Below are 44,237 nucleotides of genomic sequence, written 5' to 3' on the forward strand. Positions count from 1 at the left end.
GAAAAAATGAATCCAAATTTTGCATATGATCGACTTTATTTTTATTCCACTCAATAAAAAAAGGAGGCCTTACCATATAGTCGGGATCAGCGATGCCGCCGAGCAACTCGGCCGCGCAGCCGTGCCGATGGCGAATCGGCACTACCTGACCCGCGGCCGAGTTGCGCACCGGGTCATGCTCTCCAAGCTGCACCTGGCACCATCTTGCGCCTGGTCGACGACATCGACCGATGTCGGGCCGATGAGGGTGGCCGAACCGCTCGAGTCGTCGCGCATCCAGAGTTTGTGTGTGCCGCTGGTCGTCGGCGTCCAGGTGGCGGCGGCGTCCTGGCCGGGCGCGCCACCGTTACGGCAGGCGGCTCCGGTCAGGAGAACAGACCACGCAACTGTTCGGTGACCTCCCACAGCCGTCGCGAGGTGTCGAGATCGTAGGAGGCGGGTGTGGACTGCTCTGTGGTGTACCGGTTGTAGTAGGCGCCGCGTCGAATCTCGGACTCGGTGGCCAGGTGGACGATCGGACCCGCGCCTTCGCTGGTCGGCAACGAAATCGCGCGCGCAAGCGCGCGCATCGCCAGCATCCGCGGCCCGGAGAAACCCCGAACCAGATCGGTGCGAACCATCCCAGGGTGCACCGCGACGACCTCGAGTTCGGGATATCGTCGGTGCAATTCGTAGCTGAAGTGAAGATTGGCGAGCTTGCTGCGGCTGTAGGCGACGAAGATGTGGTAATCCCTTGTGCTGTAGAGATCTTCGAACTCGATGTCGATGGGGTCCGAGCGCAACAGCGCGGCCCGATGGCCCTCGGAATCGACACTGACGACCCGGCCGCCGCCCTGGCGCAGCAATGGAAGTAGCGCGCTCGTCATCGAATACGGGGCGAGATGATGGACGGCGAAATTCTGTTCGATCCCCTCTGCGGTGACCGTCCGCCGCTGCGACATTACGCCCGCATTGTTGACCAGGGTGTCGATCCGATCGACCGATTCCGCGATTTGCCGTGCGGCACTGTCGATTCCGGCTTTCGTGGCGACATCGGCGGCAATCACCGTCGCGGTCGGCAATGCCGCCCGCAGGTCGCGCACCCGCTGCGGATCCCGTCCGATCAATATCAGCCGGTGCCCGGCGGCGGCGAGTGCGCCCGCGGCTTCCCGCCCGATTCCCGATGTCGCGCCGACCAGCACGATCGTGCGCGGGCTCATCGCGCACCGTCGGCACGGGCTGCGGCGCCGAGGCCGGCGGCGGCGACGAGCGCCCGCTCGCGCAGCCCCGGCGGAAGGTGGGTGAGCAGGCCGAGCATGCGCGCCCCACCGCCGACCGAGTAGCGACGTTTCGGCGCGCATGCCGAGACCGCGGCGGCGACCGTCTTCGCCACCGGCGCAACCGGTTCCATCTTGGTCGCGGCCGAAGTCTTCGCGACCGCGGCGAGTTGATGCTGGTAAAGCGCTCTCCGCGCGGGATCGGCAGCGACCAGTGCGGCCTGCGCGGATTGCTCGGCCTTGGTGAAGATCTCGGTCTGCGTGGCACTCGGTTCGACGACGACCACCGGAATTCGCCACGCCCGCAACTCCAGTCGCAATGCATCCGACAGCGATGACAGCGCCGCCTTGCTCGCGGAAATGGGGGCCAGGAACGGTATCGGCAACCGAGCCGTCGGGGCGCTGATATTGATCACCCGCCCGCCGCCGGCACGCAGCAGCGGCAGGAACGCCTGGGTGACATAGGCGGGACCAAAAGTATTGACCGCGAACGGTGAGCTGCGCAAGTTACAAGACGACGAGCTCATCGCCTCCGAGGCCGAGGGGCCACGCGGGCGCAAGGAGTACCGCATCACCGATGCCGGACTGGCCGAGGTACGCCGCTGGCTGACCGAAGTCGAGGTCGACCACACCTTCCGCCTGGAACCGCTGCTGCGATCGGTGTTCTTCTGGCTGATGGATCCCGACAAACTCGCCGAATATCTCGACCGGGAGGCCGCGTACTACCGCAGCCTCGCCGACTACTACCGCGAAATCGCCGCAGCCAAGGACCGCGGCGATTACGGCACCGGCCCACAGACCCAATCGATCCGCATCGCCGCCGAAGCAGGCATCCGCCTGACCGACGCACTCAGCGAGTGGGCCGAATGGACCCAATCCCATCCCCCCAGCAAACAGCGAAAGCCCTGAAACCTGGCCGACAACGAGCGCCGCAACCGAGAGCTAACCCCCAGCGCCGCAGCGTAATCCACCCGAACCGACGATGAACGAAGCGCTGCGCCCACGCGCGTCCAACTATCAGCCGAGAATGCGCTCATGCCGGTGTCTCTCGACGTTTCCCTGCATGAGCGCATGGTGATCGTTTGTCCAGGACACTGGGTGGGGTTAGTGCATGGTGGCTAGGTTGTGCCAGAGGTTTTCGAGGCTTTGGGTGCCGCCGAAGAGGGTGGTGAAGTTGGTGGAGTCGAGGAGGATGATGTCGCCTGCGCGGGGGGTGGTGGGGGGCATCCAGATCAGGGTGTTGAATTCTGTGTTGCCTGCGGCGGTGAAGGGGTGGGGGCGATCGGGGGCTACGCGCTGGCGGCCGAGGACTCGTAGGGTGTCGCTTTCCGGGGCGGTGAGTTCGTAGTGCGGCAGGTGGGGGTGGAAGTTGAGGGTGGTGACGTTGTCCAGTAGGTGGAGCGCGTCCAGATCTCGGAATCCGGTCAGGGGGGCGATCTCATCGGTGCCGTCGACGACTGCGGGGCGCAGGCCCCATTTGTTGTGCACCGGCACATCGAGCGCCTTCATCAGTGAGCGGGTGTACTGGCCGAATCGCTGTTGGCGGGGTACCAGCGGGTCGCCGTGATGCTCGTATTCGATCTGTCGCTGTGTGAAGTCGTCGGTGAAGCCGACGTCGTGGTGCGGCGCCAGCAGCAGGCAGGTGCCTTCGCGTTGCAGCCACTCCCGGATCGCGGCGCACTCCTCGGGTGCGGCCTGCTGCTCGGACAGGACGTGGTCGAGTCCGAACACCATGAGCGTGTCGGTATCGGCGAGGATCCGCTCGTCGATCGGCAAGGTGTAACCGGCCTGGTCGATGCGCTGGAACACCGCAACGGGATGTCCGGTGGCCTCCCCCGCCAGTCGCTGGAACGCCAGCGTCGAACGATGGAAAAGCTCCAATGTGCCCGCGATGCCCTGCAGGAAGTGCGCCGTGTCGTACTCGACGGTCTCGTAACTCGGCCACGTGACATTGCGGACCTCGGTCATCGTGGAGAAGCGGTTGTACATTTCGGCGGGATCGCGTTGGGCCTCCCACGGATAACTCCACGTCCAATAGATGCTCATCCGCCGCCGCCCGTCGTGCTTGCGCGGAATGTGGTCCTGGTTGTAAGTGCGTGCCCGCGGCAGGGTGCTCATGCTGTCACCTCTCAACTGTCGAGCGAGGCCAGGTATCGCAGTGCGCGAATACCCGGCAGGAAGAAGTACGCGCCGCCCTCGAGCGTGGTAAATGCTGGTAGTCCCGTGAGCACCTTGCGGATGGGCCGCTTGGGGATCGTGAACTCCAGGGTGCCGTCCTGGGTGCCGCAGATGGGGTCGCGTTCATTGCCGAGTTCGTGGAATGCCTTGTCATTGATCCAGACGTTTTGGGCGAACTCGAACTGGCGTACCAAGCTGGCGCAGATGATGAACGCGGCGATGCCTCGATCCGCCCCGTCATCGGGTGCGCCCTCCGGCAGCGCCGGACCGTAGGTCGCGCCGCGGCGAATCATCCTGCGGCGGTTCATATTCGGTGCGGTATCACGCGGGTTGAGCCGTCGCACGTGCGAGCCGAGCGGTATCGCGTAGCCGTGCGGATCCATCTGTTCGTAGTTGAAGTCGTTGTTCCGCATGGGATCCGCGCCCAGCTCCGGATCGTCGTGGTCGGGAGCCAGCGTCAAGGGCGCGCCGCTCGGCCAGCGGCCCATGAGCTTCGCGGCGAGCAGCTGCTGCCCTTCCGGGGTGTCGGCGTGCTCGCGCAGATAGCTCCGAAACGCACCGACGTGTTCTTGCAGCCGCCGATAGGCCATATAACTCCCGTTGCGGGACAACACCTCCGGCTGCGGCAACCGGTGGACCGGCCCCTCCTCATCCGGATAGCCGAGGATGAATTCGCCGGGTTTCAACGGTGCGCCCGACCCCGGCGTCGGTTCTTCACCCGATCCCTCGATCACGGGCTGAGACAGCCGGTCTCGGAAACCGAAGTGGTCGTGGGCGTAGTTGAATGGCGGCGTCGCATTCAAATCCAAGAAGGACAACACGCGCACGCCCGGGCTGCGGGCCACCAGCTTGCGGTGCTCGGCGGTGCACCGCTGATGTTCGGCATCGGTGCGAGCGAACAGGATCGCGATGGCGTGCAGGTCAGCACCGGCCAGCCCACCCACCCAGTTATCGGGGTGATTGGCACCCGTATCGCCCAGAATGTCAGCGCGCGCGGCCATGCCTTCACGGAACTCGGCGGGGAAGGTGGCCAGCGCCTCCTCCAACACCCCCAGCGCCCGCAGCCCGCGCCAGGTGAAGGCCAGCGTGATCCAGCGCTCGGAGCTGTCCATCGTGGCGCGCGCGTCCGCGGCCGACTGCACCCGGTCCAGCAGCTCGGTCAGCCAGGCCCGGCCCCCGGCGGGATCGTCGAAGGACAGGAACTCGTAGCGCCCGGTGATCGCCGGGGTGCGGGTCAGCAGGATGTGCTGAATATCGTCGAGTTCGAGCATCGGCCCGGACGATCTACTGCATCTGATCGAGCATGTCGGAGAACGCCGCCTCGAGCCGCAGCGCCTTTTTGATCTCGTCGGCGGTGACGTAGGGGTACTCGCCATATTCGAGGAAGCTCGGAAACTGGTGCTCTCGAACGAATTTCACGAAAGCCTCCGGGTTTTCCTGCCAATCCTCCGGGAACCCTTCGAGGTTGGTGAAAACTGTCGTGATACCGGTCTGACTGAAGAGCGCGACGGCGTCTTCGGTGTACTTGTCGAAATCGGTGTCGAAGATGCCTTGATACTGGAAATGCAGCCCCGAGCCGACATCGAACAGCACCCACCGCAGATAATGCAACCGCAGTGGTGCCAGCACATCCGGACTGCCCGCTACCGCCTCTTCGATCTGCTTGCCGTATGCGCGAACCGCCTCTTCTCTACCCGGTTTCACCTTTGCGATGATCGAGAATCCGTAGCAGGCCGGCGTCCGTGGATAAATCGGGCCGTACCGACCCCGCTCCAGCTCGAAATAGCCCTCCCTGGGGATGGCCATCGCCGCCGGTCTACTCCAGTCCTTATCGGTCGCTGGCATGGCGTCACCTGCCTTTACCGTCGCAGTAAGCGGGACATCCAGATGGTACGCAGCGAGCCGATAGCGCCGCAAAGATTCGGCTATCTCCGCCGTACTGGACATCCGAAATAATTTCGGGAAACTCCGAATCCCGGCCACGGGCGCCCGGGTTTGACAGGATCACCTCATGTCGAACCCGCCGCAGAACACCAACTCGGCGCCGCAACCGCGCCAATTGTCGACGCCGCGAGCCGCCGCACTGTCCGGAATCGCCTTCGCGGTATTGTTCGGCACGACGATTATCCTGATCCGCATCAAAATGCCTGCGGGCCTCGAAGATTCAACGCATTGGCTGAAGAGCCAACAAAGTGCGATCACGACGGCAACGGTGCTGATGCCCTTCGCCGGAATCAGCTTTCTATGGTTCATCGGCGTCGTGCGCGACGGATTCGGACGCTACGAAGACCGATTCTTCCTATCCATATTCCTCGGCAGCGGGCTGCTATTTCTGGCGATGATGTTCGTCGCCACCGCGGTCGCCGCGGGCTTGGTGGCGAGCAACACCGACGTAACCGACCCGACCGCCCGCTCCGAGGTGATCAACTTCGGCAGGCATGTCCTGGCTTCAGCGAGCCAAACCTATGCGCTTCGCATGGCCGCTGTATTCATGATCTCGCTCGCGACGATTTGGTTCAAGACCAGGCTGATGCCCCGGTGGCTCGCCATCCTCAGCTATTTGGTAGCCCTGACACTGCTCATCGTCAGTGAGATGAGCAAATGGGTGGAGCTGGTATTCCCCGCCTGGGTACTCGTGGTCAGCTGCCTTATCCTGGCCCGCGAAGCCGTCGAGCATCGAGCTAGGACGGCTGACGGATCTCGGTGACGATGGTATAGAGCTCGACAATGACGCCGTCTTTGGTACGAGCGATGTCCATGCCGCTGACCACCGGCGGTTGGTCGACAGGGCCGTATTGGAAGCCGAGGTGGCCGATGTCGTCGAGTTCCGAGGCCGGGCCGGCAGGTCGGAAGACCCAGTCCGGGTTTTCCGCACGCACCTCTTCGGCGCGGCGTTCGAGGTCCTTGCGCCCGTGCACAATTCGGTCCGGTTCGTGCCACACCACATCTTCGGCATAGGTCTCGGCGATAGCTGCAGCCCGGCGAGCCGGATCGGGTTCGTTGAAGACGTCCAGCAGGTTGCGTCGCATGAGGTCAGCAGAGGAACGGGTCATGGCGAGTCCTTTCATGCGGGGTAATCGCGGTAGTTGGGTCGACGCAGGACACGGTGCCCGAAGGGACTTAGTTGAAAGCTATCGTCCTTGGCTCCGGCGTGGCGATAAATGCCGATTACCTGTCGGCATGCCTGCCGTCGGTTATCGCTTGCGAACCCACAACCATGAGGCGGCAACGGCGATGAGTACCGAGGGTTTGCCGAGCAGCATGGTCCCCGCCGCCAGGGCCGTGATCTGATCGGCGGCATACAGCGGCAGGAGTATCAGCACATGGAGCGCCCACATCACGGCCCAAGCCGCGGTCAGGCGCCGGTGCTTGCGGATCCGGGCCTGATCGATTTCGGCGGGTTCGATCCGGATGCGTTGACACACAAGCAGACTCAACGGACGGCCCCGGATCAGGGTGGCGCCGAAGGCGACGGTCGAGACCGCGCAGCCGACGATCTCGGGTAGGAAGAAGGCACGGCCCTCACCGGTGCACAGCACCAGCGCCGAATAGACGGTGACGGCAGCTAGGGCGGCCACAACAACCTTCGTTGAATCACCGCGCCGCAGCCGCCATCCGGCGAGCAGGGTCGCCGCGGTCAATGTGGCCGCGACCGACGGACCGATCCCGAACAGTTGATATCCGACCAGGAATACCGCGACCGGCGTGACGGCGTCGACGAGGTGCCGAACGCCGCCATGCGCGATGACGGCCTGCCCGAGCACCCTGGCGGCTGACCACACTCGCGCCGAGTCGTGCGAGGTCCCGGACCGGCTGTCGTCGAGTGTCATTCGGGTCAGCGGGCGGGACGGGGGCCGACGATGGAGGCGCGTTCCATGATCCGCACCTGGGGCCAGTAGTCGCTGGCGGCGTAGTGCTGGACGGCGCGGTTGTCCCAGAACGCGACGGTGTCGGGCTCCCACCGCAGCCGAACCTGATGTTCGGGAGCATCGGCCTTCCGGCACAACCGGTCGATCAGCTCACGGCCCTCGTCGAGGTCCAGGCCGTGGACGCGGTCGGCGAAGACCCGGTTGACGTAGAGGTGCTTGCGGCCGGTGACGGCGTGCGTGCACACCAGCGGGTGGGCCACCGCCGGATGCTCGGCGCGCATCTTCTCCCGCTGCTCACCGTCGAGCATATGCCCGAACGCGCGAGTGAAATCATGGACAGCGTCGAGGTTTTCGATTCGCGCCCGGGTTTCCTCGTCGATGGCGTCGTAGGCGGCGTACATATCGGCGAACAGCGTGTCCCCGCCGATCGGGGGCACCGAAATCGCATGCAGGACCGCACCCATCGATGGCTGCTCGCGCCAGGTGACGTCGTGGTGCCAGGCGTTCTCGAAACCGCCGACCTGGGCGCTCTTTTCGAATCGCACAAGTTCTGGCTGGTCGGTGTTGGAGGGGATGAACGGGTGAACCTCGAGCGTGCCGAACCGTCGGGCGAAGGCCACGTGCCGTTGCGGGGCGAGCGCCTGGTCGCGGAAGAACAGCACCTTGTACTCGTGCAGCGCCCGCCGCAGTTCGACGATCACCGCATTCGGCAATTCGGTGGTCAGATCCACCCCGGAGATCTCCGCGCCGAGGGTTGCGCCGACCTGGCGGGCGTCGAAATGCTGCCAGCTCAGCTGGGCAAGCCGGTCACGCTCGGCGGCGATATGCGTGAAGGGGCCGGACCAGACCGGATATCCGGGGAGCTGAACGGTGCGGGGCGTGAAGCCAGCGGCCGGGTCCTGATCAGCAATTACGGACATGGCGACCTTCTTTCTCGGAGAAAGTGAGGCTGTAGTCATGTGACTACAGCTGGTATGAGCTACTGTAGTCACATGACTACAGAGGGTGCAAGGACGTCTTCCGACGTCAACAACCCGCTCGGTCGCGACGCCGTCGTGTCCGCGGTGCTCACCCACGCCGCGGATCTGTTCGCCGAACGCGGCCCGGCCGCGACGTCGATCCGGGACATCGCCGAGCGGGCAGGGGTGAACCATGGACTGGTATTCCGGCACTTCGGCGCCAAGGACAAGCTGGTGACGGCCGTACTCGACCACCTCTCCGCCGAGACGGCCGAGTTCGCCGACAGCGGCGCGTTATCGCCGGACGATCCACGACTGCGCCGACACTGGGTCGTGCTGGCACGCTGCATTCTGGACGGCTATCCGGTCGGACAGATGCAGCGGCGATTTCCGGTCATCACGACCCTGATCGACCATGCCCGCTCACATCGAGCCGATGACCGCGACGCCGCCCTCTCCGTCGCACACGCCGCAGCATTCGTACTCGGCTGGCAACTGTTCGAGCCCTTCCTGCGCAACGCCGCCGGGCTCGACAGCGTCCCGAATGCTCAACTGCGGGAGGCAATCAACGCCGAAGCCGTCCGGATCCTGTGCGGCAGCCCGCACCCCTCCCCCACCGACGGAAACCAATAGCACCTATGACCGCCGCGGTCGCGGACGCTCCGATCAGCCGTGGGGCGGATACGATTTCGACACCTTGGCCGATGATCCGGCCACCGTGATCGAACGGCTCGACCCGGAACAGGTCCGCGAGGCGGCAGAATTCGTGTCCCTCCTGTCGGCGGAGACGTTGAGACGCCCACCCACGCAACCCGGTTCGCGCAGTGTGTCGAGGTCGCAGCCCGGTCAGTGACGAGATGCGCGCAGTCCGTCGAAGGTCAGATCGAGCAGCCGCTCGGCCTGCTGGCGCTGCTCGGCCTTTCCGGACGCGAGCGCGATTCCCGTAAGTGCCGCGAACATGTCGGTCGCGCCGATATCGGAGCGAATCGCGCTCGCCCGCGAACCGGCCTCGAGCAAGGAGGTCAGCGCGTCGAGCATCATGTCCTTGCTGCGGACATACGGATCGACACCGGACTCCACGAGGGCCCGCAGCGCGTCAGCCATCCCGAGTTTGGCGGTGGCGTAATCGATGAAACGTCCCATCCAGGCGCGCAGCGCTAGCTCCGGTGGCATCGACTCGAGCAGTTGCGGCGCCGCGTCACACAGCTTGGCCAGTTCGTTCCGGTATGCGGCCTCGATCAGCACTTCGCGTGTCGGGAAGTTTCGGTACAGCGTGCCGGAGCCGACCCCGGCCTCTTTAGCAATCCGATCGAGATGGGCGTCGAGGCCGTCCTCGGCGAACACACGCACGGCCGCAGACAGGATCTTGTCGCGGTTTCGCTGGGCATCCGCCCGCAGTGGGCGGCCATCGGCTCTGGGCATTATCGGCTTCCTTCGCTCGACCTCTTGCTAATTGGGGACGACTCCACTTAGAGGTCCGGCAGATGGGGGCAGGAAATCCCACCGGTCGGATCGCAGATCCGCGTGAGATCGGGCAGGCCGCGGTATTCCTGTCCAGCGACGCATCGAGCTTCGTCACCGGCGTAGAACTCTTCGTCGACGGCGGCATGGCCCAAGTGTGATGCGCTCACCCGCGGGTATCCGCCCGAATCGGTAACCGTTCGAAAGATTCTGGTGGCCTCTGGATCCGGTGCACACTCGCCCCCGAGATCAGGAAGCCGGAGGGTGCAAACCGGCCTGCCGCCCTCCCCCGCAGCAAAGCCGCGCGCTCATTATCGGGAGCCATACCTTCCAGGTCAGTTCCAGAAATGCGAAGATGATGATCGGAAGCAGCGGCCGACATCAGAACCCGATTCCGGCACGCAGCATGGTCTGAGTCGCTTTCTTGCCTGTCAGCGAAAGCGAGGCACACGTGATGCAGATGCGAGCAGCCCGCATGTACGGGTATCAGGAACCGCTTCGGATCGAAGAATTTCCGGTGCCCGCGCCCGCGCCGGACGAAATTCTCCTGAAGGTCGCCGCGGCGGGCATGTGCCGAAGCGACTACCAACTCCTCGACGGCTACTTCAAGGGCCCGTTCCCCGTGGAGTTCCCCTACATCCCCGGCCATGAGATCACCGGCCGAGTGGCGGGACTTGGCACCGCCGTGCCTACATCGTCTTCGAGTGAAGCCCGCGGCGGGCAAAACCGCTTACAGTGGCATTTACGCAGTTCAGGCATACCGGTCCCACCATGACAGGGAGGCGAGTTCCATGGCCAAGATCCTCTTCGTAATGACCGGCGCAAGTTTCTGGACGCTCGAGGACGGCACCCGGCATCCGACTGGCTATTGGGCCGAAGAGTTCACGGCCCCGTATACCGCGCTCACCGGAGCCGACCATGAGGTTGTGGTGGCCACGCCCGGCGGAGTAGTGCCCTACGTCGACGCGATGAGTCTGCGTCCCTCGATGGCCGGCGGTGAACAGATTGCCCTCGCGGAGGAAGAAATCCTGCGGTCTGCCGAGGAGTTGCGGCGGCCGATCGAGCTGGCGAACGCTCGGCTGGAGGACTATGCGGCCGTCTACTACCCCGGTGGCCACGGTCCGATGGAGGACCTGTGCAACGATGCCGATTCGGGACGGCTGCTGACCGCGGCCCTTTCCTCCGGCCAGCCCTTGGCCATCGTCTGCCACGGGCCGGCCGCACTGCTGGCCACCCGCTGGAGAGGCGTTTCCCCCTTCGCCGGTTACCAGGTCACCGGCTTCACCAATGACGAAGAGGACGCCGTCGGATTGGCCGCCAAAGCCCGGTGGTTGCTGGAGGACGAACTGGTCACTCTTGGCGTCCGCTTCACTCGCGGCGAGATCTGGAAGCCTTACACGGTCGTGGATCGCAACCTGTACACCGGACAGAACCCCGCGTCCGCCGAGCCGCTGGCCCAGGAATTGCTGAAGGTGCTGAACTAGTTTTGCGCCGATCTCGGTTAACTCCGCACCGACACCAGCGTCTCGACATGGTATGGGAGCCAGAGAGTACGTTCCGTGGTTAGCTGTCTCCGGCTCTGAAGTGGTCGGGGACTACCCCCGCCCCGAGTCACCAACTGCAGCAACAAGATTCGGCCTCGCCGGGGTTGCGATAGCTGATCGCAGGCACAGCGCTGCCACGCCGATCACGATCGGCGGGGCAGCCGCCGCCACGCAATGCCCAGAACAACTCCGGGTCGGACTCCGCGGTGACCCGGGCTCGACGACCATCGGCATCGACGATGTCGAAGGCCCGGACGCTGTCGGCCGCCCAACCGTATTTACGGCCGAACCACGACAATCCGCCACCGAGGGTATAGCCGACAACGCTGACCACCGGGGAGCTTACGGCCAGCCCGGTCAAACCGTGCGGGGCGGCCGCCGAATGTTCACCGCGTCGTGCCCGAGCCACTGGACGGAGCCTGACCCCGGGCAGGGTCCCGGGTGGCCGGGTCGGTTACCGGGGAGATGGGTGTGGGCATCGGAAAGGCCATTTCGATATGGGCGGCGGCAGTCAGCGCGCGGCGCTCGGCGAATGGGGCGGTGATCAACTGGACCCCGATGGGAAGGCCCTCGGCCGAGACGCCCGCAGGGACCGTGACCGCGGGCAGGGCCAGGTAGTTGGCGGCGATCGTGAGGCGATGCGCTGCATACATGGTCGCGACTTGTGCGGTGCCGCCGAGGTCGTAGCCGACCGGCCAGGGCAGTTCGTCCGAGACCGGGCCGAGCACGATCGGATGCTCCGCGAGGAAGCGGGACCACGCCGCGCGGCGGGTGAGGCGCTCACCCAGCGCGGTCATGTAGCCCGCCAGATCCAGCGGCGGGAACAGGTCGATCGCCGCGTCGATGAAAGTGTTCAGCCCGGCGCTGCCGACTAGCCGCATGGCTTCGCGGCGCTGGACCACCACCTCGGTGGACACCAATCGGCCGTAGTCCGCCGCCACCTCGCCCAATTGCGGCGGATCCAGTTCGGCTACCGGATATCCCGCGCGTTCGAGGGCGTCGGCGCAGCCGAGCAGCGCAGCCCGCACCTGCGGATCGATATCGTCACCGAGCGTGACGGCGACCGCGGGCAGGGCGGTATCGGTCACGTCGCGCACCGGAATCCATCCGGGATCGCGCAGGTCAGCGCTGTCGCTGAGGACCTCGAAGGTGGTCGTCAGATCGCGCACGGTGCGCGCCAACGGCCCTGGTGCCGCGAACAATTGGTTCGTCGGCGCGGGTGCGGCCCCGGACAGGCTCGAGGCCACCGCCACCCGGCCGGGCGTGGTGCGCAGGGAGGCGACTCCGCAGAACGCGGCGGGTACGCGCAGTGAACCGCCGAAGTCGGTGCCCAGCCCGAGGGGTGTCATGCCCGCCGCTACCGCGGCGGCGTCACCGCCGCTGGAACCGCCCGGGCTGCGAGTCGGGTTCCACGGATTCACCGTCGGGCCCGCCTCGTCGTTGTCGGTGTGCCAGCGAGTGGCGAAGTCCGGCATGTTCGTTCGCCCGATGACGATCGCCCCGGCCCGCCGCAGTGCGGACACCGCGGGTGCATCCACTGCCGCGACGGCCTGTCCCAGGGCCGCCACGCCCCAGGTGGTCGGGCTGCCCGCGACATCGAGGTTGTTCTTGATGGTGACCGGAACCCCGTGCAGCGGCCCGGTCGGCACCCTGCGGTCGGCTGCGGCCGCCTCCGCGCGCGCGGTCTCGGCGAATACCGTGGTGAGCGCGCCGATTTCGGAATCGACCTGCTCGATGCGCTCGAGATGCGCCTCGACGACCTGGGCCGCGGTGACCGCGCCCTCGGCGATCAGCGCCGCGAGCGAGACCGCGTCCCGCGTCCACAGCGCGCTGTCCTGGCCGGTGTTCATGATGCCTCCTGTTCGGCGAATACCGCTGCGGTGCGCGGTGTTCGGCTGTCGTCGATGGATTTGCCGAGGGTGATGAAGAAGAGGATCAGCCCGACGGTCAGCAGGATGTGGCCCACACCCGCGCCGAGCGCGATTGCCTCACCACTGCTCTTGCCCAGCACGGTGAGGGTGCCGTGCAGCGTCATGGCCGCGATGGTGATGGCCAGGCCGATGTTGTACAGCCAGAAGAACCAGCCGTACAGGCTTTTCCGGGCGCTGAGCGTGAACTGCTTCTCCAAGGCCAACACGATGAGGAAGAACAGCATGCCCAGCGCCAGCACGTGGGTGTGTACGACACCGAGCTGCGACTGCCCGGTGAAATGTTCGACCTTGGTGATCTCGCGGTAGTAGAACCCGGCGATCAGGCCGATGATCATATAGATGTGAGCGGTATTGAACAGCGTCTTCATCGGGCGCTCAACGGTTTTCACGGCGCAGCAGCAGCGCGCCGGTGGCGGCCACCAGGGCGGCGGTGAGGCCGTGCACCTTCATGGCGGTGGCGGTGGAGCCGCGGCGCACCAGGATGGTGAGCATGTCGCCGGTCGGGATGACGGCGATGGTGAGCAGGGAGACGCCGACGGCGCGGCGCTGCCCGGCCGCGAGCAGAGCGAGCGGGATCAGGCCGGTGACCACATCGCGGACGCCTTTGACGTTCAGGAAGCCGTCGGCATCACCGTCGGTGAGGCCGAACTCCGAGGCCATTCGCTGCGGGGCGAGCAGATAACCGCCGCCGACGAACATGATGAACCCGGCTCCCAGTACGGCGCCGGCCGTACCGAGACGTTCGCCGAGCCGGCGGGAACCACGCACGGAAACAACTGATTCCGTGTTCGAGGGAACGGACATGAACACTCCTGGATCGGTGGGATACGCGTCCCGAGCATCCAGTGCTGCCCGTACCGTTCGCTGACAGTCGTTGTCAGCGAACGGTACGCAAGAGTTCGAGCACCGCCTCGTCCGGAAGCCGGGCGCCCGCGAGGAATTCCGCGCCCAGGCGCACGGGCCCGAGCGCCGCTTCCGCTTGGTCGAGCGCCCGCCGCCGGAACGGGCCGATGCGGATTACCCCGGCCCTCCGGTTGATCCGGTCGGTGGCGCCGAGAATGCGGGCCGCGCGCCCCGGGGCGCCCTTCGCCAGAGCAACCAGGGCGTAACCGATACCGACCTCGGCCAGCAGCGCCGCCGAGGTCTGGGCGGCCAGATCGCGGGGCATGGCCAGCTCTCGCAGCGCGTCGTCCGGCCGCCCCGCCGCGACCAGGGCCGCCGCGTAGGCGGTGGTCATGAAGACCAAGGTCACGAAGCGAGCGGTGTCGTGGCGTCCCGCGGGTGGTGGGCCGACGGGGAGCGGATGTTCGGACATCCGCCGGTACAGCTCCATCGCGCGGTCGTTGTCGCCGCGCTGGTGCGCCAGCTGCGCCTGCGTCGCCGCCAGGAAGCGCGCGGGCGAGGGGATGATGTGCGGGGTGAACAGGGCCTCGGCACGGCCGAGATGGGTTGCCGCACCATCGGTATCGCCGCCGACCAGGTGCATATCCGCCGCGAAGAGCAGCACGCCCATGCGCTCACCGGCGCCCAGGTCGGCGCTGAGTAGTTCGAGTGCGCTCGCGATCAGCGGGCGGGCGCTGTCCAGTCCGAGCACCCGGGTCCGGTAGCTGGCCAGAGAGATCAGGGCGCGACTGTGTGACCGGGCATCACCGTGCGCGCTCAGGCAGGTCACCGCCGCTTCCAAAGTGGGCAGAGCGCGGGCCGGATGATCGCCGCCCAGTTCATCGAAACCTCGTGCCAGCAGCGCATTGCCGCGTAGCCACGGATCGTCGGAGATGGTGCACGCGGTCAACAGGCTGTCGTCGTCGCGGAGCAGGTCACGCAGCGCTAGTATGAGCACGAATATCGGGTGCGGGGGCCGATCCTCGGTGAGGGCCGCGCGGGTCAGCCGCTCGAATTGCCCCGTGTTCTCCCGGATTTGGCCCCACCAGATGTTGGTGAAGTACGCCGGCAGCTCCTCGGCGTACCGGCTGGCCAGATAGGCCCCGGTGCACCCCGGCGGCGGTGTGTCGCCGAGCAGGGCAAGGACCTCGCGGCGGCGTTCGGAGATGTCGCCATGCAACCCGCGCAGCAGCCAATACCAGACGAGATTCGCGTACAGGCGAACCGCACGCTCACCATCGCCGACGTCCAGCGCCCACCGCAGCGCGGTTTCGCAATTGCCGTGTTCGGCGATCAGCCGCGCGAGCCAATCAGGGTGTGCGGCAGTGCGTAATCCGTGGGCGGCGGCGTCAGCGAATTCCAGGAAGCAGTCGGCATGAATGCGCGCGACCTCGGCCGCATCGCCGGCGGCGGTCAATTCCGCTGTCGCATAGGCTCGGATGGTCTCGGCCATTCGATAGCGCTGTCCATCGAAGTCCACCAACGACTTCGTCACCAGTGAGGCGACCGTGTCAATGGCATCCGGACCACACACCCGGGTGACGGCGTCCAAGGTCGCGCCGCCCGCGAAAATCGAAAAACGCCGGGCCGCTGCGGCTTCCGCATCGGTGAGCAGTCCCCAGCTCCAGGCGACGGCCGCGTACAAGGTGCGATGGCGCGGGACCGCGTGGCGAGTGCTGTTGGTGAGCAGCCGGAAGCGATCGGTGAGCCGCGTGCTGAGGTCCGGCAGCGGCAGGCTCCGCAGGCGAGCGGCGGCAAGTTCGATAGCCAGCGGCATGCCGTCCAGGCCGCGCACGATAGCGCAGATATCCGCGGAATTACTCTCGGACAGCGCAAAATCCGGGACTGCCGCGGTGGCACGGTCGATGAACAGCCGGACCGCGGGCGATGCGGTGACCGCCACGATACCCGCGTCGGCTTCGGGCAGGTCCAAGGTCCGGACCGGATACAGTCGCTCGCCGTCCACGCCGATCGGCTCCCGGCTCGTGGTGAGTACCCGCAGCAGGGGCAGCCGCTGCAACAGATCGTCGATCAGGCGCGCGGTCGCCTCCACGACATGCTCGCAGTTGTCGAGTACCAACAGCACTCGGCGGCCGGACAGCGTCCGCTCCAGTACATCGGCCCATTCCGTGGACAGTTCGTCGGGTCGCTCGAACTGAGCGAGCGCGTTCGCTATCGCCACACCGACCGAGTTCATGGCCGGCCGGTCGGCTCGTTCCCGCTCGAGTGCGGCGAGCTCGACGAAAGCGTAACCGTCCGCCCAGTCCTTGGCGTGCGCCCCGACCGTCTCGGCGGCCAGCCGGGTCTTCCCCACGCCCCCGGTACCCGACAGTGTCACCAGTCGGGCCTCGCGCAGCGCCCGTCGCACTCCTTCCACGTCGCGTCCGCGCCCGACGAAGCTGGTGAACCGCCTGGGCAGCAGCGGCGCGGACACCTTTGGTGTCCCGCTGGTCCGGGATGCTGCCGCAACTCCCGGTCGACCCGATCCGGGCGTCGTCTCGATGGCAGGTTCGTTGACTGCGGGATTACGGGGTGCGCTCGTGTGAATTTCGGCCAGGGCCGAGCGCAGCACCTCGGCGGGTGTCGTGCCGAGCTCGTCCAGTAACAGGGTCTCGGTTTGTTGAAACTGTTTTATCGCCTCGGATGTTCGTCCCGCTGCCGCCAGCGCCCGCACCAGCCGTGCGGCCAGCGTCTCCCGGAACGGATGTGCCGCTGCTTCCGTGCGGAGCTCACGCAGTACCTCGCCGCCTCGGCCCAGGGCCCGAAAGGCGTCCGCGCGCAGTTCGATTGCCTCGAGCCGCTGTTCGGTCAATCGCAGTGCCGCGGCGCGCAATGCCTCCGATTCCCCCGCATCGATCAACGGCTCCCCGCGCCACAACGCGAGCGCGGCATCGAAGCACGCGATGGCTCGTTCGGCCGCACCGGCCGCCAGCAATGCCCGCCCCGCCTCGACCTCACGCATGAACCGATGCACATCGACATCCTCGGGCGCGAGTTCGAGCACATACCCGCCCCCGTCATTCCGCACCGCCCCCGGTGCCGCCGCGCGCAACCGACTCGCCAAGGTCTGCAACGCATTCCCGGTCCCCGCCGGCGGGTCCTCCCCCCACACCCCGTCCACCAGCCGCGCCGCCGGCACCACTCGCCCGGCTTCGAGCGCCAGCAACCCCAGCAATGCCCGCACCCGCGGCCCCCCGACTGACGCCTTCGTCCCGTCCGCGGCCTCCACCAGCACCGGACCCAATAGCCTTACCAGCATGAATCGCCCATCTCGCGATTGATCCTGCGTGTCGCCCGGCCCTCTCGTCAACCTGGACAAACCTGGGACCTCGCCGCATTGCGGCTATCGAACCGGCGATGCCTTCTCGACGTAGGGCGGATCCAGGTAGCCACCAGTATTGCCACGAGCGGATGAGCGGCTGTCAGCCGGCGAATTTCGCGATGGCTTGCGCGGTGACCGGGGTGAAGAGGTTGATCAGGTTGCCGTCGGGATCGCGGAACAGCAACGACCGGTTCCCCCACGGCATCGTCGTGGGCTCGTTGACGAAATCCTCGACCGCATCCCGCAACCGCCGGTAATCGGCATCGACGTCGGGGACCAGGAATTCGATGATCGCGGTGTGGTTGTCGGCTGGGCGCGCGCTGCCGGCCGCGAACAGCGCGACGGTGCGGGTGCTTCCGATCGCGAGGGTGCCGGCCGGTGTGACGATTTCGGCGAAATCCGGTGTAGCCCAGGTTGCTTCGACACCGGTCACATGCTCATAGAAGCTGACCAACCGGTGGATGTCATCGGTGATCAGACGGATCGAGACGAGCTTCATCGCGTACTCCTGCTGTCGGATGCGGCGGAAGTTCCGCCGCCGCATGCCACGGTAGAGTCAATACCGGACAGTTTCCGCCCGGTATAGATGCAAGAATTTCCCGATGACGCGCCCCACCGCCCGCGCGCTGGCCCTGCTCGAGCTGTTGCAGGCCGGCGGCACCCATACCGTCGGCGAACTCGCCGGACGGCTCGGCGTCGATGAACGCACCGTCAGGCGATACGTCACCCATCTCACCGAGCTGGATATCCCCGTCCGATCGGTGCGAGGCCGCTACGGGGGTTACCAGCTCGCCCCCGGATACCGCATGCCACCGCTGATGCTGACCGACGACGAAGCGGTGGCCGTATTGCTCGGACTCCTCACCAGCCGGTCGACAACTGCCACCTTCGCGGCCGACAGCGCGACGGCCAAACTCCGCCGCGTCCTGCCCGCACGTCTGACGGTCCGGCTGGACGCACTGATCAACACCGCCGAATTCACCGCCGACGCCCGCCCGGAAGTCGCTGTCGAGAGCTCCGTCCTCCTCCTGCTCGCCGAAGCCACCCGCGAACACCGACCGGTCGCAATTGATTACACCGACCGCAACGGGCGGCCCAGCGAGCGCACCGTGCACCCGTACGGGCTCGTCGAGCACTCCGGCCGGTGGTACCTGATGGGACAGGACAGCAGCAGTGACAAACTACGCCAGTTCCGGCTCGACCGCATCACCGCGGTGACCACACGGCCCGGAACATTCACTCCGCCCGCCGGATTCGAGCCGGCCGCACATCTGCTATCCGCACTTGCCACTGCACCCTATCGGCACGATGTGTCGGTCCGAGTTCAGGGAACGCTCACCGAAATCCGCCCGCTGCTACCCGCCGCGATCGCGACCGTGCAGGAGATCGACTCACCACCCTCTGACACCGACCGATGGGTCCGGGTCCGAATCCGGGCCGAACAACTCGACTGGATTCCACCACTCCTCGCCGGCCTGAACCGCCCGTTCGTCATCGAACACCCCGACATCCTCAACGACGCCGTGCGCACCCTGGCTCGCCGACTGACCGCGGCCGCCGACGGCAGATACCGAACCCACAGGTAAACCGGCTAGTTCGGAGGCCGATGGGACAGAGCCTGGGTCGCGACCGACGTCGCGGCTTGGCAGGCCTGCCCGGGTTCGGTCTGGGTCGGGAGGATGACCTGGGTGTAGAGCAGTTCGCTGAATGCCTCGCCGGTAGCCGAACGATGTTGGCCTGGCCAGGTGTCCCAGCGCTTTGTCGTTGTGGTGATTACGCATCGGCCGGGCCCGCTCGTCTTGCTGATATCCCACACCCGTGCCGGAAATCCGTTGATGGTGGAGCGTTTACCCATGAAGAGGTTCGGGTCGTTGATCATGACCGACACCATCGCTCCGGGAGGCGTGTCCGAACTGTCACTGGCGCGCCACTGACAGTCCTGTTCGGCAGGTGTGGATTTGTCGGCGAGGCCGGTCAGATTCAATGTGGTCTCGACCTCCGGCAGGGATATCGAGCCGCACAGGTCATATCCGTGCAGCGAGTCGCTCGGATACGCGATGCGCGTATACGCCCCACTCTTCATGGTCGCGACGATGGCATCGACCGCATGATCTCGTGCCGGGCACGGATCGACATCGGTGAGTCGCTGACCATTTCGGTCGGCGCTCGCGTGCAACAGGACTCCCTCGCCGTCGGCCAGACGAACCGTCGCGTCACACCAGGCGCCGTTCCGGGATGTGCCTTTGGTGATGTGTATCGGCCCGCGGTCGGTCGATACCGCATCCGATGAGGCGAGGTCGGCCGTGTGGGCGCCGAGGATCGTCCAGACAGCTATGCGTCCCTGATCCTTGCCCACGAGGGGCAGGCTGAGGTTGCACCTGACGAAGTCGGCCGGTTCGATATTTATCGCGGCATCGACGGTCTTCAGATCGGCGAAGGCGTTCGGTGCGATGAATCCGCAGGGATCCAGGGTCGTCACGTCTCCGATCGGTGGCACTGACGCCGAGGAATCGGTGTCACAACCCGCGCCCAGACAGGCGACGAAAAGCAATGCGGCGATAGACCCAATGGTCCCGCCGACCCGTCGACGATGGATCACGCCCCCTCCCAACATCCTGGTGAAACCACGCTTGAAAACCCCGGCGCCCAGACTAGTGCGTCCGTTGAATGTCGGACCCGGCAGCCTGACCCACGATTTCCTGCGGACTCCGCGCTGGCGGGGCCGGCTCGGTGAGCTCGACGTGCCCACACTCGTGGTGCAGTCGCGCCGACCCGTTCTTCCCGGTCGGCAACGGCGAGGTCCTCGCCGCCGAAATCCCAGGGACACGACTGCTCGTCCTCGACGACATGGGTACCGCTCTGCGCCACGCCGCGGCCGACCAGGTCGCTGCCGCCATGCTCGCCCGGTAACCGCCCGGCTCGGAAGCATCCTGAGCGGCGGAACGCACAATAATGCCGCATATCGGTTGTTCGGCAGCCCGAAAAGTGCTGTACGGCAGCTCGTCTCACGCCGCCACAGTCAAAGGGGTTCGGTATCGTTCGTTGCCGCCTTTGACGCCATCGAGAACGGCGGCTGTTCGAACATCAATTTGTCGCCTGTTGTAGCGGTCGTGCCAGGCTGGTGACCGTATTGGCATCCTGCACGGCAAAGCAGGGCCCACAGGGGGCAAGCTCAGACCAGCGCGACCCATCAGCTGCCGTTGGAATCCTGATGCACTCGCAGACGGACTCCGATATATCGGCCATCTCTACAACACGGACTGCCTTGTCGACGTGTGGTGCAGGGATTGGTGCGAGTAGGCGATGCCCTATCCAAAAGGCCCCAACCGGAGGAAAACCACCGATCAGGGCCAATGAACCAAGTGTTCGTGCAATAACGAACTTGGTGGAGCTAAGGGGAATCGAACCCCTGACCTTCTCGATGCGAACGAGACGCGCTACCAACTGCGCTATAGCCCCGTGCGGCTCCGGGGAACCGCGCTGTGACACTGTATCAGGCGGGGTGGGCAGACTCCGAATCGTGTGGTTGAGCTGGGCAGATGCGAGGGAGAGTGCTCGACCGGACGCGGTGTCCGGATCGGGCGACCGGATGATCAGGCGCCTGCGGCTCGGCGCATATCGCCGCCGTGGCCGCGGCGCAGGGCGCGGGCGGCGGCGGCATCGAAGGTCTCCAGGTGCTCGAACGTGGGGTCTTCGTCATCGGACTCGATGAGGGCGGAGCGGCGGCGCAGGGCGCGGGCGGTATCGCGGTCCATGACGCGCTGTTGGGCGCGCCGCTCGGCTTCGCGTTCCTCTTCGACATGCTCGCCGCGGCTGCGGGCCAGCCGTGCGAGGCGACGGCGCCGGATCTCCTCTTCCATGCGCACCTGCTTGCGTAGGTAGGCGAGGTAGGTCACCAGGACCAGCGCGGAGCCGCCACAGCCCCACCAGAACAGTGGGTTGAGTGCCACCGAGAGTCCGCCGAAGGTGAGGGCGGCCAGGATCAGGCCGAGTACCGCGCGCTGACGGAAGGTGTAGCGGGCCGCGCGCGCGATGGCGTCGGCCTCGGGGTCGAAGCCGCCGCGGCCACGCCGAGTGGGCACGAAATCCGAATCGTCGGAATCGGATTCGTCGAGACGAGCGGGTGGCGCCGTCCGGGCCGAGGGAATCCGGGCACCGGTCGTTTCGGTGTGCTCTGCCGCCACCAGGTCATCATCGGCCGTCGCACGTTGCTTCGCAGCCGTTCGGGCCGTTGCGATCTCGTCATCGTCGGAATCTATGCGGTCGAGTTCGCCAGCAGCGCCGTCGAATTCACCGTCCGCATCGTCGTATTCGTCACGGTCCGCATCGTCGTATTCGTCACGGTCCGCATCGTCGTATTCGTCACCGTCCGCATCGTCGTATTCGTCACCGTCCGCATCGTCGCATTCGTCACCGTCCGCATCGTCGTATTCGTCATCGGCGGGGTCGAAATCGTCGACTTCACCTTCCCTGTCGTCGATTTCGGTATCGGATACCGCCGACGTGGCTTCGGGCGGGTCGGCCGTGGCATCGTCGTCCTCGGTGACCTGCTCGTCGGCCGGTGTCGTCATCCGGTCCTCCGCATCATCGCTGTGGGATAGCTTTCTCTGCACTCGGGTCGGGCGGTAGTCCGGATCACTGTCATGTCCGGCGGCGGGTCCACTCTTCGCGCGCCGCTTGGAACCTCCGCGGTGCAATACGCGGGTCGCCAACGCCGCGTCGGTAGTCTGCCTGATCCTGGGATGCCGGTCGGCGAGGATCGGGAACAGCACGAAGACCCAGAGCACGACCAAGCCAATCCACAGGATCGAATTCGGCATCTCGCCTCAGCACCTCCGTCCCCGCCGCATCGTCTGTTCGACCGGGCCGCACCGCGCCCCGTCGCGGTGCGTTCGCTCGCCGCAAAACGCCTCGGACGGGCGGACGTCCGGTCGCCGCGGGGCGTATTCGGCACTGGTCACCGAGCGCCTCACAGCTCATCCTTTCGAGCGACCTGCAAGCAATCGCTACGGTCACCGCCGGTGGCGCAGGACGCACCTCCGACGTCCGTAGGTTAATTCGGTGTCGCACCAAGTTCGGTCAGGCGCGCCGTGCACATACGCCACACCTGTCACATTCCCACCATTATTGCCGCGCGTCGCGACCGCCGGGCGCGTCGAAAACGGTACGGGCGTGCCGTCATCCGGCAGTCAGGGCAAGGTGGCCCGCCCGTCGCGCACCAGCCGGTCCACGACGGTGCCCGCCACCTCCTCGACGGTGATGCCGACCAGCAGGTGGTCGCGCCAGGCACCGTCCACATCGAGGTAGCGCTTCAGCAGACCCTCCTCGCGGAAACCGACATTGCGCAGAACCGCTTGGCTGGCCAGGTTTTCCGGCCGCACCGTCGCCTCCACCCGATGCAATCCGACGGGCCCGAAGCAGTGGTCGAGACCGAGCGCCAGCGCCGCCGTCGCCACCCCCTGACCGCCCAAATCCTTGGCCACCCAATAGCCGATCCACGCCGAACGCAGGGCGCCACGCACGATATTGCCGACGGTCAGCTGGCCGCTGAAGGCACCGTCGACCTCGATCACGAGCGGTATCATCGCGCCGCGTCTGGCCTCGGCCTTCAGACTCGACCACAGCGACGGCCAGTTCGACGCATGGTTGCGTGCCTCCCAGGCACCCCGCCCGGTTGGCTCCCACGGCTCCAGATGTGCCCTGTCGCGCAACCGGATCCGGCTCCACACCGCCGCGTCGCGCAACCGCACCGGACGCAGACTGACCTCGCCCGCCGCAACCCGCACCGGTCCCAGATGCGCGGGCCATCCGGGATGCTGCGTGCCCCGGAACACGTTCATCGTCTCCACGCCTCAGCCGCGCTGTGCGAGAAATGCGACACGAACCTCGTCACCGGTCCTGATCTCGGTATCGTCCGGGTCGATCACGATCAGACTGTTCGCCTCGGCCAGCGTGGCGAGTAGATGCGACGAACCACCGGCGCCGCCGCCGAGCGGCTGCACCAGATAGTCGCCGGTGGCCTCATCGCGCATGAGTTGGGCCCGCAGATAACCCTTGCGCCCGGCGATCGAGGTGATCGGCGTGATCGTCCTGGCGCGAATGATGCGGCGCATCGGATGTCTGCGCCCCAAGGCAATTCGGATCAACGGTCGCACCATGACCTCGAAAACCACCAGTGCCCCAACGGGATTCGATGGCAGCAGGAACGTCGGCACCTCATCGCGCCCGAGCCGCCCGAAACCCTGTACCGAGCCGGGATGCATGGCCACCCGGGCGATTTCGAGATCGCCCAGACCCTCGAGCGCCTCGCGCACCTGCTCCGAGGCCCAGCCGCCGATCGCGCCCGCGATCACCACGACCTCCGAGCGCACCAGCTGCCCCTCCACCACATCGCGCAGCCGCCGTGGATCCGAACTCACGATGCCGACGCGGTTCACATCCGCGCCAGCATCGCGTGCGGCGGCAGCCAATGCATAGGAGTTGACGTCGTAGACCTGTCCGGGACCCGGCGTGCGATCGATATCGATCAACTCGCCGCCCACCGAGATCACCGACAACCGCGGCCGCGGATGCACCAGCACCTTGTCCTGGCCGACCGCGGCGAGCAGGCCCACCTGCGCCGCACCGATAATGGTGCCCGCGCGCACCGCCACATCGCCGGGCTGCACATCGTCGCCGATGCGCCGGACATAGTCACCGGATCGCACCGGCTCGTACACCTTGATCCTGGCCCGGCCGCCATCGGTGAAGTCCAGGGGCAGCACGGCATCCGCGAGTGTCGGCAGCGGCGCACCGGTGTCGACCCGCACGGTCTGGCGCGGCTGCAATCGGATCGGCTGTTTGGATCCGGCGACCACCTCGCCGACCACCGGCAGCGTCAGATCGACCAGCTCGCCGTCCTCATTGCGGATATCGGTACCGGCGGCGGCGACATCGACACTGCGCACCGCGTAGCCGTCGATGGCGGCCTGGTCGAATCCGGGCAGGGGGCGCTCGGTGACGACATCCTCGGCGCACAGCAGGCCCTGGGCCTCGGAGATCGCGACCCGGACCGGCCGGGGCGCGACCGCCGCAGCTGTCACCTTGATCTGCTGATCCTCAACCGAGCGCATCCAGCCCTTCCTGATCTCTCCGCACCGACCCGATTCCGCTACTCGCGCAACCACGTTCCGTGCGCAAGGTGAACCATCATTCGTACCCGACGGTCCACAATCGGCGAAACCCGACGCCCGCCGCTATCAGTCGTAGGTCGTCAGCTGTGGGTCCCAGTCCGAACTGAGCCGATGCTGCAGCCACTCCCGCAGGGCGGGGCCGTATTCCTCTCGTTCCAAAGCGAAATCGACCGCAGCACGAAGATAGCCGCCCGGGTTGCCCAAATCGTGGCGCGACCCACGGTGGACCACCACATGGACCGGATGGCCCTCCTCGATGAGCAGTGCGATCGCATCGGTGAGTTGCAGTTCGCCGCCCGCGCCCGGTTCGATCCGCCGCAGCGCGTCGAAGATGGCGCGGTCCAACAGGTATCGGCCCGCAGCCGCGAAGGTCGACGGCGCGTCCGCCAGTGCCGGCTTCTCCACCATTCCGTTGACCCGCAGCACATTCGGGTTCACCGCATCGGGCACCGGCGCGACATCGAAGACACCGTAGGCGCTGACCTCGTCCTTGGGAACGTCGATGGCGCACAACACAGTTCCGCCCCGCTTGCGCCGCACCCGGCTCATCACATCGAGCACCCCGCACGGCAGCACCAGATCGTCGGGCAGCAGCACGGCGATGGCGTCCTCGTCGTCATCGAGGACACCCTCGGCCTGCGCGACGGCGTGTCCGAGGCCCAACGGCTCCTCCTGGACCACCGAGGTGACATCCAGCAGCGCGGGCGCCTTGCGCACCTTCTCCAGCAAATGGAATTTGCCGCGCTCGGCGAGCGTACCCTCCAGCACCAGATCTTCGACGAAGTGCGCGACCACACCGTCCTTACCGGGCGAGGTCACGATGACCAGTCGCTCGGCACCGGAGTCGGCGGCCTCCGTCGCGACCAGCTCGATGCCGGGAGTGTCCACCACTGGCAGCAGCTCCTTGGGCACGGTCTTGGTCGCGGGCAGGAACCGCGTCCCGAGTCCGGCCGCGGGCACCACGGCCGTGCGGAAACACGAAACGACCGCGCCATTCGCGGATTGTCCCGCCATTGCTGTCATACGCCTACCCTATCCATCCATCACAGGCCCGAGGCGGCCATCACGCCGACTCGGGTCCCGGTGAGCTTAAGGTGATCACCGTGGAGATGCCCGGCGAGCGTGACAAACATGCCTGGCGTGTGGAAATTAACGCTCGACGAGCCGCGATGACCGCCGCCGAGCACGAAACCGAGGCACGTGAGCTGGCCCACAACGTCGCCGCACTGGACGTTCCCGAATGGGTGTGCGCGTATGTGCCGGTGCGCGGAGAACCCGGATCGACGGCGCTGTTGACGGCGCTGTGCGCGGCGGGCGCCCGGGTGCTGCTGCCGATCACCGGACCGCCGGGACCGCTGCAATGGGCCGAATTCACCGATACCGATGACTTGCGGCGCGCCAGGTTCGGGCTGCTCGAGCCCGCGGGCGAGGTGCTCGCCGATGCGATCACGCTGGCGGAATTGATCCTGGTCCCGGCGCTGGCGGTGGACCGCCGCGGCGTCCGGCTCGGCCGGGGCGCCGGATACTACGACCGGACGCTGGCCGCGGCCCGGCCGACGGCACGATTGATCGCGGTGGTCCGCGATGACGAACTGCTCGATCGACTACCCGAGGAACCACACGATCTGCGCATGGGCTGGGCACTCACACCGCATGGTGGGCTGCATCGATTGGGTCGCGACGGGGATGCGGAATGAAATGCCGATTGGCGGTGTTGGCACTGTCGGCTGTAGAGTGCCAGATTGACGAACCCTGCGGAGGATCCAGTGCCAACTTATTCATATGCGTGCACCCAGTGTGACAACCGCTTCGACATCGTTCAGTCCTTTGCCGATGAGGCGCTGAGCGTCTGCTCGGAGTGCTCCGGGAAGCTGCGCAAGCTGTTCAATTCCGTGGGCATTGTGTTCAAGGGCAGCGGTTTCTACCGCACGGACAGCCGCGGCGGCGCATCGACCGCGAGCGAGCCCGCGAAGTCGGACGGCGGTTCCGGCAGCTCCGCATCGAGCTCGGATTCCGCTTCCTCGACCAGCTCGAGCACCGCGAGCACGGCCGTCGCCAGCTGAGTTTCACCAGGTTGAAGCAGCCCTGCGGGAGTTATCCCCAGGGCTGTTGTTATCCACAGGCAGCACTGTTTCCCGGGCGGGTCGCTGTGATTGTCGCCATAGGCTGCGGACATGGCTCCCCTGGGCATCATCCCGCCGGGCAAGACCCGCTCCTTCGCCGAACTCGGCCGCGGCAACTCCCTGCGCTGCGCATTCGGTAATCGCCCGCCGTGGGCAGATGGTCTGCTCGCCCGACGCCTGCTCGCGGCGGCACTCACCGCACTCGCGGTCATTCTCTTCCTGCGCGGTGATCCCGGTCGTGAACGCACCGACGTTATGGTCGCCGGACGCGATCTGCCGCCGGGGCACCTATTGGAGGCAGCCGATCTGCGCTCGGCACCCCACGAATCCAGGACGCTGCCCGCGGGCGCGGTCGACGATATGGCCATTCTGGTCGGCGCGACGCTGACCGGCGCCATGCGCACCGGCGAGGTGTTCACCGATCTGCGCATCGTCGGGCCCCGGCTGGCGGCGGTCGCCACCGGCACCCGTGACGCCCGCATCGTGCCCATTCGGCTGGCCGATACCGCGGTCGCGGAGATCCTGCGGGCGGGCGACCGGGTGGACGTCGTCGCCGCGGAGGAGCAGAGCAGCCGGCCCGCTCGGCTACTCGCGGTCGACGCCGCGGTCGTCCTGGTATCCGGCCCTGGCGACCGGCGCGGCACGCCCGAGCGGGTCGTACTGGTCGCGATGGACGCCGAACACGCCACCGCGGTCGCCGCGGCCTCGTTGCGCACCGCGCTGACCGTCGTTCTTCATTGACAATCGTGTAGCCGAGCATTTGCCATCAAGGTCAACTAGCATCGGTCGAATACGGCAGCCCGGACCGCCGAGCACAGCTTTTCAGCTCCCATCCGAAGAGGAGATATTGGCAATGCTCAAGGGTTTCAAGGATTTTCTACTCCGTGGAAACGTCGTCGACCTGGCGGTAGCCGTGGTGATCGGAACCGCATTCGTCGCGGTCGTCACAGCGTTCACCGATGGCATCGTCAATCCGATACTCGCCGTCTTCGACGGTAGTAATGAACTCGGCCTCGGTTTCCGATTGGTTGCCGACAAACCGGCGACCTTTGTACAGGTCGGCCCGATCATTACCGCAGCCGTCAACTTCTTGATCATCGCCGCGGTGTTGTACTTCGTGCTGGTGCTGCCCGCGACGCACGTGAAGAAGCGATTCGGCACCAAGGACACCACCCCCACCGATTCCGAGGTGCTGGTCCAGATCCGCGATCTACTCAGCGATGGCCAGCGCAGCGGGGGCGGACGACACGAGTTCTGACCGAATTCTCCTACACTGCAACGCGAACCGAATTCAGCACGGCCACAAGCAAATACGGCATTCGCTTGCGCCACAAGGCAAACGGGCCCGTCACAGCCGGTGACGGGCCCGTTCACATATTCGAGCGGAATGCTCAGCCGAGGCTGAACGGCTGGCCCCACAGGGTGGTCCAGGTGATGACGTTGTCGGTCTCCACCTCGACACTGATGAAGGCACGCGCCTGCGCGTAGCCACCGCAGCCGGTCAGGCCAATGGTTTCATCGGACCAGGTGACCGAACCGCTGCCGCCCTTGAACTTATTGCGCTTCTTGTGCGCCTCATTGCCGAAGTCGTCGGCCTGCTCCTGATCGAGCACATAGAACGACTGCGCCTGCCCCGGACCGAGACTCAGGTTGGCACCGCTGGAGGCGCCGACCTTCGGCTTGACGTTCTCGCCGCTCCAGTCGAGACCGCCGGTGACGCCGCCGTTCGCGCCACCGCCGTCGATATTCACCTGGCAGCCGACGATATAGCCCGGGAAGATCGCACCGTTCCAGCCATCGGTGACCTCGACCTGCGCGCTACCGGAGACCCATGCGTTGCGGTGCACCGGTGTGGATCCCATGGACGGGCTGATATTGGCCGATTCGCCGACCAGCCGGATGGTGAGAACGGTGCCGTCGGACAGTGTCTTGACGATTTGTCCGCCCGGCAGCGGAATGAAGGTGTCGGCATTGGCCGCACCGGTGGACAGCAGGCCCAGTGCCACGGCGGCGGCGCCACCGAGCCCGGCCGCGCGCACCGCAAACTTACGATCGATCATGATAGTTATTACCCCTAGCGGATTGAGTTCGATGAGTTCGATTCGGCGAGTAGAGATTTCGAGATCCCACCGTGGTCAGCCAATGCTGAACGGCGCTCCGTAGAGGGTGAGCTTGGAGTAGTTGTTGCCGATGATCTCGACAACGGTGTAGGAACGCGCCTGGGCATAACCCGCGCAGCCCTGGATCTGGATCTCCGCATCCTGATACTCGACCGAGTAATGGCCCGGCTTCAGGATGTCCTTGTAATCGATCTGAACGAACTTGACCTCGCCCGGGCCGAGATTGATGCCGATCGAACCACCGAGCGAACCACCCGAGAGGTTGATACTGCCGGAAACGCCCGCCGAGATCGCGTTATCGGCGATACTCACCTGACATCCGACGATATAGCCGGTGCTCAACTGCGAAGCACCGTGCGTCGAGGAGTTATTGGTACCCGGCGCTCCGGAAGCGCCATTACTCGGACCGACGGTGCCCTCGGGCGTTACGGATACATCGGCAATGGCATTGCCCGTAACCCAGACGACTCGGCCCGCACCGTTCGCGGCCAATGACGGCGAAATCAAGGCGTGTTCTCCCGTCCGGCTAACGGTCACGCCCGGACCCAACTTCTGGCCGTCCGGCAACGGCACGAAGACATCGGCGTTGGCAGCGCCGGTCGAAAGCAGGCCCATTCCCACAGCGGCGACGACACCGGCACCCGCGATGCGGACACCTCGACGCAGACCGCTGAAGCGGTTCTTGCTCATACTTCCCCTCATCAGGTTCTAGCGGACGACCTCGGGGTACCGAGGCCGAAGACCCTTTCATGCGGACACCGCGCGATGGAAATACCTTCGCCATCAAGCGGATTGCCAACAATCTCGTCGGTGGACGATCTTGGGTGCGCACAATGTTAGTGGTTTCCACCGAATCTCTGTGAGATTTTGCACATGTTACCGTGCGATCCGCTACGATCCGCGAATCATGGTGCGCATCAGGGGGTTTCACAACGAAAAAAGCGGGCCCGCCGCGAATGCGACGAGCCCGCTCAGATTTTCAGGGTGCGATGCCCCTGCCGATCAGCCGAGGCTGAACGGCTGGCCCCACAGGGTGGTCCAGGTGATGACGTTGTCGGTCTCCACCTCGACGCTGACGAAGGCACGCGCCTGCGCGTAACCGGCGCAGCCGGTCAGGCCGATGGTCTCATCGGACCAGGTGACCGAACCGCTGCCGTTCTTGAACTTGTTGCGCTTCTTGTGCGCCTCATTGCCGAAGTCGTCGGCCTGCTCGAGATCGAGCACGTAGAACGACTGCGACTGGCCGGGGCCAAGGGTGAGGTTGCCACCGCTGCTCGCGCCGACACCCGGCTTGACGCTCTGCCCGTCGCTCCAGTCGGCAGTGCCTTCGACACCACCGGTGGCGCCGCCACCCGCGATGTTCACCTGGCAGCCGACGGTGTAGCCCGGGAAGATCGCGCCGCCGCCGTCACCGGACACCGTGACCTGAGCGCTACCCGATACCCACGCGTTGCGGTGCAGCGGGGTGGAGCCCATGGACGGGTTGATGTTGGCGGATTCGCCGGTCAGGCTGATGGTGACGACGGTGCCGTCGGACAGCGTCTTGGTAATCGAGCCGCCCGGCAGCGGAACGAAGGTATCGGCGTTCGCGGCGCCGGTGGAGAACAGGCCAAGGGCGACAGTGGCAGCGGCGCCGACACCGGCCACCCGTGCCACGTTCTTACGGTTGATCATGCTATTTCCCTCGAGGGTTGATTCGCTTGAGCGAGAAGAATGTTCGTTGGATTCGACCGACATCAGCCGATGCTGAACGGCTGCCCGTAGAGGGTGGTCTTCGAGTAGTGGTCACCGATGATCTCGACGACGGTGTAGGCACGCGCCTGGGCGTAGCCCGCGCAGCCCTGGATCTCGATCTCGGCATCCTGGTATTCGACCGAGTAATGGCCCGGCTTCAGGATGTCCTTGTAATCGATCTGAACGAACTTGACCTCGCCCGGGCCGAGATTGACACCGATCGAACCACCGAGCGAACCACCCGAGAGGTTGACGCTGCCGGAGACACCGGCGGAGATGGCATCGCTGGCGATGCTGACCTGGCAGCCGACGATGTAGCCGGTGCTCAGCTGCGATGCGCCGTGCGTCGAGGAGTTGTTGGTACCCGGGGCACCGGAGGCGCCATTGTTCGGGCCGACCGTGCCTTCCGGCGTAACAGCCACATCGGCGATGGCATTGCCCGAAACCCAGACCACGCGACCGGCGCCATTGGCCGCCAGCGACGGCGAGATCAGGGCGTGTTCACCAGTGCGGGTGAGGGTCACATCGGGCCCGCCCTTCTGGCCGTCCGGCAACGGCACGAAGGTATCGGCATTGGCAGCACCGGTCGAAAGCAGGCCCAAGGCCACGGCCGCGGCAGCGCCGACGCCCGCAATTCGGGCACCGCTGCGCAGGGTGCGGTTCTCGCTCATACTTCCCCTCATCAGGTTCTAACTAGTCAGCCTCGACCATCGAGGCTGGACGGTGGTCCTCTCAGGCCCAGCTCAGTTTGTGCCCCGTTTGTTGCCGATGTGTAACCGGCTGTTATTTCGGCGCAACGGTCAGTGCTGGCAACGGAACCGAGCCAGGTTCCGCCGAGTCGGCAAACGTACGTGCCGTACCCGGGCCCGCGAGGTCCAGCGGCGTGGGTGGCTCGAGGCGAGATTAAACCGACCAGTAACGGTCTGGCAACGTAAGTTTCTGTTAAGATCAATGTGATCTAGATCACACCATCTCAAATGCTCATATTGCTTGACGTGCATAAACGAGAAAGAAGCTCCAGCCGAAGCGGCACAGAAGGTGTCGGCAGTCACATCAATGCCGAAGGCAACTACGGGACAGCATCGTAGTTAAAGCTCGAGTAAATTTCAGAGTGAGGAATTCACAGTGGAAGAAGCGGCGATATCGAACCGCGATACGTGGCTGGACCGTAGATGAGTCTTCAGCCGTGATGGGGCGGCACCTGCGAGCGGAGCCAGTCGTCAGATGACGATTCGGTATCGGCACCATCACCGCGCTCGTCGCCGGTCGTTTCCGGGAGAACGTCACCGAAAATTTTTGCCAGACGCGCGGCGTCCCTCGCCCGGCGTGTCGCCGGGCGAGGGTCGTCCGAGGAGTCCGTGGCAGTAATTATTCGGCCAATCCGGACAACTCGCCGATCACTCGGCTGGCGAGCGGACTCAGGGTTGCCATGCCGTCGCGGACCGCCGCCCGGCTGCCCGGCAGGTTCACCACCAACGTGGAGCCGGAGACGCCAGCAAGACCGCGCGACAGACCGGCGTCGAGCGACCCGGCGACCCGGCCCGAGGAGCGCAGTGCCTCGCTGATCCCGGGCAGTTCCCGGTCCAGCACCTGCGAGGTGGCCTCCGGCGTGACATCGCGCGGGGACATGCCGGTGCCGCCGACCGAGATGACCAGATCAACGCCGCCGATCACCGCGGTGTTCAGCGCATTGCGGATCTCCACCTCATCGGCCTGTACGGACACCGAAGCGTCCACCAGGAAACCCGCCTCGGTGAGCAGCTCGGTGACCAGCGGCCCGAGCGAGTCCACACCTCCATGCGCCGTTCGATCGTCGACGACCACCACCAGTGCACGCCCCGCCACAGGAGCATCGATTTCCATGGTGGTAACCGTAGCGTCCAGGCCGACGAGGTGAGCGTCGGCTCCCGGTCGCGCCGTCAATCCACCCGGCAGGACCCGCATCATCGGCCACCGTCCGCGGGCGCGCCGGAGAGGGTCACCTCGACGGTCTTGGGGTTATTGCCTTGTTCATCGGTGTAGGTGACCTTCACCTTGTCTCCTGGCTGATGTGAGCGGACCGCGGCGATCAACGCATCGCCGGAGTCGATGGTCCGGCTGTCCACCTTGGTGATGATGGACCCGGCCGGAATGCCCGCCTTGGCGGCGGGGCCGTCGGGGGTCGCCTCGAGCACCCGGGCGGTGGTGTCCTGCGGGCGCAGTTTGATGCCGATCTGGGCGTAGGTGGCGTGGCCGGTCTTGATCAGTTCGTCGGCGACCCGGCGGGCCTGGTCGACCGGGATGGCGAAGCCGAGGCCGATCGAACCGCTCTGCTGGCCGGTCGCCTCGCCGCCGAGGCTGGCGATCGCGGTATTGATGCCGATGAGCTTGCCGCTGCCGTCGACGAGCGCGCCACCGGAGTTGCCCGGGTTGATCGCGGCGTCGGTCTGGATCGCGTCGATGACCGGCTGCACCTGGCTCGGCGTGCCCTCACCGTTGGTGGAGACCGGGCGATTGAGCGCGGAGACGATGCCCGTGGTCACCGTGCCCGCCAAACCGAGCGGCGAGCCGATCGCGATAACCGGCTGGCCGACCGCGAGATTAGACGAGGTGCCCAGTTCGATCGGGGTCAAACCGTCCTTGCCCTGCACCTTGATGACGGCCAGATCCGAGACCGGATCGGCGCCCACCAGCGTGGCGGGCGCGGTGGTGCCGTCGGCGAAGGCGACCTCCATCCTGGCATTGGCGCCACCGCCGGAGGCGACATGGTTATTGGTGAGGATCAGCCCGTCCGAGGACAGCACCACACCCGAACCCTCACCCTGGGCACGGCTGCTGGCGACCTTGATCATCACCACGCTCGGCAATACCTTCTGCGCCACCGCCTGGGTGGAACCGGCTGGCGCGTTCGTGACATTGCTGACATTGGGCTTGGGCGCGTCCAGGGCATTCGTCACCACTGCGCGGCCGTTATCGGAGCGGGTGACCAGCGAGCCGACCGCGCCGCCGACCCCGCCGCTGACGAGCGCGAGCGCGACCGCGCCGACGACGAGACCGGTGCGGACCGGGCGGCGCGCGGGTTCCGGTTGCGGTTGCGCGCCGAAGGCGGCACCCGGATACGGCCCGCCGGGTGGGACCGGCGGCGCGAAGGACGGCTGGGTGTACTCCGGGCCCGATTCAGGGCCGGGAAAGGGCTGGGTCGGATTGTGCGACATGCGCTGCTGCCAAATCGACGGAGGCTTTGGTGGTTGCTGGGGCACATATCCGGAGTGCGGGTACGCCTGATCCGGCTGGCCCGGTTGCACGGCCGGGATCTGCTGGGTGGGATGCGGACCGGCGGCGGCATTGGAGTTATCCGGCTGCGGCGTCGCGCCTTCCTTCGAATCCTCGGTCATGTTTCTCGTATCTCCTTACGTCATCGACCAGCTTGGCGTCGACGACTGAGAGCGGACTGAGACCGCGCTTTCAGTTTTCCGAGATATCGGTCGGCGTACCCGGTATCGGCCCACCATCACCTTCACCCGGCAATACGATACGGATCAATGCACCCCCGCGCGGTGAGGAATCGATGGTGATGGTGCCGCCGTGTTTGGTCACCACCTGTTTGACTATGGCGAGGCCGAGTCCTGACCCGGGCATCGACCGCGAGGCCGTCGTCCGATAGAACCGCTCGAAGACCAGCTCGCGCTCATTGGACGGAATGCCGGGTCCGGCATCGTCGACGGCCAGTTCGAGCAGTCCACGCCCGGTCTCGCGCATGGTCACCTTCACCTGGGCCCCGGCCGGGCTCCATTTGGCGGCGTTGTCCAAGACATTGAGGATCGCGCGCTCCAGCCCCGCCTCGTGCCCGTAGACGAACCATGCGCGCAGTTCGGCGACGAACTCGATCGAACCGCGGCGGCGCCTGGCCCGCTCCAGCGCGCGCTCGGCCACCTCGCCGAGATCGACTCGGTCATAGACGGTTTCGGGCGCATCCTCACGGGCCAGATCGACCAGATCGCCGACCAGGGTGGACAGCTCTTCGATCTGGGCCATGACATCCGAGCGCAGTTCGGCCATATCCTGTTCCGGAATCTGCGGTGCGCCAGGGCGACTGGATGCGATAAGCAGTTCCATATTGGTGCGCAAAGATGTGAGCGGCGTCCGCAATTCATGTCCGGCGTCCGCAACCAATCTGCGTTGGCGATCCCGCGATTCGGCGAGTGCGCGCAACATGGTGTTGAAACTCTCGGTAAGTCTTGCGAGTTCATCGTCGCCGGTAACCGGAATCGGCGTCAGATCGTCGGTGCGGGCAACCCGCTCGGTCGCGGCCGTCAGCCGCCCGATCGGTCGCAGCCCGGTGCGCCCGACCGCGGTACCGGCGCCCGCCGCCAGCACGACACCGCAACCGCCGACCACGAACAGCAACCACGCCAGCCGGTCCAACACCTCCCTGGTCGGTTGCAACCGCTGCGAAACGATCAGCGTCGCACCGGAATGTGTCGGCGCGGCGAGTACACGCTGATTGCTCACGGTGCGCAGCGACGACGGCAACTCACCGTCGGCGACCGCGAGCTCTTGCGTGCCCACCGGCGGAATCGTTTGCTGCGGTGGCATATACGCCTTGTGATTGGCGTATATCAATGCGACCCCGACGTCATTGGAGTACAGGCCCGCGATCACGATCGACTGGAACCCGAGGCTGTCGAAGTTGTTATTGATCATGGTGGCCGCGCGCGCCTTCAACTGCGAGTCGACATCGTCGTACAACGAACGCGCGACCATCGCATACGCCGCGATGGACGTCACCGCGACGGCCACTGCCACCACCGACGCGGCCAGCAGCGTCACCCGCCAGCGCAGCGAGACCGATCTGGTCAGCGGCATGGGCGGGCGCATCTCCGCCGGATCCGGCGGACCGAGCGTGGCGACCAGTTGTCGCTTGGGGATCGCGCGTGCCATGACCCGCCTACGGAGGTGTCTCGCGCAGGACGTAGCCGACGCCGCGCACGGTGTGGATGAGCCGGGCCTCGCCCTCGGCCTCGGTCTTGCGGCGCAGGTAGCCGATATAGACCTCGAGTGCGTTACCAGAGGTCGGGAAGTCGTAGCCCCAGACCTCCTCCAGGATGCGGCTGCGGGTCAGCACCCGGCGCGGATTGGCCATCAGCATTTCCAGCAGTGAGAACTCGGTGCGGGTCAGGCTGATCGAACGGTCGCTCCGGGTCACCTCGCGGGTGACCGGGTCCAGCGACAAATCGGCGAACGTCATGGTCTCGGAAACCTCGCCGGGATCGGCGGCCCTGCGGCGCAACAACGCGCGCAATCGCGCCAGCAATTCCTCCAGCGCGAATGGTTTCGGCAAATAGTCATCGGCACCGGCATCGAGTCCGGCTACCCGTTCCGATACCGAATCTCGCGCCGTCAAAACCAGAATCGGCAGATCGTCTCCGGTGCTGCGCAACCGTCGGCAAACTTCGAGCCCATCCATCCGCGGCATCATCACATCGAGTACGAGTGCGTCCGGTCGCTGCGCGGTTGCCTTCTCCAGCGCGTCGACTCCGTCGACCGCGAGATCGACGGAGTAGCCGTTGAAGGTCAGTGACCGGCGCAGCGATTCCCGGACGGCACGATCGTCGTCGACTACCAGAATGCGCATGCCCCCAGTTTGACCGCATCGACTGAGAGTCGACTGAGAGGGAGACGTTCGACACGCCGTCACCGCTTGCGGTCACTCGAAAGGATCGGCCCCGCTAGGGGGTGGTCGAGTGACCAGCAGGTTTGTGATCACGTACAGATCTCGGTGCAAAACGCAACCGTTTTGGACGGCGAAACCCGTTCTGAGTAGCCATATTCGAGTGAATTACAGAGGGAGTGCCCCAGATTGCCGTTGGTCACTCTGCGCGGTATGTTCCGTGCGGTAAAAAGAAGACCTCTAGTTGGTTCTCAGCGGGTTGAATCAAAACCGAACAGCCACGCGCCATCCGGGGGCACTCGTGCAAGCTCGTGAAGCGGAGGCAACGGAAGCGGATGGAAGCTGCACCGCGGTCCTGGCAATTCAGTCTGTCCAACTGGTCGGTCACTCGCAAGGTTGGCATCGTGCTGGTGCTGCCCGTGCTGCTGGCCACCGTGTTCGCCGTGCTCCGGATCAACAACGAACTGCGCACCATGTCGCAGTTGGACGCGGCGACCGAACAGGTCATCATCATTCGCCCGATCGTCAAGTTCGGTACCGCCACCGAACAACTCGCGGTCGCGGCGACATCCTCCTGGGGTAACACCGCGGACCCGGCCACCGACGCGGCGTTGACGAAATTCGATCAGGCGCTCGCCGATCTCGAGGCCGGGATGCGCACCACCAGGGCGAGCACCAGGGTCACCTCCGAATTGGCCTCGGCCGTCGCCACCGGCACCACCATGCGCAATAGTCTGCGCAACGGATCGCCGATGATGGTCGGCGAACAGGCCGATGAGATCGCCGTCCGCATCGGCAACGCGTTCGCGCTCTCGCCGTCGGTCGAGGACCTCGTCATCCAGCGGTACTTCCTGCAGATCGGCGCGATCCAGAACGCGCGCCGCGTACTGACCCAGCAGCGCATGCTGATCAGTTCCCCCGAGGCGGGTCACAATCCGAGCGTGCGCCCGAAGGTGCTCACCTCGGCGGGTGCCGAGATGACCATGGTCAATACCTACGGCATCATCCTGCCGGACAACGCGCCCAATATGCGGCCGCTGCTGGACGCGGTCGGCATCCGGCTCGGGGCCTTCAGCCAGAACGCGGGCGATCCGACATCCAATCCGGCCGTGCTGGAATCCCTGCAGGCGAGCGCGGATATCTATGAGAAGACCACCAACGCCCTCGCCGACACCATCGATAGGGCGCTGGCCAATCGGACCACCGAGGCGCAGACCGGCGCGCTGCGCGAAACCACGATCGTCATCGGCATGTTGCTCGCCGGTCTGGCCCTGGCCCTCGCCGTCGCGCGCGCCCTGGTCGTTCCGGTGCGCCGGCTGCGCCGCGATGCCCTCGAGGTCGCGCACGTCAAGCTGCCCGACGAACTCGCCGTCGTGCGCAGCGGTGGCGCCACCCCGGAGATCACCCCGGTCGGTGTGCACACCACCGACGAGGTCGGCCAGCTGGCCCGCGCCGTCGACGAAATCCATGAGCAGGCGCTGAACCTCGCCGCCGACCAGGCCCGACTGCGACTGCAGATCGGGAACATGTTCGAAACCCTGTCCCGCCGCAGCCAATCCCTCGTCGAGCAGCAGCTGGCGCTGATCGAGGATCTGGAGCACGACGAGGACAATGCCGAGCGGCTGCAGAGCCTGTTCCGCCTGGACCACCTCGCCACCCGCATGCGCCGCAACGGCGACAACCTGCTGGTGCTCGCCGGTACCGCGCTGCGCCGCGGCCAGCTGCATCCGGTGCCGCTGTCGGACATGCTCTGGAGTGCGGTCTCCCAGGTGGAGGACTACCAGCGCGTCGAGATCGGCGCGGTGCCCGACGGCATCGTCCCCGGTGAACCCGCGGTCGATATCGAACATCTGCTCGCCGAACTCATCGATAACGCGCTGCGCTACTCCCCACCGACCACACCGGTCGCGGTGATGGTGGCGCGCGCGGTCGACGGCGGCTACCTGATCGAGATCACCGACCGCGGCCTCGGCATGTCACTCGAGGATCTGCAGCTCACCAATGACCGGCTCGCCTCCGGTGGTGAGGTGACCGTCGAAACCGCCCGCCGCATGGGTCTTTTCGTCGTCGGCCGACTCGCCAAGCGGCACACCATCACGGTGAGCCTGCGCCGCACCTCGACCATGGCACAGCAGCCCGGCATCACCGCCAGCGTGCACCTGCCGGGTGCGCTCGTCGCCCCGCCGCTCGACGCGACCGATCCGAACCAGCGGGCCATCGAGGCGCCGATGATGGCCGCACTGCCCGCATCGCCGCAGCACCAACAGCCGCCGCGCACGCTGGTGCCGGTGCCGAGCCTGCCGCAGCGCGAGCCGTCGCGGTTCGCGGTTACCAGTTCCGGGCTGCCGCAACGTCGTCCCGCCATGCGCGTTGCTGACGCACCCGAGGTACCAGTACCCGGGGACGACAACACCGAAACCTCGGTCGACGTATTCGCCGAACATCCGGCCGGTGGCTGGGGCGAGGTCGACCGGCCGCGCCTCACCCCGTTCGGACCACCGACCTCGACGAATGAGTCTGCCACCGGGCCGAATTCGGTGATCGATGTGGAACCGCAGGTGCCCCTCGGCGCCGTCACCGATCTCTGGGCCGAACAGCCCGACGACCCCGCCACGACCGGATCGACGCCGACCGTCTCCCGCGAACCCGCCGAACCGCAGGCCACCGCGTATCTCACCGGTCCACAGCCCATCACGCCGCAGGCCGTGCGGCCGTCGCTGCCGACCCGAAGGCCCGCCGCCGCATCGGAACCCGCGACGACGACCTCGACTCGACTGCAACCGGTACAGGCCGATTCCAGCACGACCACCTCGACCCGACTACAGCCGGTCCAGGGCGAAACACCCACCCCGATCTACCAGCGGATGGTCTCGGAGTGGCTGGTCGAGCCCGCGGCGGCGGCACCCTCGCCGTCGGCATGGACGTCACCCGCCGACGCGGGCTGGACGGCCGCCGAACAGGCCAGCCATCCGACCGCCGAAGCCCGCACCGTCGGCGGACTGCCGATCCGCCGACCGGGTGCGCAGCTGGTGCCGGGTGGCCTCGCACCGGCGGAAGAACCCGGCGTACGTGATCCGGAGGAGATCCGGAACAACCTGACCAGGCATCTCAGTGGGGTCCGCAGCGGGCGGGCCGAAGCGCAGTACAACGACGGAGGGCTTGTATGACCAACCCCAACAGCACCACGGACGAGAACCTCAACTGGCTGGTCGCCCGCTTCACCAAGGATGTGCCCGGTGTGTCGCATGCGGTGCTGGTGACGGCGGACGGCCTGCTGCAGGCGACCAGCCCGAATCTACCCGCCGACCGGGCCGAACAGCTTTCCGCGGTCACCGCCGGTCTGGCGAGCCTAGCCACCGGTGCGGCCTCGCTGTTCGACGGCGGCAAGGTGATGCAGTCGATCGTGGAGATGCAGCGCGGCTATCTGCTGGTGATGAGCGTCGGCAACGGATCACATCTGGCCGTGCTCGCCAATAAGTCGCACGATATCGGCCGCATCGGCTACGAAATGGCCCTGCTCGTCGATCGTGTGGGCACGGTGGTCACAGCCACCGCCCGGACCGCAGTCTGATCCAACGATGTCGAGTCCACTCGGCCAAGGGCCCAACCGGCCGACCACCCGTGTCAGACCCTATGCCCTGACCTCCGGGCGCACCGAACCCGCGGTCGACCTCCCGCTCGAAGCGGTTATCGAAACACTGTCGTACACTGCGCATCTCGAATGGCCAGCGGGCGATCTGCGCACCGAGATCCTGCGTCTGGGCACGCATCGGCTATCGGTCGCCGAGATCGCCGCCCACATGGATCGGCCGCTGGGCATGGTGCGGGTCATGGTCGGCGACCTGGTCGTCGACGGCGCCCTGCGTGTGCATTCGACCCTGACCGAAGAGGCGAGCTTCGACGAGCGTCGTTCCCTGATGGAGAGGACTTTGCGTGGACTCCGTGCCCTATAAAACTGCCGGGACCGCCGGAAATTACGGGCACGCCGGACAACCCGGCAACCCAGCACCCGGCGAGGCCGACACCCGTGTCGCCTCGACCAAAATCGTTGTCGCCGGTGGCTTCGGCGCGGGCAAGACGACCTTCGTCGGCGCGGTCTCGGAGATCGTCCCGCTGCGCACCGAGGCCATGGTGACCCGTTTCTCCGACGGTATCGACGATCTCGCCGATACCCCGGAGAAGGAAACCACCACGGTCGCCATGGATTTCGGCCGTATCATCCTGCCGGGCAATCTGGTGCTCTATCTGTTCGGCACCCCGGGCCAGCGCCGCTTCTGGTTCATGTGGGACGACCTGATCCGCGGCGCCATCGGCGCGGTGGTGCTCATCGACACCCGGCGGCTCGAGGACAGCTTCGCCGCGGTCGACTTCTTCGAGGCGCGCAACCTGCCGTTCCTGATCGCCGTCAACCGCTTCCCCGACGCCCCCCGCTTCCCGATCGCCGAACTGCGCGAAGCGCTTTCGGTACGCGAGGGAGTGCCCATCGTGGATATCGACGCGCGCAATGCCATGGAGGTCCGCCAAGCGCTGGCGGCCGTCACCGAATATGCGATCGCCCAGCTGAAGGCGCTCGAATTGGAAGGATCCGCGCAACATGCATGACGTCCGGTTGTTCGCTGCGGCGAACAGCGGGGCTGCGGTGGACCAGTTCTCCATGGGGTACTGGATCGCCGCACTCTCCTTCGGTGTTTCGGTGCTCGGCGCCGTGGTCGGGCTGGCCTGTGTCCTACACGCCGCGCGCTCGGCCCGGTTCCGGTTGGTGTGGGTGACCTCGGCCGCGGTGTCGATCGGCGGCGTCGGCGTCTGGTTGGCCACCTCGGTGGTGCTGCTCGGGCTCGATATCGCGGGCACCGCGGTGCGCTTCGACGGCGGCCGCATGATCGCGGCCATGGTGACGGCGTTCGGCGCGGTATTCGTCGCGCTGCTCGTCATCGGCCGCCGCCTGCTGTTGGCCCGGCTGATTCCGGGCGGACTGGTGATGGGCATCGGCTGCGCTTCGAGTCTCTATCTCGGGCTCGGGTCCATCCGCATTCAGGGTTCGGTCGAGATCTCCCCGTGGCTTTCGGCCGTCGTGCTCGTTATCGCGCTGGTGACCGGCGTGGGGACACTGTGGTCGTTCCAGGCACTGCGCAACCCGCTCGCGCGCGCGGCCACGGTGCTGTTGTTCGCCGTCGGTGTGGCGGGCATGTACTACGCGGGCATCGCAGCCATCGATCCGGCAATCGACACGGCCGGGAAGGCGCCGGACGGGCTCACGCTGTTCGAATTCGTATTTCCGATGTTCGTGATCGGTTCGCTGGCACTGACCGTGCCGATCACCGCGGTGCTCATCGCGCCCGACCGGCGCGAGACCGCTGCGGCCATCGCGGCCACGAGCCGGTCCGAGGACGACGTGCGCCGGTCCGAGCACGATGCGCGCCGGTCCCAGCACGATGCGCGCCGGTCCAGGCTCGAGTCGGTGCGCTGAGCCGACTCGAGCCCATTGACTCGAGCCCATTTGTGTATGCAGCTCTTTACGTAAGTGGCCTTTGCATCAAGGCTTGGGCGCTGGCATCTCGCCGACGGTCTTACTCGGGTCGATGATGCCGACCGCCTCACCCTGCGGACCGGCGATGACGGCCGAGCGCCCGGCGGGGGAATCCGAGATCGGTTGCCGGACTGTGCCGCCCAGTTCGGTGGTCATGGCGACCGCGGCGTCCACGTCGTCGTGTTGGAACCAGACCAACCAGTAGGACGGCATGCCGTCCGGCGATTTGCCACACCGCGAAGACCGCGCCGGCCATATCGGTCGCGACGAACATCCGCCCGAATCCCCTTACCTCGAAGGTGGGCACGATCAGCTGACCGGCCGTGTCGCTGCGGGCGGGTTCGGCAATGCCGCCGATTTCGGCCAACGACCCACCTACAGTGAGAGATATGCGTTTCGGTCTGGACTACGCCGCGGGACGTCCCGGCGGCGCGGCCATCCAAGCGGCCGGATTCGACTTCGTGGTGCGCTACCTCTCCGATGGCGGTCCGACGCTGCCCGGCAAACAGCTGACTCCCGCCGAGGCCGACGACCTACGCGCGCACGACATTTCCATCGTGTCGAACTGGGAAACCACCGCGACCAGGATGCTGGACGGCTACGACGCCGGAATCATCGATGCCCGTGCGGGTTTGGCACAGGTGCTGCGCTGTGGCGGCCGGTCGGATCGGCCGATCTACTTCTCCGCGGATTTCGACTCGACGCCCCAGGATCAGCTCGCGATCAATGCCTATCTCGAGGGCGCGGCCACCGTACTCGGCTCCGCGAATGTCGGTATCTACGGCGGGTTCTGGTCGGTCAGCCGGGCACTGGACGCGGGTGTCGCCACGTGGTCGTGGCAGACCGGTGCCTGGTCCGGCACCAATGTCGAGACCAGGCGCAATATCCATCAGACATCGCGGCAGGTGGTTGTCGGCGGTGTGCTCTGCGATGTAAACGAGTCCGAGACAATAGATTTCGGCCAGTGGGACTTTGTACAGGAGGAACCGGACGTGACGCCGGAACAAGATGCGGTACTGCGCGATATCCAGATTCAGCTGCGCGGTCCCGGCCTGTCCGGCTGGCCGCAGCTCGGCACCGATGCGGAGGGCCGCAACCGCACCCTGGTGGACGGGGTGGCGGCGGCGCTGCAGCGGATCCAGGAGTTGGCGGCCGAATCGGCCGATCTGCGCCGGCAGATCGGCGAATTGCGCACGGAGGTCAGCGAACTCGAAGCCACCACGGCGGATCTGGTCGAGGAGGTCAAGCGGTTGGACGGACCGCACTGGCCGTGGCCGTTCTCCCTGATCGAGGGTCCGGCCGACTTCGTGGGTGAGCAGCTGGCCCGCCTGGAATCGCTGTTGCCGGGATTGCCCGGAAGCCGGGAGGCGGAGAAATCGGCCGAGGGGCCAAAAGTTTGGCGATGAGCGGGTTCTCGGTAATCCGGCGAACCGGGGTTCCGAGAACCCGCCCTCTCGGATGAGGGTACCGGCGAGAGAGCACGAAATCATCACTGCGCCAGGACTTTTACGGATACGAAAAACCAACTCTCAGTACGTAATTGACCTGCGAGCAACCCGGACGCAATCGGGCCGCGGCAAAAGTTGCCATGTGGCGTGGATCACTTCGTTAGCTACAAGATTGCCACAAGGCTGGTTCCGATCCGGAACCGATGTGCAGATCTGATCCAGCGGATCCGGTCGGTCGATCACCGACCGCGCGCATTCACGTCCCATGACAGCAGCGCGCGAGTTATCGTCTGCTGGCACATACCGGTTCGTTCGAAGGAGTTCGTATGGCCGTGAACGTGGTGCTCGACAAGGCATACGAGAACAAGTCGCTCGAGGAAATCCGCCCCGCCCCGCCATCGGCGCTGGCCTGAGCCGCACCGAAGCGCGCGATTGGTCGGCTCGGGCGGGTAGCTCGGCACCGGAGGCATACCCGCCCGTGGGCTGAGGTTCATGCCTGCAGCGCACGGGCTTCGACGATCGCCGGGGTCGATGGGTGCGCCTACGCGCGGGCGATCGCTGATCGGGCTCGTTCCGTCGCGCTAACCGCGGCGTCAGAGTCGCTCTGGGTCGACGAGTCCGCGTTCAACCGCCCGCACCAAGCGGCGCGGCACCTTGTGCACTACCCCGGCGACGCTGACCGGCACCAGGTCAGGTGGGGTGGCCTTCCACTGCGAGCGGCGGCTGCGGGTGTTCGATCGCGACATTCTGCGTTTGGGCACCGCCATGTCAGCCCGCCCCTCGTCCGGGCTGGGACGTTGCCTTCGTCCGCTTACCGTATTTGCGCTCGAACTTCACCACCCGGCCCTGGGTGTCCAGTACGCGGTGCGCACCGGTCCAGAACGGGTGCGAATCGGCGGTCACGTCCACGACCAGCAGCGGGTAGGTGTTGCCGTCGGTCCACTCGACGGTGCGGGTGCTGGTGGCGGTGGATCTGGTCAGGAAGCGCTTTCCGGTACTCGAATCCTCGAACACCACGGGGTGGTAGTCCGGATGGATCCCACTCTTCATTTCACCTCTCC

The 44,237-nt window shown here is 66.1% G+C and carries 48 protein-coding genes, 1 tRNA gene and 2 pseudogenes; 18 read left to right on the forward strand and 33 right to left on the reverse strand.

The window, feature by feature from the left end:
* The 3 genes from ABZW16_RS24595 to ABZW16_RS24605 form a co-directional block, all read right to left on the reverse strand.
* Positions 1-193 (reverse strand): hypothetical protein (locus tag ABZW16_RS24595; protein WP_354958343.1); only part of this gene is annotated, 193 nt, incomplete at its 3' end.
* A 172-nt stretch (positions 194-365) separates the two neighbouring features.
* A complete protein-coding gene (locus tag ABZW16_RS24600) occupies positions 366-1,199 on the reverse strand; it encodes an SDR family NAD(P)-dependent oxidoreductase (protein WP_354958344.1) in 834 nt (277 codons plus the stop codon).
* Positions 1,196-1,762: an SDR family NAD(P)-dependent oxidoreductase gene (locus ABZW16_RS24605; RefSeq protein WP_354958345.1), complete on the reverse strand. Its 567-nt coding sequence runs from the start codon at positions 1,760-1,762 to the stop codon at positions 1,196-1,198. Before ABZW16_RS24605 ends, ABZW16_RS24600 begins: the two co-directional genes overlap by 4 nt.
* On the opposite strand from ABZW16_RS24605, the gene ABZW16_RS24610 reads away from it, so the two are divergent.
* A complete protein-coding gene (locus tag ABZW16_RS24610) occupies positions 1,737-2,165 on the forward strand; it encodes a PadR family transcriptional regulator (RefSeq protein ID WP_354958346.1) in 429 nt (142 codons plus the stop codon). The two genes, ABZW16_RS24605 and ABZW16_RS24610, sit on opposite strands and share 26 nt — an antisense overlap.
* A gap of 195 nt (positions 2,166-2,360) precedes the next feature.
* Here the strand turns inward: ABZW16_RS24610 and ABZW16_RS24615 are convergent, their stop codons facing one another.
* From ABZW16_RS24615 to ABZW16_RS24625, 3 genes are read right to left on the reverse strand one after another with little or no spacing between them, the layout of a single operon-like run.
* The gene (locus ABZW16_RS24615) at positions 2,361-3,374 is read right to left on the reverse strand and encodes a hypothetical protein (protein WP_354958347.1); all 1,014 of its coding nucleotides are present in this window, start codon (positions 3,372-3,374) and stop codon (positions 2,361-2,363) included.
* A gap of 11 nt (positions 3,375-3,385) precedes the next feature.
* A complete protein-coding gene (locus ABZW16_RS24620) occupies positions 3,386-4,705 on the reverse strand; it encodes a peroxidase (protein ID WP_354958348.1) in 1,320 nt (439 codons plus the stop codon).
* Between the two features lie 13 nt (positions 4,706-4,718).
* Complete coding sequence (locus tag ABZW16_RS24625) at positions 4,719-5,279, reverse strand: hypothetical protein (protein ID WP_354958349.1); 561 nt, start codon at positions 5,277-5,279, stop codon at positions 4,719-4,721.
* A 166-nt stretch (positions 5,280-5,445) separates the two neighbouring features.
* On the opposite strand from ABZW16_RS24625, the gene ABZW16_RS24630 reads away from it, so the two are divergent.
* Positions 5,446-6,141 (forward strand): hypothetical protein, encoded by a 696-nt coding sequence (locus tag ABZW16_RS24630; protein WP_354958350.1) that lies wholly within the window; start codon positions 5,446-5,448, stop codon positions 6,139-6,141.
* On the opposite strand, the gene ABZW16_RS24635 is transcribed toward ABZW16_RS24630, so the two are convergent.
* The 3 genes from ABZW16_RS24635 to ABZW16_RS24645 form a co-directional block, all read right to left on the reverse strand.
* A complete protein-coding gene (locus ABZW16_RS24635) occupies positions 6,116-6,487 on the reverse strand; it encodes a nuclear transport factor 2 family protein (protein ID WP_354958353.1) in 372 nt (123 codons plus the stop codon). The genes ABZW16_RS24630 and ABZW16_RS24635 overlap by 26 nt on opposite strands.
* 141 nt (positions 6,488-6,628) lie before the next feature.
* Complete coding sequence (locus ABZW16_RS24640) at positions 6,629-7,264, reverse strand: DUF3159 domain-containing protein (RefSeq protein WP_354958354.1); 636 nt, start codon at positions 7,262-7,264, stop codon at positions 6,629-6,631.
* Positions 7,265-7,269: 5 nt separating this feature from the next.
* Positions 7,270-8,223, reverse strand: coding sequence for a TauD/TfdA family dioxygenase (locus ABZW16_RS24645; protein WP_354958355.1), 954 nt, complete (start codon positions 8,221-8,223; stop codon positions 7,270-7,272).
* A 72-nt stretch (positions 8,224-8,295) separates the two neighbouring features.
* Between ABZW16_RS24645 and ABZW16_RS24650 the strand changes: the two genes are divergently transcribed.
* Entirely contained in the window at positions 8,296-8,895 is a 600-nt protein-coding gene (locus tag ABZW16_RS24650) for a helix-turn-helix domain-containing protein (RefSeq protein WP_354958356.1), read from the forward strand.
* A 213-nt stretch (positions 8,896-9,108) separates the two neighbouring features.
* Here the strand turns inward: ABZW16_RS24650 and ABZW16_RS24655 are convergent, their stop codons facing one another.
* Positions 9,109-9,684: a helix-turn-helix domain-containing protein gene (locus ABZW16_RS24655; RefSeq protein WP_354958357.1), complete on the reverse strand. Its 576-nt coding sequence runs from the start codon at positions 9,682-9,684 to the stop codon at positions 9,109-9,111.
* Positions 9,685-9,746: 62 nt separating this feature from the next.
* On the opposite strand from ABZW16_RS24655, the gene ABZW16_RS24660 reads away from it, so the two are divergent.
* From ABZW16_RS24660 to ABZW16_RS24670, 3 genes are all read left to right on the forward strand, one after another.
* The gene (locus ABZW16_RS24660) at positions 9,747-9,884 is read left to right on the forward strand and encodes an SDR family oxidoreductase (RefSeq protein WP_354958358.1); all 138 of its coding nucleotides are present in this window, start codon (positions 9,747-9,749) and stop codon (positions 9,882-9,884) included.
* A gap of 293 nt (positions 9,885-10,177) precedes the next feature.
* On the forward strand, positions 10,178-10,498 hold the full coding sequence (locus ABZW16_RS24665; RefSeq protein WP_354958391.1) for an alcohol dehydrogenase catalytic domain-containing protein: 321 nt from the start codon (positions 10,178-10,180) through the stop codon (positions 10,496-10,498).
* Positions 10,499-10,514: 16 nt separating this feature from the next.
* Positions 10,515-11,207: a type 1 glutamine amidotransferase domain-containing protein gene (locus ABZW16_RS24670; RefSeq protein WP_354958359.1), complete on the forward strand. Its 693-nt coding sequence runs from the start codon at positions 10,515-10,517 to the stop codon at positions 11,205-11,207.
* Positions 11,208-11,427: 220 nt separating this feature from the next.
* On the opposite strand, the pseudogene ABZW16_RS24675 reads toward ABZW16_RS24670, so the two are convergent.
* The 6 genes and pseudogenes from ABZW16_RS24675 to ABZW16_RS24700 form a co-directional block, all read right to left on the reverse strand.
* Positions 11,428-11,649 (reverse strand): annotated as a pseudogene (locus tag ABZW16_RS24675) (FAD-linked oxidase); the annotation flags it as partial.
* 4 nt (positions 11,650-11,653) lie between these two features.
* Entirely contained in the window at positions 11,654-13,117 is a 1,464-nt protein-coding gene (locus tag ABZW16_RS24680) for an amidase family protein (protein WP_354958360.1), read from the reverse strand.
* On the reverse strand, positions 13,114-13,566 hold the full coding sequence (locus ABZW16_RS24685; protein ID WP_354958361.1) for a DUF2871 domain-containing protein: 453 nt from the start codon (positions 13,564-13,566) through the stop codon (positions 13,114-13,116). Before ABZW16_RS24685 ends, ABZW16_RS24680 begins: the two co-directional genes overlap by 4 nt.
* 7 nt (positions 13,567-13,573) lie before the next feature.
* Entirely contained in the window at positions 13,574-14,002 is a 429-nt protein-coding gene (locus tag ABZW16_RS24690) for a DUF4267 domain-containing protein (protein ID WP_354958363.1), read from the reverse strand.
* Between the two features lie 73 nt (positions 14,003-14,075).
* Complete coding sequence (locus ABZW16_RS24695; protein ID WP_354958364.1) at positions 14,076-17,339, reverse strand: BTAD domain-containing putative transcriptional regulator; 3,264 nt, start codon at positions 17,337-17,339, stop codon at positions 14,076-14,078.
* A 163-nt stretch (positions 17,340-17,502) separates the two neighbouring features.
* Complete coding sequence (locus ABZW16_RS24700; RefSeq protein ID WP_354958365.1) at positions 17,503-17,901, reverse strand: VOC family protein; 399 nt, start codon at positions 17,899-17,901, stop codon at positions 17,503-17,505.
* A gap of 103 nt (positions 17,902-18,004) precedes the next feature.
* On the opposite strand from ABZW16_RS24700, the gene ABZW16_RS24705 reads away from it, so the two are divergent.
* Positions 18,005-18,988 (forward strand): YafY family protein, encoded by a 984-nt coding sequence (locus ABZW16_RS24705; RefSeq protein ID WP_354958366.1) that lies wholly within the window; start codon positions 18,005-18,007, stop codon positions 18,986-18,988.
* Between the two features lie 5 nt (positions 18,989-18,993).
* On the opposite strand, the gene ABZW16_RS24710 is transcribed toward ABZW16_RS24705, so the two are convergent.
* Complete coding sequence (locus tag ABZW16_RS24710) at positions 18,994-19,881, reverse strand: hypothetical protein (RefSeq protein WP_354958367.1); 888 nt, start codon at positions 19,879-19,881, stop codon at positions 18,994-18,996.
* A 229-nt stretch (positions 19,882-20,110) separates the two neighbouring features.
* On the opposite strand from ABZW16_RS24710, the pseudogene ABZW16_RS24715 reads away from it, so the two are divergent.
* A pseudogene (locus tag ABZW16_RS24715) lies at positions 20,111-20,312 on the forward strand (alpha/beta hydrolase); the annotation flags it as partial.
* A 473-nt stretch (positions 20,313-20,785) separates the two neighbouring features.
* On the opposite strand, the gene ABZW16_RS24720 reads toward ABZW16_RS24715, so the two are convergent.
* From ABZW16_RS24720 to ABZW16_RS24740, 5 genes are all read right to left on the reverse strand, one after another.
* Positions 20,786-20,861: transfer RNA gene (locus tag ABZW16_RS24720), tRNA-Ala, on the reverse strand.
* Between the two features lie 134 nt (positions 20,862-20,995).
* Complete coding sequence (glpR, locus tag ABZW16_RS24725) at positions 20,996-22,222, reverse strand: gephyrin-like molybdotransferase receptor GlpR (RefSeq protein ID WP_354958368.1); 1,227 nt, start codon at positions 22,220-22,222, stop codon at positions 20,996-20,998.
* A gap of 369 nt (positions 22,223-22,591) precedes the next feature.
* Positions 22,592-23,242, reverse strand: coding sequence for a GNAT family protein (locus ABZW16_RS24730; RefSeq protein ID WP_354958369.1), 651 nt, complete (start codon positions 23,240-23,242; stop codon positions 22,592-22,594).
* Positions 23,243-23,254: 12 nt separating this feature from the next.
* Positions 23,255-24,514 (reverse strand): gephyrin-like molybdotransferase Glp, encoded by a 1,260-nt coding sequence (gene glp, locus ABZW16_RS24735; protein WP_354958371.1) that lies wholly within the window; start codon positions 24,512-24,514, stop codon positions 23,255-23,257.
* Between the two features lie 126 nt (positions 24,515-24,640).
* Entirely contained in the window at positions 24,641-25,597 is a 957-nt protein-coding gene (locus ABZW16_RS24740) for a UTP--glucose-1-phosphate uridylyltransferase (protein ID WP_354958372.1), read from the reverse strand.
* Between the two features lie 86 nt (positions 25,598-25,683).
* On the opposite strand from ABZW16_RS24740, the gene ABZW16_RS24745 reads away from it, so the two are divergent.
* The 4 genes from ABZW16_RS24745 to mscL all read left to right on the forward strand — a co-directional run bounded on the left by ABZW16_RS24745 (position 25,684) and on the right by mscL (position 27,955).
* Positions 25,684-26,271 (forward strand): 5-formyltetrahydrofolate cyclo-ligase, encoded by a 588-nt coding sequence (locus tag ABZW16_RS24745; protein WP_354958392.1) that lies wholly within the window; start codon positions 25,684-25,686, stop codon positions 26,269-26,271.
* A gap of 69 nt (positions 26,272-26,340) precedes the next feature.
* Positions 26,341-26,637 (forward strand): FmdB family zinc ribbon protein, encoded by a 297-nt coding sequence (locus ABZW16_RS24750; protein WP_354958374.1) that lies wholly within the window; start codon positions 26,341-26,343, stop codon positions 26,635-26,637.
* 111 nt (positions 26,638-26,748) lie between these two features.
* The gene (locus tag ABZW16_RS24755) at positions 26,749-27,438 is read left to right on the forward strand and encodes an SAF domain-containing protein (protein WP_354958375.1); all 690 of its coding nucleotides are present in this window, start codon (positions 26,749-26,751) and stop codon (positions 27,436-27,438) included.
* 112 nt (positions 27,439-27,550) lie between these two features.
* Positions 27,551-27,955: a large conductance mechanosensitive channel protein MscL gene (mscL, locus tag ABZW16_RS24760; RefSeq protein WP_354958376.1), complete on the forward strand. Its 405-nt coding sequence runs from the start codon at positions 27,551-27,553 to the stop codon at positions 27,953-27,955.
* Positions 27,956-28,088: 133 nt separating this feature from the next.
* Here mscL and ABZW16_RS24765 read toward each other — a convergent pair whose 3' ends face one another.
* The 8 genes from ABZW16_RS24765 to ABZW16_RS24800 all read right to left on the reverse strand — a co-directional run bounded on the left by ABZW16_RS24765 (position 28,089) and on the right by ABZW16_RS24800 (position 36,165).
* Entirely contained in the window at positions 28,089-28,757 is a 669-nt protein-coding gene (locus tag ABZW16_RS24765) for an MspA family porin (RefSeq protein ID WP_354958377.1), read from the reverse strand.
* A gap of 75 nt (positions 28,758-28,832) precedes the next feature.
* Complete coding sequence (locus ABZW16_RS24770; RefSeq protein ID WP_354958378.1) at positions 28,833-29,507, reverse strand: MspA family porin; 675 nt, start codon at positions 29,505-29,507, stop codon at positions 28,833-28,835.
* A gap of 312 nt (positions 29,508-29,819) precedes the next feature.
* The gene (locus tag ABZW16_RS24775; RefSeq protein WP_354958379.1) at positions 29,820-30,491 is read right to left on the reverse strand and encodes an MspA family porin; all 672 of its coding nucleotides are present in this window, start codon (positions 30,489-30,491) and stop codon (positions 29,820-29,822) included.
* Between the two features lie 62 nt (positions 30,492-30,553).
* Positions 30,554-31,222, reverse strand: a complete 669-nt coding sequence (locus ABZW16_RS24780; protein ID WP_354958380.1) for an MspA family porin — start codon at positions 31,220-31,222, stop codon at positions 30,554-30,556.
* Between the two features lie 697 nt (positions 31,223-31,919).
* Positions 31,920-32,414 (reverse strand): MogA/MoaB family molybdenum cofactor biosynthesis protein, encoded by a 495-nt coding sequence (locus ABZW16_RS24785; RefSeq protein ID WP_354958381.1) that lies wholly within the window; start codon positions 32,412-32,414, stop codon positions 31,920-31,922.
* 80 nt (positions 32,415-32,494) lie between these two features.
* Positions 32,495-33,925 carry a trypsin-like peptidase domain-containing protein gene (locus tag ABZW16_RS24790; RefSeq protein WP_354958382.1) on the reverse strand — a complete coding sequence of 477 codons (1,431 nt, stop codon included), beginning with the start codon at positions 33,923-33,925 and terminating at the stop codon, positions 32,495-32,497.
* Between the two features lie 70 nt (positions 33,926-33,995).
* Complete coding sequence (locus tag ABZW16_RS24795) at positions 33,996-35,471, reverse strand: HAMP domain-containing sensor histidine kinase (protein ID WP_354958383.1); 1,476 nt, start codon at positions 35,469-35,471, stop codon at positions 33,996-33,998.
* Positions 35,472-35,478: 7 nt separating this feature from the next.
* Entirely contained in the window at positions 35,479-36,165 is a 687-nt protein-coding gene (locus ABZW16_RS24800) for a response regulator transcription factor (protein ID WP_354958384.1), read from the reverse strand.
* Positions 36,166-36,536: 371 nt separating this feature from the next.
* Between ABZW16_RS24800 and ABZW16_RS24805 the strand changes: the two genes are divergently transcribed.
* From ABZW16_RS24805 to ABZW16_RS24825, 5 genes are all read left to right on the forward strand, one after another.
* Complete coding sequence (locus ABZW16_RS24805; protein ID WP_354958385.1) at positions 36,537-39,368, forward strand: ATP-binding protein; 2,832 nt, start codon at positions 36,537-36,539, stop codon at positions 39,366-39,368.
* Entirely contained in the window at positions 39,365-39,772 is a 408-nt protein-coding gene (locus tag ABZW16_RS24810) for a roadblock/LC7 domain-containing protein (RefSeq protein ID WP_040695425.1), read from the forward strand. Before ABZW16_RS24805 ends, ABZW16_RS24810 begins: the two co-directional genes overlap by 4 nt.
* 7 nt (positions 39,773-39,779) lie before the next feature.
* Entirely contained in the window at positions 39,780-40,154 is a 375-nt protein-coding gene (locus ABZW16_RS24815) for a DUF742 domain-containing protein (protein WP_354958386.1), read from the forward strand.
* 91 nt (positions 40,155-40,245) lie between these two features.
* A complete protein-coding gene (locus tag ABZW16_RS24820) occupies positions 40,246-40,803 on the forward strand; it encodes an ATP/GTP-binding protein (protein WP_354958393.1) in 558 nt (185 codons plus the stop codon).
* On the forward strand, positions 40,796-41,668 hold the full coding sequence (locus tag ABZW16_RS24825) for a hypothetical protein (RefSeq protein WP_354958387.1): 873 nt from the start codon (positions 40,796-40,798) through the stop codon (positions 41,666-41,668). The genes ABZW16_RS24820 and ABZW16_RS24825 overlap by 8 nt, the downstream gene beginning before the upstream one ends.
* Positions 41,669-41,734: 66 nt before the next feature.
* Here the strand turns inward: ABZW16_RS24825 and ABZW16_RS24830 are convergent, their stop codons facing one another.
* A complete protein-coding gene (locus ABZW16_RS24830) occupies positions 41,735-41,941 on the reverse strand; it encodes a hypothetical protein (RefSeq protein WP_354958388.1) in 207 nt (68 codons plus the stop codon).
* Positions 41,942-42,117: 176 nt separating this feature from the next.
* Here ABZW16_RS24830 and ABZW16_RS24835 point away from each other — a divergent pair, with 176 nt between their 5' ends.
* Positions 42,118-43,134 carry a glycoside hydrolase domain-containing protein gene (locus ABZW16_RS24835; protein ID WP_354958389.1) on the forward strand — a complete coding sequence of 339 codons (1,017 nt, stop codon included), beginning with the start codon at positions 42,118-42,120 and terminating at the stop codon, positions 43,132-43,134.
* A 635-nt stretch (positions 43,135-43,769) separates the two neighbouring features.
* Here ABZW16_RS24835 and rpmF read toward each other — a convergent pair.
* Positions 43,770-43,943 carry a 50S ribosomal protein L32 gene (gene rpmF, locus ABZW16_RS24840; protein ID WP_354958390.1) on the reverse strand — a complete coding sequence of 58 codons (174 nt, stop codon included), beginning with the start codon at positions 43,941-43,943 and terminating at the stop codon, positions 43,770-43,772.
* A 1-nt stretch (position 43,944) separates the two neighbouring features.
* A complete protein-coding gene (locus ABZW16_RS24845; RefSeq protein ID WP_354958394.1) occupies positions 43,945-44,226 on the reverse strand; it encodes a type B 50S ribosomal protein L31 in 282 nt (93 codons plus the stop codon).
* Between the last annotated feature and the right edge of the window lie 11 nt (positions 44,227-44,237).

Origin of the sequence: Nocardia sp. NPDC004604 (assembly GCF_040609795.1) — a bacterium.
Classification (GTDB): Bacteria; Actinomycetota; Actinomycetes; order Mycobacteriales; family Mycobacteriaceae; genus Nocardia.

Bases quoted from the DNA above. Each gene is read 5' to 3' on its own strand.
- ABZW16_RS24600 (WP_354958344.1), bottom strand. From the start codon at position 1,199: ATGAGCCCGCGCACGATCGTGCTGGTCGGCGCGACATCGGGAATCGGG.
- ABZW16_RS24615 (WP_354958347.1), bottom strand. From the start codon at position 3,374: ATGAGCACCCTGCCGCGGGCACGCACTTACAACCAGGACCACATTCCG.
- ABZW16_RS24620 (WP_354958348.1), bottom strand. From the start codon at position 4,705: ATGCTCGAACTCGACGATATTCAGCACATCCTGCTGACCCGCACCCCG.
- ABZW16_RS24625 (WP_354958349.1), bottom strand. From the start codon at position 5,279: ATGCCAGCGACCGATAAGGACTGGAGTAGACCGGCGGCGATGGCCATC.
- ABZW16_RS24630 (WP_354958350.1), top strand. From the start codon at position 5,446: ATGTCGAACCCGCCGCAGAACACCAACTCGGCGCCGCAACCGCGCCAA.
- ABZW16_RS24635 (WP_354958353.1), bottom strand. From the start codon at position 6,487: ATGACCCGTTCCTCTGCTGACCTCATGCGACGCAACCTGCTGGACGTC.
- ABZW16_RS24640 (WP_354958354.1), bottom strand. From the start codon at position 7,264: ATGACACTCGACGACAGCCGGTCCGGGACCTCGCACGACTCGGCGCGA.
- ABZW16_RS24645 (WP_354958355.1), bottom strand. From the start codon at position 8,223: ATGTCCGTAATTGCTGATCAGGACCCGGCCGCTGGCTTCACGCCCCGC.
- ABZW16_RS24650 (WP_354958356.1), top strand. From the start codon at position 8,296: ATGACTACAGAGGGTGCAAGGACGTCTTCCGACGTCAACAACCCGCTC.
- ABZW16_RS24655 (WP_354958357.1), bottom strand. From the start codon at position 9,684: ATGCCCAGAGCCGATGGCCGCCCACTGCGGGCGGATGCCCAGCGAAAC.
- ABZW16_RS24660 (WP_354958358.1), top strand. From the start codon at position 9,747: ATGGGGGCAGGAAATCCCACCGGTCGGATCGCAGATCCGCGTGAGATC.
- ABZW16_RS24665 (WP_354958391.1), top strand. From the start codon at position 10,178: ATGCAGATGCGAGCAGCCCGCATGTACGGGTATCAGGAACCGCTTCGG.
- ABZW16_RS24670 (WP_354958359.1), top strand. From the start codon at position 10,515: ATGGCCAAGATCCTCTTCGTAATGACCGGCGCAAGTTTCTGGACGCTC.
- ABZW16_RS24680 (WP_354958360.1), bottom strand. From the start codon at position 13,117: ATGAACACCGGCCAGGACAGCGCGCTGTGGACGCGGGACGCGGTCTCG.
- ABZW16_RS24685 (WP_354958361.1), bottom strand. From the start codon at position 13,566: ATGAAGACGCTGTTCAATACCGCTCACATCTATATGATCATCGGCCTG.
- ABZW16_RS24690 (WP_354958363.1), bottom strand. From the start codon at position 14,002: ATGTCCGTTCCCTCGAACACGGAATCAGTTGTTTCCGTGCGTGGTTCC.
- ABZW16_RS24695 (WP_354958364.1), bottom strand. From the start codon at position 17,339: ATGCTGGTAAGGCTATTGGGTCCGGTGCTGGTGGAGGCCGCGGACGGG.
- ABZW16_RS24700 (WP_354958365.1), bottom strand. From the start codon at position 17,901: ATGAAGCTCGTCTCGATCCGTCTGATCACCGATGACATCCACCGGTTG.
- ABZW16_RS24705 (WP_354958366.1), top strand. From the start codon at position 18,005: ATGACGCGCCCCACCGCCCGCGCGCTGGCCCTGCTCGAGCTGTTGCAG.
- glpR (WP_354958368.1), bottom strand. From the start codon at position 22,222: ATGCCGAATTCGATCCTGTGGATTGGCTTGGTCGTGCTCTGGGTCTTC.
- ABZW16_RS24730 (WP_354958369.1), bottom strand. From the start codon at position 23,242: ATGAACGTGTTCCGGGGCACGCAGCATCCCGGATGGCCCGCGCATCTG.
- glp (WP_354958371.1), bottom strand. From the start codon at position 24,514: ATGCGCTCGGTTGAGGATCAGCAGATCAAGGTGACAGCTGCGGCGGTC.
- ABZW16_RS24740 (WP_354958372.1), bottom strand. From the start codon at position 25,597: ATGACAGCAATGGCGGGACAATCCGCGAATGGCGCGGTCGTTTCGTGT.
- ABZW16_RS24745 (WP_354958392.1), top strand. From the start codon at position 25,684: ATGCCCGGCGAGCGTGACAAACATGCCTGGCGTGTGGAAATTAACGCT.
- ABZW16_RS24755 (WP_354958375.1), top strand. From the start codon at position 26,749: ATGGCTCCCCTGGGCATCATCCCGCCGGGCAAGACCCGCTCCTTCGCC.
- mscL (WP_354958376.1), top strand. From the start codon at position 27,551: ATGCTCAAGGGTTTCAAGGATTTTCTACTCCGTGGAAACGTCGTCGAC.
- ABZW16_RS24765 (WP_354958377.1), bottom strand. From the start codon at position 28,757: ATGATCGATCGTAAGTTTGCGGTGCGCGCGGCCGGGCTCGGTGGCGCC.
- ABZW16_RS24770 (WP_354958378.1), bottom strand. From the start codon at position 29,507: ATGAGCAAGAACCGCTTCAGCGGTCTGCGTCGAGGTGTCCGCATCGCG.
- ABZW16_RS24775 (WP_354958379.1), bottom strand. From the start codon at position 30,491: ATGATCAACCGTAAGAACGTGGCACGGGTGGCCGGTGTCGGCGCCGCT.
- ABZW16_RS24780 (WP_354958380.1), bottom strand. From the start codon at position 31,222: ATGAGCGAGAACCGCACCCTGCGCAGCGGTGCCCGAATTGCGGGCGTC.
- ABZW16_RS24785 (WP_354958381.1), bottom strand. From the start codon at position 32,414: ATGGAAATCGATGCTCCTGTGGCGGGGCGTGCACTGGTGGTGGTCGTC.
- ABZW16_RS24790 (WP_354958382.1), bottom strand. From the start codon at position 33,925: ATGACCGAGGATTCGAAGGAAGGCGCGACGCCGCAGCCGGATAACTCC.
- ABZW16_RS24795 (WP_354958383.1), bottom strand. From the start codon at position 35,471: ATGGCACGCGCGATCCCCAAGCGACAACTGGTCGCCACGCTCGGTCCG.
- ABZW16_RS24800 (WP_354958384.1), bottom strand. From the start codon at position 36,165: ATGCGCATTCTGGTAGTCGACGACGATCGTGCCGTCCGGGAATCGCTG.
- ABZW16_RS24805 (WP_354958385.1), top strand. From the start codon at position 36,537: ATGGAAGCTGCACCGCGGTCCTGGCAATTCAGTCTGTCCAACTGGTCG.
- ABZW16_RS24810 (WP_040695425.1), top strand. From the start codon at position 39,365: ATGACCAACCCCAACAGCACCACGGACGAGAACCTCAACTGGCTGGTC.
- ABZW16_RS24815 (WP_354958386.1), top strand. From the start codon at position 39,780: ATGTCGAGTCCACTCGGCCAAGGGCCCAACCGGCCGACCACCCGTGTC.
- ABZW16_RS24825 (WP_354958387.1), top strand. From the start codon at position 40,796: ATGCATGACGTCCGGTTGTTCGCTGCGGCGAACAGCGGGGCTGCGGTG.
- ABZW16_RS24830 (WP_354958388.1), bottom strand. From the start codon at position 41,941: ATGCCGTCCTACTGGTTGGTCTGGTTCCAACACGACGACGTGGACGCC.
- ABZW16_RS24835 (WP_354958389.1), top strand. From the start codon at position 42,118: ATGCGTTTCGGTCTGGACTACGCCGCGGGACGTCCCGGCGGCGCGGCC.
- rpmF (WP_354958390.1), bottom strand. From the start codon at position 43,943: ATGGCGGTGCCCAAACGCAGAATGTCGCGATCGAACACCCGCAGCCGC.
- ABZW16_RS24845 (WP_354958394.1), bottom strand. From the start codon at position 44,226: ATGAAGAGTGGGATCCATCCGGACTACCACCCCGTGGTGTTCGAGGAT.